At 44.6% G+C, this 57671-nt stretch carries 61 protein-coding genes (1 of these 61 running past the window's edge); 43 read left to right on the plus strand and 18 right to left on the minus strand.

What is annotated here, in order from left to right; all coding sequences use genetic code 11:
- Positions 1-380 precede the first annotated feature (380 nt).
- Positions 381-1424: a CDP-glycerol glycerophosphotransferase family protein gene (locus tag ACXAH6_RS15745; protein WP_474878343.1), complete on the minus strand. Its 1044-nt coding sequence runs from the start codon at positions 1422-1424 to the stop codon at positions 381-383.
- A gap of 119 nt (positions 1425-1543) precedes the next feature.
- On the opposite strand from ACXAH6_RS15745, the gene ACXAH6_RS15750 reads away from it, so the two are divergent.
- Positions 1544-2233 (plus strand): sulfotransferase family protein, encoded by a 690-nt coding sequence (locus tag ACXAH6_RS15750; protein WP_474878345.1) that lies wholly within the window; start codon positions 1544-1546, stop codon positions 2231-2233.
- 1 nt (position 2234) lies between these two features.
- On the plus strand, positions 2235-2774 hold the full coding sequence (locus ACXAH6_RS15755; protein WP_474878347.1) for a gamma carbonic anhydrase family protein: 540 nt from the start codon (positions 2235-2237) through the stop codon (positions 2772-2774).
- A 24-nt stretch (positions 2775-2798) separates the two neighbouring features.
- Here ACXAH6_RS15755 and aroE read toward each other — a convergent pair whose 3' ends face one another.
- Positions 2799-3617 carry a shikimate dehydrogenase gene (aroE, locus tag ACXAH6_RS15760; RefSeq protein ID WP_474878348.1) on the minus strand — a complete coding sequence of 273 codons (819 nt, stop codon included), beginning with the start codon at positions 3615-3617 and terminating at the stop codon, positions 2799-2801.
- On the opposite strand from aroE, the gene ACXAH6_RS15765 reads away from it, so the two are divergent.
- Positions 3616-4053 (plus strand): group II truncated hemoglobin, encoded by a 438-nt coding sequence (locus tag ACXAH6_RS15765; protein ID WP_474878350.1) that lies wholly within the window; start codon positions 3616-3618, stop codon positions 4051-4053. The two genes, aroE and ACXAH6_RS15765, sit on opposite strands and share 2 nt — an antisense overlap.
- 52 nt (positions 4054-4105) lie before the next feature.
- Here the strand turns inward: ACXAH6_RS15765 and ACXAH6_RS15770 are convergent, their stop codons facing one another.
- The 7 genes from ACXAH6_RS15770 to ACXAH6_RS15800 form a co-directional block, all read right to left on the minus strand.
- Positions 4106-4780, minus strand: coding sequence for an OmpW/AlkL family protein (locus ACXAH6_RS15770; protein ID WP_474878352.1), 675 nt, complete (start codon positions 4778-4780; stop codon positions 4106-4108).
- 137 nt (positions 4781-4917) lie between these two features.
- Entirely contained in the window at positions 4918-5844 is a 927-nt protein-coding gene (gene hemF / locus ACXAH6_RS15775; RefSeq protein ID WP_474878353.1) for an oxygen-dependent coproporphyrinogen oxidase, read from the minus strand.
- A gap of 2 nt (positions 5845-5846) precedes the next feature.
- The gene (gene tsaC / locus ACXAH6_RS15780; protein ID WP_474878355.1) at positions 5847-6416 is read right to left on the minus strand and encodes an L-threonylcarbamoyladenylate synthase type 1 TsaC; all 570 of its coding nucleotides are present in this window, start codon (positions 6414-6416) and stop codon (positions 5847-5849) included.
- On the minus strand, positions 6413-6970 hold the full coding sequence (locus ACXAH6_RS15785) for a DNA topoisomerase family protein (protein WP_474878357.1): 558 nt from the start codon (positions 6968-6970) through the stop codon (positions 6413-6415). Before ACXAH6_RS15785 ends, tsaC begins: the two co-directional genes overlap by 4 nt.
- Positions 6971-7004: 34 nt before the next feature.
- Positions 7005-7481: a DUF494 family protein gene (locus tag ACXAH6_RS15790; protein ID WP_474878359.1), complete on the minus strand. Its 477-nt coding sequence runs from the start codon at positions 7479-7481 to the stop codon at positions 7005-7007.
- Between the two features lies 1 nt (position 7482).
- Positions 7483-8619 carry a DNA-processing protein DprA gene (gene dprA / locus ACXAH6_RS15795; RefSeq protein WP_474878360.1) on the minus strand — a complete coding sequence of 379 codons (1137 nt, stop codon included), beginning with the start codon at positions 8617-8619 and terminating at the stop codon, positions 7483-7485.
- Positions 8620-8683: 64 nt separating this feature from the next.
- Positions 8684-9748, minus strand: a complete 1065-nt coding sequence (locus tag ACXAH6_RS15800; protein ID WP_474878362.1) for a LysM peptidoglycan-binding domain-containing protein — start codon at positions 9746-9748, stop codon at positions 8684-8686.
- A gap of 204 nt (positions 9749-9952) precedes the next feature.
- On the opposite strand from ACXAH6_RS15800, the gene def reads away from it, so the two are divergent.
- From def to trkA, 4 genes are read left to right on the plus strand one after another with little or no spacing between them, the layout of a single operon-like run.
- Entirely contained in the window at positions 9953-10462 is a 510-nt protein-coding gene (gene def, locus ACXAH6_RS15805; protein WP_474878363.1) for a peptide deformylase, read from the plus strand.
- 9 nt (positions 10463-10471) lie between these two features.
- On the plus strand, positions 10472-11428 hold the full coding sequence (fmt, locus tag ACXAH6_RS15810) for a methionyl-tRNA formyltransferase (protein WP_474878365.1): 957 nt from the start codon (positions 10472-10474) through the stop codon (positions 11426-11428).
- Complete coding sequence (gene rsmB / locus ACXAH6_RS15815; protein WP_474878445.1) at positions 11421-12743, plus strand: 16S rRNA (cytosine(967)-C(5))-methyltransferase RsmB; 1323 nt, start codon at positions 11421-11423, stop codon at positions 12741-12743. The genes fmt and rsmB overlap by 8 nt, the downstream gene beginning before the upstream one ends.
- Before the next feature lie 32 nt (positions 12744-12775).
- Positions 12776-14155, plus strand: a complete 1380-nt coding sequence (gene trkA, locus ACXAH6_RS15820) for a Trk system potassium transporter TrkA (protein ID WP_474878367.1) — start codon at positions 12776-12778, stop codon at positions 14153-14155.
- 57 nt (positions 14156-14212) lie between these two features.
- On the opposite strand, the gene ACXAH6_RS15825 is transcribed toward trkA, so the two are convergent.
- A complete protein-coding gene (locus ACXAH6_RS15825; RefSeq protein WP_474878368.1) occupies positions 14213-15664 on the minus strand; it encodes a TrkH family potassium uptake protein in 1452 nt (483 codons plus the stop codon).
- 184 nt (positions 15665-15848) lie between these two features.
- Positions 15849-16499 carry an isoprenoid biosynthesis glyoxalase ElbB gene (gene elbB / locus ACXAH6_RS15830; protein ID WP_474878369.1) on the minus strand — a complete coding sequence of 217 codons (651 nt, stop codon included), beginning with the start codon at positions 16497-16499 and terminating at the stop codon, positions 15849-15851.
- Positions 16500-16965: 466 nt separating this feature from the next.
- Between elbB and polA the strand changes: the two genes are divergently transcribed.
- On the plus strand, positions 16966-19731 hold the full coding sequence (polA, locus tag ACXAH6_RS15835) for a DNA polymerase I (RefSeq protein ID WP_474878371.1): 2766 nt from the start codon (positions 16966-16968) through the stop codon (positions 19729-19731).
- A gap of 523 nt (positions 19732-20254) precedes the next feature.
- Here the strand turns inward: polA and yihA are convergent.
- Positions 20255-20872 carry a ribosome biogenesis GTP-binding protein YihA/YsxC gene (gene yihA, locus ACXAH6_RS15840; RefSeq protein ID WP_474878373.1) on the minus strand — a complete coding sequence of 206 codons (618 nt, stop codon included), beginning with the start codon at positions 20870-20872 and terminating at the stop codon, positions 20255-20257.
- 175 nt (positions 20873-21047) lie between these two features.
- Here yihA and ACXAH6_RS15845 point away from each other — a divergent pair, with 175 nt between their 5' ends.
- The 4 genes from ACXAH6_RS15845 (at position 21048) to ACXAH6_RS15860 (ending at position 23718) form a co-directional block, all read left to right on the plus strand.
- Positions 21048-21671: a c-type cytochrome gene (locus ACXAH6_RS15845; protein WP_474878375.1), complete on the plus strand. Its 624-nt coding sequence runs from the start codon at positions 21048-21050 to the stop codon at positions 21669-21671.
- Positions 21672-22047: 376 nt separating this feature from the next.
- Positions 22048-22686 (plus strand): class I SAM-dependent methyltransferase, encoded by a 639-nt coding sequence (locus ACXAH6_RS15850; protein ID WP_474878377.1) that lies wholly within the window; start codon positions 22048-22050, stop codon positions 22684-22686.
- Between the two features lie 44 nt (positions 22687-22730).
- Entirely contained in the window at positions 22731-23240 is a 510-nt protein-coding gene (yihI, locus tag ACXAH6_RS15855) for a Der GTPase-activating protein YihI (protein ID WP_474878379.1), read from the plus strand.
- A 19-nt stretch (positions 23241-23259) separates the two neighbouring features.
- Positions 23260-23718: a DUF2489 domain-containing protein gene (locus tag ACXAH6_RS15860; RefSeq protein WP_474878380.1), complete on the plus strand. Its 459-nt coding sequence runs from the start codon at positions 23260-23262 to the stop codon at positions 23716-23718.
- 4 nt (positions 23719-23722) lie between these two features.
- Here ACXAH6_RS15860 and ACXAH6_RS15865 read toward each other — a convergent pair whose 3' ends face one another.
- A complete protein-coding gene (locus ACXAH6_RS15865; protein ID WP_474878382.1) occupies positions 23723-24301 on the minus strand; it encodes a DNA-3-methyladenine glycosylase I in 579 nt (192 codons plus the stop codon).
- Positions 24302-24439: 138 nt separating this feature from the next.
- Between ACXAH6_RS15865 and glyQ the strand changes: the two genes are divergently transcribed.
- The 3 genes from glyQ (at position 24440) to ACXAH6_RS15880 (ending at position 27946) form a co-directional block, all read left to right on the plus strand.
- On the plus strand, positions 24440-25345 hold the full coding sequence (gene glyQ, locus ACXAH6_RS15870) for a glycine--tRNA ligase subunit alpha (protein WP_474878383.1): 906 nt from the start codon (positions 24440-24442) through the stop codon (positions 25343-25345).
- Positions 25346-25347: 2 nt separating this feature from the next.
- Entirely contained in the window at positions 25348-27420 is a 2073-nt protein-coding gene (glyS, locus tag ACXAH6_RS15875) for a glycine--tRNA ligase subunit beta (protein WP_474878385.1), read from the plus strand.
- 88 nt (positions 27421-27508) lie between these two features.
- Positions 27509-27946, plus strand: coding sequence for an early set domain-containing protein (locus ACXAH6_RS15880; protein ID WP_474878387.1), 438 nt, complete (start codon positions 27509-27511; stop codon positions 27944-27946).
- Positions 27947-28148: 202 nt separating this feature from the next.
- Here the strand turns inward: ACXAH6_RS15880 and gyrB are convergent, their stop codons facing one another.
- The 4 genes from gyrB to dnaA all read right to left on the minus strand — a co-directional run bounded on the left by gyrB (position 28149) and on the right by dnaA (position 34492).
- Complete coding sequence (gene gyrB / locus ACXAH6_RS15885) at positions 28149-30569, minus strand: DNA topoisomerase (ATP-hydrolyzing) subunit B (protein WP_474878389.1); 2421 nt, start codon at positions 30567-30569, stop codon at positions 28149-28151.
- An 8-nt stretch (positions 30570-30577) separates the two neighbouring features.
- Entirely contained in the window at positions 30578-31669 is a 1092-nt protein-coding gene (recF, locus tag ACXAH6_RS15890) for a DNA replication/repair protein RecF (protein ID WP_474878391.1), read from the minus strand.
- Positions 31670-31735: 66 nt separating this feature from the next.
- A complete protein-coding gene (dnaN, locus tag ACXAH6_RS15895; protein ID WP_474878392.1) occupies positions 31736-32839 on the minus strand; it encodes a DNA polymerase III subunit beta in 1104 nt (367 codons plus the stop codon).
- 36 nt (positions 32840-32875) lie between these two features.
- Positions 32876-34492, minus strand: a complete 1617-nt coding sequence (dnaA, locus tag ACXAH6_RS15900; protein WP_474878393.1) for a chromosomal replication initiator protein DnaA — start codon at positions 34490-34492, stop codon at positions 32876-32878.
- 605 nt (positions 34493-35097) lie between these two features.
- Between dnaA and rpmH the strand changes: the two genes are divergently transcribed.
- From rpmH to ACXAH6_RS16030, 26 genes are all read left to right on the plus strand, one after another.
- A complete protein-coding gene (gene rpmH, locus ACXAH6_RS15905) occupies positions 35098-35232 on the plus strand; it encodes a 50S ribosomal protein L34 (protein ID WP_014290886.1) in 135 nt (44 codons plus the stop codon).
- A 15-nt stretch (positions 35233-35247) separates the two neighbouring features.
- Positions 35248-35604 carry a ribonuclease P protein component gene (rnpA, locus tag ACXAH6_RS15910; RefSeq protein WP_474878395.1) on the plus strand — a complete coding sequence of 119 codons (357 nt, stop codon included), beginning with the start codon at positions 35248-35250 and terminating at the stop codon, positions 35602-35604.
- The gene (gene yidD, locus ACXAH6_RS15915) at positions 35571-35840 is read left to right on the plus strand and encodes a membrane protein insertion efficiency factor YidD (RefSeq protein WP_474878396.1); all 270 of its coding nucleotides are present in this window, start codon (positions 35571-35573) and stop codon (positions 35838-35840) included. Before rnpA ends, yidD begins: the two co-directional genes overlap by 34 nt.
- Positions 35841-35853: 13 nt before the next feature.
- Complete coding sequence (gene yidC, locus ACXAH6_RS15920; RefSeq protein ID WP_474878398.1) at positions 35854-37521, plus strand: membrane protein insertase YidC; 1668 nt, start codon at positions 35854-35856, stop codon at positions 37519-37521.
- Between the two features lie 75 nt (positions 37522-37596).
- Positions 37597-38079 carry a YajQ family cyclic di-GMP-binding protein gene (locus ACXAH6_RS15925; RefSeq protein ID WP_474878400.1) on the plus strand — a complete coding sequence of 161 codons (483 nt, stop codon included), beginning with the start codon at positions 37597-37599 and terminating at the stop codon, positions 38077-38079.
- A 2-nt stretch (positions 38080-38081) separates the two neighbouring features.
- The gene (gene mnmE, locus ACXAH6_RS15930; RefSeq protein WP_474878402.1) at positions 38082-39473 is read left to right on the plus strand and encodes a tRNA uridine-5-carboxymethylaminomethyl(34) synthesis GTPase MnmE; all 1392 of its coding nucleotides are present in this window, start codon (positions 38082-38084) and stop codon (positions 39471-39473) included.
- An 89-nt stretch (positions 39474-39562) separates the two neighbouring features.
- Positions 39563-39847 (plus strand): hypothetical protein, encoded by a 285-nt coding sequence (locus ACXAH6_RS15935; protein ID WP_474878403.1) that lies wholly within the window; start codon positions 39563-39565, stop codon positions 39845-39847.
- Between the two features lie 142 nt (positions 39848-39989).
- A complete protein-coding gene (locus tag ACXAH6_RS15940; RefSeq protein ID WP_474878404.1) occupies positions 39990-40421 on the plus strand; it encodes a flavodoxin domain-containing protein in 432 nt (143 codons plus the stop codon).
- An 8-nt stretch (positions 40422-40429) separates the two neighbouring features.
- The gene (locus tag ACXAH6_RS15945; protein WP_474878406.1) at positions 40430-41089 is read left to right on the plus strand and encodes a DnaT-like ssDNA-binding domain-containing protein; all 660 of its coding nucleotides are present in this window, start codon (positions 40430-40432) and stop codon (positions 41087-41089) included.
- Positions 41086-41907: an ATP-binding protein gene (locus tag ACXAH6_RS15950; protein ID WP_474878407.1), complete on the plus strand. Its 822-nt coding sequence runs from the start codon at positions 41086-41088 to the stop codon at positions 41905-41907. Before ACXAH6_RS15945 ends, ACXAH6_RS15950 begins: the two co-directional genes overlap by 4 nt.
- A gap of 90 nt (positions 41908-41997) precedes the next feature.
- Positions 41998-42780 carry a DUF4097 family beta strand repeat-containing protein gene (locus tag ACXAH6_RS15955; protein WP_474878409.1) on the plus strand — a complete coding sequence of 261 codons (783 nt, stop codon included), beginning with the start codon at positions 41998-42000 and terminating at the stop codon, positions 42778-42780.
- A 519-nt stretch (positions 42781-43299) separates the two neighbouring features.
- Positions 43300-45201, plus strand: coding sequence for a tRNA uridine-5-carboxymethylaminomethyl(34) synthesis enzyme MnmG (gene mnmG, locus ACXAH6_RS15960; RefSeq protein WP_474878411.1), 1902 nt, complete (start codon positions 43300-43302; stop codon positions 45199-45201).
- Positions 45201-45845: a 16S rRNA (guanine(527)-N(7))-methyltransferase RsmG gene (gene rsmG / locus ACXAH6_RS15965; RefSeq protein WP_474878412.1), complete on the plus strand. Its 645-nt coding sequence runs from the start codon at positions 45201-45203 to the stop codon at positions 45843-45845. The genes mnmG and rsmG overlap by 1 nt, the downstream gene beginning before the upstream one ends.
- Positions 45846-45856: 11 nt before the next feature.
- The gene (locus ACXAH6_RS15970) at positions 45857-46651 is read left to right on the plus strand and encodes a ParA family protein (protein ID WP_474878414.1); all 795 of its coding nucleotides are present in this window, start codon (positions 45857-45859) and stop codon (positions 46649-46651) included.
- Positions 46652-46699: 48 nt separating this feature from the next.
- A complete protein-coding gene (locus tag ACXAH6_RS15975) occupies positions 46700-47587 on the plus strand; it encodes a ParB/RepB/Spo0J family partition protein (protein ID WP_474878415.1) in 888 nt (295 codons plus the stop codon).
- 196 nt (positions 47588-47783) lie between these two features.
- Positions 47784-48182 (plus strand): ATP synthase subunit I, encoded by a 399-nt coding sequence (locus ACXAH6_RS15980; RefSeq protein WP_474878417.1) that lies wholly within the window; start codon positions 47784-47786, stop codon positions 48180-48182.
- Positions 48183-48268: 86 nt separating this feature from the next.
- Complete coding sequence (atpB, locus tag ACXAH6_RS15985) at positions 48269-49069, plus strand: F0F1 ATP synthase subunit A (RefSeq protein WP_474878419.1); 801 nt, start codon at positions 48269-48271, stop codon at positions 49067-49069.
- Positions 49070-49126: 57 nt separating this feature from the next.
- Positions 49127-49363, plus strand: a complete 237-nt coding sequence (gene atpE, locus ACXAH6_RS15990) for a F0F1 ATP synthase subunit C (protein WP_474878420.1) — start codon at positions 49127-49129, stop codon at positions 49361-49363.
- 53 nt (positions 49364-49416) lie between these two features.
- Positions 49417-49887, plus strand: coding sequence for a F0F1 ATP synthase subunit B (atpF, locus tag ACXAH6_RS15995; RefSeq protein WP_474878422.1), 471 nt, complete (start codon positions 49417-49419; stop codon positions 49885-49887).
- A gap of 15 nt (positions 49888-49902) precedes the next feature.
- Positions 49903-50436, plus strand: a complete 534-nt coding sequence (gene atpH, locus ACXAH6_RS16000; RefSeq protein WP_474878423.1) for a F0F1 ATP synthase subunit delta — start codon at positions 49903-49905, stop codon at positions 50434-50436.
- Positions 50437-50450: 14 nt separating this feature from the next.
- Positions 50451-51992, plus strand: coding sequence for a F0F1 ATP synthase subunit alpha (atpA, locus tag ACXAH6_RS16005; protein WP_474878425.1), 1542 nt, complete (start codon positions 50451-50453; stop codon positions 51990-51992).
- Between the two features lie 54 nt (positions 51993-52046).
- A complete protein-coding gene (gene atpG, locus ACXAH6_RS16010; RefSeq protein ID WP_474878427.1) occupies positions 52047-52907 on the plus strand; it encodes a F0F1 ATP synthase subunit gamma in 861 nt (286 codons plus the stop codon).
- 33 nt (positions 52908-52940) lie between these two features.
- Positions 52941-54323 (plus strand): F0F1 ATP synthase subunit beta, encoded by a 1383-nt coding sequence (gene atpD, locus ACXAH6_RS16015; protein ID WP_474878429.1) that lies wholly within the window; start codon positions 52941-52943, stop codon positions 54321-54323.
- 68 nt (positions 54324-54391) lie between these two features.
- Positions 54392-54808, plus strand: coding sequence for a F0F1 ATP synthase subunit epsilon (locus ACXAH6_RS16020; RefSeq protein ID WP_474878431.1), 417 nt, complete (start codon positions 54392-54394; stop codon positions 54806-54808).
- A gap of 109 nt (positions 54809-54917) precedes the next feature.
- The gene (locus tag ACXAH6_RS16025; RefSeq protein ID WP_474878433.1) at positions 54918-55268 is read left to right on the plus strand and encodes a VOC family protein; all 351 of its coding nucleotides are present in this window, start codon (positions 54918-54920) and stop codon (positions 55266-55268) included.
- A gap of 76 nt (positions 55269-55344) precedes the next feature.
- A complete protein-coding gene (locus tag ACXAH6_RS16030; protein ID WP_474878434.1) occupies positions 55345-55947 on the plus strand; it encodes a glutathione S-transferase family protein in 603 nt (200 codons plus the stop codon).
- 5 nt (positions 55948-55952) lie between these two features.
- Here the strand turns inward: ACXAH6_RS16030 and ACXAH6_RS16035 are convergent, their stop codons facing one another.
- Positions 55953-56522 (minus strand): tRNA-uridine aminocarboxypropyltransferase, encoded by a 570-nt coding sequence (locus ACXAH6_RS16035; protein ID WP_474878435.1) that lies wholly within the window; start codon positions 56520-56522, stop codon positions 55953-55955.
- A 32-nt stretch (positions 56523-56554) separates the two neighbouring features.
- Between ACXAH6_RS16035 and ACXAH6_RS16040 the strand changes: the two genes are divergently transcribed.
- Both ACXAH6_RS16040 and ACXAH6_RS16045 read left to right on the plus strand, forming a co-directional pair.
- Positions 56555-56899: an MGMT family protein gene (locus ACXAH6_RS16040; RefSeq protein WP_474878437.1), complete on the plus strand. Its 345-nt coding sequence runs from the start codon at positions 56555-56557 to the stop codon at positions 56897-56899.
- Positions 56900-56947: 48 nt separating this feature from the next.
- A protein-coding gene (locus ACXAH6_RS16045; protein WP_474878438.1) for an HD-GYP domain-containing protein crosses the window boundary here: on the plus strand, positions 56948-57671 show its 5' portion. The gene runs 473 nt beyond the window's last position; 724 of the gene's 1197 nt are visible here — the first part of the coding sequence; the start codon lies at positions 56948-56950; its stop codon lies beyond the right edge, outside the window.

Consider the following 57671-nt stretch of genomic DNA (forward strand, 5'->3'; position numbering starts at 1 on the left):
TGATCAAACTCTTCAATTAAATATATCGAAATATGAATTGTCGTTGTGACACTCTTTAACGAGTGCCCACACAGATTGTCTTGTTATCAATTTTTAAAGAACAGTGCGAAAATCTCATTTCGCTGCTTCGTGAACTCTTTTAAGTTAGCCCCGAAGCGGGATGCGCATTCTACGCTCCTGGTTCTCAGTGTCAACACTTTTTTGAAAATTAATTTTCGAAGCGTTTCGCTGAAACCCGCTTCAGACAAGGCCTGAAGCCCTTCGTCGTTTCGGGCTGTTTGGCCTTCCCCGTCGAAGTGGAGCGCATTATAGAGAACTCACTCCTAGGGTCAACACCTTTTTTCATAAAAATGTCATTTTTCGTTTGTTCGGTTAATTACTCACCATTTCCAGTATTTAGCACGCTTTCTTTGTTTTAATTTTCGCCATAGGTTTATCGGTTTTTTACTGACCTTACTTTGTTCATTACTAATAAAGTCCTCTACCGCGTCCAGTACTCTGGCACTATTTAGCCCATCTCGATGCGCTTCGTGTTGAGACATGTAAGCTTGGATAGTGTCCATCAAGGCTTTTGGACGTGATAAAGCCTTATCTATGGCCTCAGGCAATGCTTCTTGTTCCGTTACATTAATTAGGTGCGGACCAGGGTTGGTATTATTAAAGGTCACTACTGGTGTATTTAATAATAAACACTCCAAAATAATAGAAGAGCTGTCGCACAAGAGAACATCGGCTTGTTGAATAGTTTCTACCGTGACATTACGCTCAAAAGACACATGCTCATGTTGTGCCGCCAAAGCTTTATATTGTTCAAGTACGTTGGTATCTGAGAATTTTGGGTGAAACGTAAATTTCCAATTCCACGTTTTGGTTTCAACCATACTTTTAATTTGATCAAACACCACTGGGGCACACGTAATGCTTTTGCTAAACGTAGTCGCAAAAAGAATCGTTGGCTTGTCATGTACAACATGATCGCCATTAACCAAGCTATCTACTTTTGGCCACCCCGTTTCATAAACGCGAAAAGAGTTATCCGATTTGGCTTTCTCACTAAATGGTAGAGTGCTCGAAGGACCTTGAGTGCAATACATATCGAAAGCCCCTCGAATTTTAAAGTGGTCATCTTCTTGCGCACTCTTTTCTCCGCGCTTAGCGATTGGATAGCCATGAAACACCGCAACTTTAACACCTGGTAGGAAGTAATAGATGTAATTGCCAGGTGTAAATATTGCGGTAGGCTGGTAGGCAATACACTCCTCTATAGAATGTAATTGTTTTTCATCATCGTTAAGAAGGTTTTCACAGCCAGGCTCAAGATACCAAGCCGCCTCATCACCTCGGGCTCTAATCACAGTTTGAAGGGGCCGTAAAATGGGATAGGCGTAGGCAAGAGAACAAAAAAAGACAAAGCGCTTTGACATAATACTTACTTATACTTTCATTAAATTTTTATGACACCCCTTGCTTAACTACACGTCTTTGAAGATGATTGTTTTACAACAATAACAACAAAAAAAGAGCGCTTCGGCTCGTTTTAATTATGATTTGCCATCAACAACAATGTGTATTTGTCCACGTTCCAAAAACCGGTGGGCAGAGTGTCGAACAGTATTTTTTAGACTTAAATGGGTTAACGCTCAAAAACAAAGATAAGCTACTTATTACGAAAAATGCCAACCCTTCAAAGGGGCCATCGCGCCTAGCTCATCTTAGAGCTCATGAATATGTAGATTGCGGGCATATTTCTAAAGCAGATTACGAGCACTATTTTACGTTTGCTTTTGTACGTAACCCTTGGGCAAGACTCGTTTCAGAATATTTGCACAAAAAGTTAGATAATAAGTTTAACTTCAAAGCGTTTATATTCCACCATTTACCGGCCCAAAATGACTTTTGTGACGCCTACCGACATATTATTCCTCAAACGGACTACTTGCTAAACGACTCGGGGCAACAAATTGTCGATTTTGTCGGTCGATTTGAAAACCTCAAAGAAGACTTTGCTTATGTGTGTGAGCAACTGGCATTGAAAGAAGCCAATCTACCGCATGTTAATTCAACATCCAGTATTCGTCGTTCCCTTGAAAGAAAAGCCCGTCACCTATTTAGAAGAGAAAAACGCGTTAAATGTCATTACACTGAATACTATGATCAAGAAACAATAGAGAAAGTTGCCGAGCTTTATGCATGTGATATTGCTATGTTCGGTTACACCTTTGATGGAAAATAGTATGTCTACTCCCCTCTCTTCATATAAAGGCGTTGCCCCTTCATTGGGTCACGCTGTCTATGTTGCCGATTCAGCCCGATTAGTCGGTGATATTCATTTAGATACCGACAGCAGCATCTGGCACATGGTCGCAGCTCGTGGTGATGTTAACCATATTCGCATAGGTAAACGTACTAATGTGCAAGACGGTACTATCCTTCACGTTACCCGTCGCTCACCCAGCAACCCAACAGGCTACCCTCTTATCATTGGTGATGATGTGACTATTGGCCACAAGTGCATGCTTCACGGATGTACCCTCGGCAACCGTATATTGGTTGGTATGGGCGCTATTGTTATGGATGGTGTCGTTGTTCAAGATGATGTATTTATTGGCGCGGGTACTTTAGTTCCGCCTAATAAAACATTGGAAAGTGGTTATTTGTATGTTGGTAACCCTATGACCAAAAAGCGACCTCTTAACGAAAAAGAAGTCGCCTTTTTGAAGCAATCAGCCACAAACTATGTTGAGCTGAAAAACGAATATATCGCAGAAGAATAAAGGCTATAGCAATGGGAAGGCGCGTTACATGCTCTTTCTCATGAACTGCAATACTTCCTGTGTGTGCGGCTTTTCATTGGTCCAGATTGTAAAAGCCGCAGCCGCTTGCTCAACCAGCATACCTAATCCATCGAGTTGTTGTGCAGCACCATGCTCTTTGGCATAAGCCATAAACGTAGTTGGTTCACTACCATACACCATGTCATAGGCCACTGAGCAACGCTCGAAAAATTCTGGCAATACCGTTGGCAACGTGTGACTCAAACTTGCAGAAGTCGAATTAATAATAACATCAGGTGCAAAAGCACAAGTAGCTTCAGCGCTAGACATAGCAACAACACGGCTGTCTCTACTTTGCTCTGCAAGTGCTACCGCTTTATCGGTACTCCTGTTTAACACCAATAATTGCCCTACACCTGCATCTAATAAAGGATGAACCGCTCCTTTCGCGGCACCACCGGCGCCAAGCAACAAAACCGTTGCATCTTGCAACCGAACACCGTGATTCATTAAATCGGTTACCAAACCAATGCCATCTGTATTAAAGCCAGATAGCGAACCGTCTGGCTCTTTTTTGATCGTATTAACGGCTTGAGCCAACTGCGCGGCGGGGCTACATCTGTCTACTAAACGAAAAGCCTCTTCTTTGAAAGGCACTGTTACATTACAGCCTTTGAATTGCACGTCAGCAAAAAATTGGCGTGCTTCTTCTGCAAAATCCCCCAAAGAGAGCTCTTCTTTAGTATACGACAATGTCACATCACAAGATTTAGCAAACATTTGATGGATAGTCGGTGATAAACTCTGAGCTATCGGATTTCCAAATACAGCGAATTTTTGCATGGGTCTACTTTCGTTTTTATCAAAATCAAACACGTCTTCCTCGCACTCTACTTCGACCTCGACGCCCTATCAAGCGATAGGAGGAGAAAAATCAGTACATGCGATCGCAAATCGCTTTTACGATATTATGGAAACCGACCCTTTCGCAGCAGAATTACTGGCAATGCACCCCCAACCTCTCTCGCGCATACGCGAGGTATTCTTTCTCTATTTATCCATGTGGTTAGGCGGTCCCAATACCTATGAAGCACAATTTGGCCACCCGAGATTGCGCGCCAGACATTTGCCATTCGCCGTTACCCCAGCACTAAAAGAGCAATGGATGTATTGTATGCGTAAAGCCATGTACGAGAATGTGGAGAATATACAATTAGCAGAAAAGCTATTGCAGGCAATAGATCAATTAGCCGAACACATGATAAACACCCGGCCATAAAAAAGCCCCTCATCCAAAGGGGCAATTGGTCAGTATGCTATTTTGCTTATTATTAGAATGTGTAGCCCAATGAAATAGTGTATACCCAAGGGTCAATTTCAATATCAGACACTTTGCCTTCAGCACCGCTTAGTTCAAATGTGGCTGAAGTATCAATATCGATCCAACGCACTGAAGCATTTAAGTGCCACTTGTCTGTGAGTTTATAATCAGCACCCAGTTGCGCTGCAATCCCAAATGAATCATCCAAATCCAGCTTAGTTAAACCCGCTTCTTCATTCGCTGAAGTAAATTCTTCATCAAAGAAAACCGTGTAGTTTAAGCCAAGCCCAGCGTATGGCTGAAAAGTCGCTGATGGGTCGTTGAAATAGTAGTTAACGCTAATAGTAGGTGGCAAGTGCTTCACTTCACCTAGCTTGTTACCAGTACCAAGTGGATCTGCGACACCGAAATCAACGTCATGGCTAAACGGCGTGGCCGCGAGTAATTCAATGTTAATTCTATCAGTTAGAAAGTACGCTACATTTAAGCCAATCTGTGTGTTGCTGTCGACCGCGACACCCAGTCCTAAATCAGTGTCGCCGGCAATAATATTTGAAGAGGCATCATCAGGAGAAACTAGCGTCAAACCGCCACGAACAACCACGTCACCTTTTTGGTAAGCAAACGCAGCAGGAGCAGCAAGTAGAGATAATGCGACGAGTGATGCAATAGTAGATTTTTTCATAACGTTTTCTCATTTGTTTCAGTTGATGGGGCTACTTTACGCCTTTAACCCCAACAAAAATTGATCTGAAACAAGTTTGAAAAAACGGTCACTTAGCCCCGTAATCTTGATTGATCTGCATCAATCGATTGAGGCCATTACCAGTCAGTAGGTGTTAACCACTGTTGTAATTTTGCTTCCGCGCTGCCTTCTGTAGGTTGGAAATCATATTCCCATCTAGCCAGTGGCGGCATTGACATTAGAATTGACTCGGTACGGCCACCGGTTTGTAAACCAAACAATGTACCTCTGTCGTAAACTAAATTAAATTCAACATAACGACCGCGGCGATATAATTGGAACTGCCGCTCCTGCTCCCCATATTGCTGCGCTTTTCGTCTTTCTAAAATGGGAATATAGCCATCGAGGTAACCGTTACCTACATCCTGCATAAACTGAAAGCTCTTTTCGAAACCCAACTGATTGAGGTCATCAAAAAATAGGCCGCCTACGCCACGAGTTTCATTGCGGTGCTTTAAATAGAAGTATTCGTCACACCATTTTTTATACGTTGGGTAAACCTCATCACCGTAAGGCGCACAGGTTTTCTTTGCTACATCGTGCCAATGCACCACGTCTTCCTTAAACGGATAAAAAGGCGTGAGGTCAAAACCACCGCCAAACCACCAAATCGGTTTTTCACCGGGTTTCTCCGCAATAAAAAAGCGAACATTAGCATGTGACGTGGGAACGTATGGGTTGTGCGGGTGAATAACCAATGACACCCCCATAGCTTGGAAGCTGCGGCCTGCAAGCTCTGGACGAGACGCTGTAGCCGATGCAGGCATAGCATCACCGAAGACATGAGAAAAATTCACACCACCTTGCTCAATCACGTCGCCTTTTATTACCCGAGTGCGACCGCCACCGCCCTGCTCACGCACCCAAGCATCTTCTTTGAACTGTCCTTTTCCATCAGCCAACTCTAAGGTCTGACAGATGTTGTCTTGCAGCCCCATTAAAAATGTTTTGACTCGCGCTACCGCCGTTTCGGCATCGATGTCTTCTGGTAAAAAATCGCTCATAATTAATCTCGGATAATGTTCCCGGTCTCGCCGTCGCGAATCGTACTAGGCTTTGAAGAGTTACCCACATTTCCCTCTACATAGTGAACGGCATCGCCAAAGTAAGCTCGCGCTTCTGCAATATTCGCTGCGGGTTGGTCACCACTTGGGTTAGCACTCGTAGACACTAAGGGTTTGTTAAACTTTTCACAAAGCGCTTTGGCAACGGGATGGTCAATCACACGCACTGCTATTTTATCGTGTTTGCCCGTTATCCATTCTGGCGCGGTTTTACTTTTCGGCAGCAACCACGTATTCGGGCCAGGCCAACTAGAAAAAATAGCAAAACGTCGGTCTTGGGAAATGGCATTGTCATCAACATAAGACAACAGTTGAGAGTAGTTGGCGGCAATTAATATCACCCCTTTTTCTCGAGGACGTTGCTTGAGTTGCAACAATGCTTCTACTGCAGATTGGTTATCGGGATCACACCCAATACCCATGATTGCTTCGGTGGGGTAAACCAATAGCTGTCCAGATTCAAATGCTTCAATGTCTTTATCTATCTGGCCATGTTGTGATTCAGTTGTCACGCTTCGTTCTCTGTTTGTTGATAACCACACAGGGGCTGTGGACACGCCTTACGCCCCTTTTTATCAATGAGAATAGCCCAGCCACACTCAGGGCAGGCTTCGTCAATGGGTTTAAAATTTACCACATATCGGCAGGAAGGATAACGATTGCAGGAGAAAAAGCGCTTTCCGTATTTATTGGTTCGCTCAATAAGATGCCCTTCGTGACATTTTGGACAATTCACCAAAGTGTCTTGTTGTTTTTTAATTGACTCTATGTGATGGCATTCAGGAAAGTTACTACAACCGATGAACATGCCGAAGCGGCCTTTTTTAACCGCCATTTCACTACCGCATTCAGGACATGCTGTGCCATCTAGCACTTTTATTACTGTGGTGTGATTGTCGTGCAGAGCTTTACTGAAGTGACATTCGGGATAACCAGAACACCCAACAAAGGGGCCGGCTTTGCTATTTCTGATATGTAAGGGTTTACCGCACTCGGGGCACTCGCCCGCATTACCGTTTAGTGCGTGTTCATGCGCACTAAACAGAGAATGATCAATTTTAGACATGGAAGACAGCTACACTCCCATATGACGAGCAAACTTAATGCAAAATGCCATCGTGCTCTTCAAATAACAAATCTTCCATTTGGGCGTAGGCATTTTCCTTTCCGGGCACATTAAACAGCACCATAAGGACAACCCATTTTAAATCTTCAAGACAAAATTCAACGGAATCAATTTCCATAACCCTGTCTATCACCATTTCTCGTGTCATTGCGTCAAGTACGCTCACTTGCTCTAGGAAAAGCAAGAAACCTCGACACTCTACGTCTAGGCGCATTTGCTCTTGCGAGGTATAAACCCGAGTTAAACTCGATGTAATACCTTTACACAGGTAAGGATTAATATCTGTCTCTTGCAATGCAGCGAGTTTTTCAAGCCAAGCCAAGGCTTTATAGATTTCATCGTGATGAAAACCAGCCCTAACCAGTTCATCGGTTAGTTCGTCTTGATCTACGCGAATTTCGGTTTCGCTATGGATGAAGTTCTCAAACAGATACATGAGGATATCGAACATGTTATTTCCCCCTCAATTTGACGTAGCCACCAGGAACCGCTGCTACTAAACCACGCAACTCATATTCTAGTAATACTGCCATGACAGCTGACACAGGCAATTTGTTGCGTTCGGCGATGACATCAACATGTGTGACATCAAAATCAACACTATCTAATAATGTATCGGTTGCCAAGCTCTGTTCCTCACTTTTTTTATCGCAATGTTGGCGGTTTTTATTTTGCGAGGAGACAACCGGTTGAATTTCTTCTACTACATCATTAACTGTAGTCACTAATTTGGCACCTTGCTGAATTAAATGATGACAACCTTCCGCCAAGGGGTTTCGAATACTGCCCGGCACAGCCATCACGTCACGCCCCATATCTGCGGCCAAATTAGCAGTTATCAAGGAACCACTACGAATATTTGCTTCCACAACCACAGTAACGCTCGATAAAGCGGCAATAATGCGATTGCGTTGCGGAAATTGATGTTTTCGCGGAGGCATACCTAACCAAAACTCGCTAATAACACATCCCCCTTCATCAATGATGCGCTGCCTTAAAGCCTGATGGCGTTTTGGATAACAGATGTCTACTCCTGTTGCGACAACGGCCGTGGTGCGCCCCCCCCCTTGTAAACCACCTTTATGTGCTCTTCCATCTATACCTCTTGCTAGGCCACTGACAATGGTGAGCCCTTGATCGCTGATACCAGCCGACAGCGACTCTGCTATTTCACCGCCAGAATGAGTTGGGCTTCGGCTTCCGACTACCGCAACCCCAGTACGAGTAAGCAGGTTAGGGTTACCAATCCCTAACAGAAACAAAGGCGGATTGACGAGTGTTCTTAGCATGTCTGGATAACGGTCATCAGAATAAGACAGATAGAAGTGTCGGTTGTCCTTCGACAACCAGTCTTGTAAACGCAACTCCCCTTCTTTCGCGCGCTGAATTTGCGCTTGCTGTTTTTGGCTAAACCCTAGGGCTTCCAATGCGCTTTGTGTTGATGTTGCTAGCTCCGCCATCGACAGTTGATGCTTGTCGAGTAACGCTAACCACTGCGAGGGGGTAAAGCGTTCAACACCAGAGGTAATAAACCAAGGAGATAATAAAGAAGCAGAAGTTGAGGAAAGAGAAAGATTATGTTGATGCATGTTGCCTCATTATTAATATGAGGCAGCACATGAGAAATTTGAATCGCGCCTAGTGGCGACTGAATTAAGGCTTACCCACAATGGCGCCTCGCTTCACTGTGTCATTGGCCCTGGTAATGATGGCATAGCTGGCATTATCGAAAGTGCTGAACACCATTAACTCACCAATTTTCATGGCGGGTTGCGTCACTTTATCCCAGAACCGCAAACCGTCTCCTACACCGGTAAAGGCATTGTTATATTGAGGCGGCTCACCGTCGATAATTTCAGGCCCTCGTGCATAAATACCCATGACAGTGCCCGGTTCAATATCACTTTGCCCCAAGTCCACTACCACAACATCGTATTTGCCGAGTAAGTTGTACTGATGCAAGCTACCAACGATAAAGCCTCGTTGTGTTTCCGCGCCTTGAAGCTTGAGAAATGGGGGGCTAGGATGCTCCAGTGTCATCAATTTATCGCCCGGCTTTGTCTCTTCATTCACCGAGGTGAGAGCTACCACGCCGTGGTCATCCTCAGCCGTTGCCACTAAGTCTGCATCTCCTACATGCCGTAATTGCACACCCAGAATATCGCCATCTATATTTTTAATAATAGTGTCGCGACGCATAAGTCGATACTGTACTAAAGCTGGGTTTTCTATTTGGCTCAATACCAACTGTTGATCAACAAATCGAACATGGCCTTGTTGATTACCCAGTAGTTGCGGTAAATCTTCGTAGTCGTCTTCATTCACTATTAAGTGTTGGTCGATATAAGGCGCAATGACCGACCAAGGTAATAAATTAATAGGCTGATTGATTTTCTCCACCCGTCCAACACCGGGCTTCAATACCATCTGGCGCTTTTCTCGTGCAATCGCAATCACAGGTTCGCCGTCGACGTAACGAATGGTGATCACGTCGCCCGGATAAATTAAATGGGGGTTTTCAATTTGTGTATTTTTACGCCAGAGTTCCGGCCATAACCAAGGCTTATCAAGAAATAAATTGGCGATGTCCCATAAGGTATCTTTTGGTTTGACGGTGTAAGTCGATGGTGCAGATTGTTTTATTTCAACCGCTGCGTGCAAAGTAAAACTGAGCCCCAAAAGTACTAACAGACCAAGCACGTGACTTAATTTTTTCATTGCGACAAACCGCTTATTCATATCGAAGACCTGACCCTCCCCCTGATAAGCTCTATACTTATAAGCGAGGAGCCTCTTGAATTATACTGCACCAAAACCCAGTTATACTGTAGAATAGTAGGCCGTATGATTGTGTAAATAGCGTTTGTGAAATCAACGTATATTTATTGATACAGACAAAGCGACAGAAAAACCGAGTACCAAATGGCAATATTAGACGTTTTAAGTTTCCCAGATGAGCGCTTACGCACCGTGGCAGAGCCCGTTGCTGAAGTAAATGAAGAAATTAAACAACTTGTTTCTGACATGTTCGAGACGATGCGCGATGAAAAAGGCATCGGCTTGGCTGCAACACAAGTAGATCGCCATGTGCAAGTCGTGGTGATGGATGTTTCTGAGGAACAAAATGAGCCGCGTGTCTTTATCAACCCTGAGATTACCGCTCGCGACGGCATGACAATTTCGGAAGAAGGTTGTCTCTCGGTGCCAAATAACTATGCCAAAGTTGAACGCTCTGAAACCATTACAGTAAAAGCGTTAAACGAAAATGGCGAAGCATTTGAACTCGATGCCGAGGGGTTGCTCGCTATTTGTATTCAACACGAACTCGATCATCTCAAAGGTAAGTTATTTATTGATTACCTATCGCCTTTGAAACGCCAACGTATTCGCAAAAAACTTGAGAAAGACGCCCGCTTAGCTGCGCGCGCCTGAGGATAAGTTTTGACTGAAAAATTACGAATTGTTTTTGCTGGCACGCCAGACTTTGCGGCGCGCCACTTGTCTGCACTGATCAATAATCCACATCACGACGTTATAGCAGTTTACACACAACCCGACCGCCCTGCCGGTAGAGGAAAGAAACTCACGCCATCGGCAGTGAAGGAAGTCGCACTCGAACATCACCTACCCGTTTATCAGCCCGCAAGTTTAAAGAGCGAAGAAGCCCAAGCAGAACTCGCTCATCTCAATGCTGATCTCATGGTGGTAGTGGCCTATGGTTTGTTGTTACCCAAAGCTGTGTTAGCAACCCCAAAATTCGGCTGCATTAATGTACACGGTTCAATTTTGCCACGCTGGCGTGGTGCTGCGCCCATCCAAAGAGCAATTTGGGCGGGAGATAAAGAAACCGGCGTTACCATTATGCAAATGGACGAAGGGCTAGACACTGGCGATATGTTGCATATAGCCAAACTACCGATTGAGGATGAAGATACCAGTGCAACGCTTTATGAAAAGCTTGCTGAAGTGGGGACTGAAGCGCTCACTTATGTGGTCGACAACTTGTCATCACTGAAGGCTGAAAAACAAGATGACGCCTTAGCCAACTACGCCAAGAAATTGTCAAAAGAAGAAGCACAAATCAACTGGCAAGATACGGCGGAACAGATCGCTCGTAATGTTCGCGCATTTAACCCTTGGCCCGTGGCTTGGTTTGGTGTTGGCGAACAAAATGTAAAATTATGGAAAGCCAAACCACTCACTCAAGAAGCTAGCCACCCGAGTCCGGGTACGGTGATCCGCGCCGATAAAAACGGCATTGTGGTAGCCACTGGCAGTTGCCCTATTCTGTTGGAAATGCTGCAAATTCCGGGCAAAAAAGCTCTGCCTGCTGTCGATGTTATTAATGCGAGGAAAGCGTGGTTCAACCCTGGAAGCTTGATTGGTAGCGATGCCTAGTACTCCTCAATTCCCTCTTCCCAAAAAGGCTAACCTACGCGCCGACTGCGCGTGGGTGTTATTTCAAATTCTCGAATGTGGCGTATCTTCTCGTGAATGTTTAGGCAAAGCACAACCTCGGCATTCGCCCCGCGATCGTGCGTGGATGCAAGAAATGACCATGGGTACTTTACGTCAGTTGCCTCAATTGCAACTCTGGTTACGTGATTTGCTCAATAAGCCGCTAAAAGGCAACAAGAAGATCCTCGAACACCTATTATTACTTGGCCTCTATCAGCTCGCGTTTACACGCGTATCTGATCACGCGGCCGTGGGTGAAACTGTCGATGCAGCAAAAGTATTAGGTGGCGACAGCCTTAAAGGCTTAATCAACGGCGTATTGCGCACTTTTCAGCGAGAGGGCGATGACCGCGAAGTTTCAGATGACCCTCGGGTTCGCTCCGGTTTGCCAAAGTGGATATTCAAAGCGATTCAGGCTGCTTATCCAGACAATGCTAATGATGTTATCGACGCCACTAATAGTGTCGCGCCAATTTGGCTAAGAGTGAATAAACGCAAGATCAGTCGCGATGCATATACACAAAAGCTACGTGATAACGACGTGGCATTCAGTGTAAGCGACTTCCATACCGATGGTATATTGCTAACCCAACGCACTGATGTAACAAGTTTGCCCGGCTTTGAAGAAGGTGAATTTGCGGTACAAGATGGTGCGGCCCAATTAGCTGCGCACTACCTTGCGCCGCAAGACGGTGATCGCATACTCGATTGTTGTGCCGCTCCGGGTGGAAAAACCGGCCACATTATCGAATCGGCAAATGTTAAAACCTGTATCGCGCTCGACAGCGATGCCTATCGCTTAAAACGGGTGTACGAAAACATGCAGCGTTTGGGGCATTCACCTATCGTAGTAACAGGTGATGCAAGTCAACCTGACTCATGGTGGGATGGAGAACAATTTGACCGTATTCTGCTTGATGCGCCCTGTTCAGCCACAGGCGTCATACGTCGTCACCCAGATATTAGATGGTTGCGAAAGTCTTCCGATATTACCGAGTTAGTGGCGCTACAGGCGAAGATTCTCGAAGCATTGTGGGCGACTCTCAAGCCAGGTGGTACTTTGTTATACGCAACATGCTCGATACTACCGCAGGAAAACACTCAACAAATTGCAGCGTTTCTCGCGCATCATGATGACGCGTCATTGTTACCACTTAACAACAGCGAAACCACCAGTAAACCTGGACGTCAGATTTTACCCGCTGAACAACAAATGGATGGTTTCTACTATGCGAGACTGCTAAAGTCTTGTTAATGATTGGGTAATTCAAAAAAGTATCGAAGGCAATGAAGATTATCATCCTCGGTGCCGGCCAAGTGGGCGGGACGTTAGCTGAGAACTTGGTTGGTGAGAAAAACGAAATAACCGTTATCGACTCTGACCCAAATATTCTAAGAGCGTTGCAAGATCGTCTCGATTTACAGGTAGTCGTGGGTGTAGGCTCTCACCCCGACATATTGCGCAAAGCAGGCGCTGAAGACGCAGACATGTTGATTGCGGTTACCAACAGTGACGAATCTAATATGTTGGCGTGTCAGGTTGCATACAGCCTGTTCAAAACTCCCACCAAAATTGCCCGTGTTCGCTCTGAACAGTACATCATTTACCAAGAGCAATTATACAAGCAGCAAGACATTCCCGTTGATCACATTATTGCCCCCGAGCAATTGGTGACCCAAGCGATTAAACGTCTTATCGACTACCCTGGCGCCTTACAGGTAGTCGAATTTGCAGACGGCAAAGCGAGCCTCGTGGCTGTGAAAGCTTATTATGGCGGTTTGCTAGTAGGTCACGCCTTATCAGCGCTGAAAGAGCACATGCCGAATGTAGAAACGCGAGTAGCGGCCATTTACCGTCGAGGCAGACCAATTCGCCCGCTTGGCACTACCGTAATCGAAGCCGATGATGAAGTGTTTTTCATCGCGGCTACCAAACACATTCGCGCAGTGATGAGCGAGCTACAAAAGCTCGAGTCTAGCTATAAACGCATTATGATTGCAGGCGGTGGTTTGATTGGCGCAGGCCTCGCCAAGCGTCTTGAGCACAAGCACAACGTGAAGCTCATAGAATACAGCCCAGAACGCGCCCAGTATCTTTCGGCAAAACTGGATAAAACCATTGTCTTTAGTGGCGATGCTTCTGATGCAGAACTACTTGGGGAAGAAAACGTAGAGCAAGTAGACGCGTTTATTGCCGTGACCAACGACGATGAAGCAAACATTATGTCTGCCATGCTTGCCAAGCGAATGGGCGCTAAAAAGGCGATGGTGCTTATTCAACGCAGTGCCTATGTTGACTTGGTCCAAGGTGGCGAAATTGACATTGCTTTCTCTCCTCAACAAGCCACCATTTCAGCCCTGCTCACTCACGTGCGCAGGGGCGATATAGTTAATGTGTACTCACTTCGTCGTGGAGCCGCAGAAGCAATAGAAGCCATCGCTCATGGCGATAAAAATACGTCGAAAGTAGTGGGCCGAGAAATTGGCAGTATTAAGCTACCACCGGGCACCACCATAGGTGCAATTGTTCGCGAAGATCAGGTTATCATTGCACATAGCGATACTGTAATCGAAGCCAATGACCACGTGATTTTATTCTTGGTTGATAAGAAATTTATTGGTGATGTTGAAAAGCTGTTCCAACCCAGTGCGTTTTTCTTTGGTTAAACAGTAACAAGCCTGATGCATAAGAGGCTAACGTTTCAGAGGGTAAGGCTGCCGTGCCTACCCTCGCCAAAAAGTCGGTGAGAACAACACCAATAATGAGAACACCTCTAACCGCCCAAACAACATAGCCAAAACAAGTAGCCATTTACCCGCGTCACTCACCTCTGCATACGTAGTAGAAACACTGCCCAGCCCAGGGCCTAAGTTGTTCAGTGTTGCGGCGGTTGCAGTAAAGGCTGACAGATTGTCCATGCCAGTGGCTATCATGCCAATCATAATAACGACAAAAACGATGGCATAGGCGGAGAAAAAGCCCCACACCGCTTCAACCACTTTGTCAGGCATTGCGCGTTCACCCAGTTTTACTGAATACACCGCTTTGGGGTGAATAAGGCGATCTATCTCACGCTTGCCCTGCAAGAATAACAAGAACACGCGGATCACTTTTAATCCGCCGCCCGTTGACCCTGCACATCCGCCAATAAAACTTGAAAAGATAAGCAATATGGGCAGAAAAGAAGGCCACGCAGAAAAGTCTGTTGTAGCAAAACCAGCTGTTGTGCTGATGGATACCGCTTGGATAACAGCTTGATCCATCGCTTCCTCTGCAGAGGAATAATAGCCCGACAACGTTAGCACTAAGAAACAGGTAATAATCAACGCCGCTTGCACAAAAAAGAAGGCTTTAAATTCAGGGTCGTACCAATACCCTTTTAAGCTACGATTATTGGCCGCTGCATAATGTAACGAGAAATTCAGAGCTGCAATAAGTAAGAAAACCGCGCAGATAATATTGATCATAGGGCTGTTGTAATAGCCCAAACTGGCGTCGTGGTTAGAAAACCCACCAATTGCAATGGTGGAAAAGGAATGGCAAATAGCGTCAAACCAATTCATTCCCGCTAACCAAAAAGACACTGTACACGCTGTTGTCAGCGACAAGTAGATATACCAAAGGTGCTTAGCTGTATCGGCGATACGCGGCGTCATTTTGGAGTCTTTCACTGGGCCAGGAGTTTCTGCGCGATAAAGCTGCATGCCCCCAACGCCCAATATAGGCAAAATGGCTACGGCAAGAACAATGATCCCCATACCGCCGAGCCATTGAAGCTGTTGTCGATAAAACTGTACTGAATGCGGGAGAAAGTCGATCCCTTCGATAACCGTCGCTCCCGTTGTCGTTAGACCAGAAAACGACTCAAAGAAAGCATCGGTGATACTCATGCTAGGCTGTTCTAACAGGATAAATGGGATCGCACCAAAACTTGCCAGTACGGTCCAAAATAACACAACAATTAAAAAGCCTTCTTTTGCTCTTAAGTCTCTTTTTTCATGCCTGTTGGGATACCAAAAAGCGATACCCGTGATAACACAAAGCAAAAAAGCAAGGATGAACGGCAAGCCACTACCATCCTGATAAATGAGCGATATAAGCGCTGGCGGGATCATAGTCACGCTAAAAAGCGCAACTAAAAGCCCTAAAATACGTATGATGGCGCGATAGTGCATGTTAGAAAAACAGTCTTTGTTTAGGCTTCATCATTGATGCCATGGCAGTGTTATTATTGTTGCTTGCAGCAAAGTCCTGTCGAATAGTGATATTCCAACACACATTGCTCAACCAATTACATTATGCGTTGCTTACCCACAAAGCGAAAGGGGAAATATTCCCCCTTCATCGTGATTAAGCTTCTTATTTCAGTGCAAAGACTGCCTTCACCATTTTATTTAGGCCTGTGAAAGCCTCAGAAATCGAACCTGCAAGCATATATGCAGGTGTGGTGACAAGCTTGTTGGCTTCATCTATCACTACGTCTTCAACCGAGCATTCAACATGTGATGCACCCAAAGCAGTGACCCCTGCGGCAGTGTCTTTGTCATTCCCAATAGTCAGTTTTACGCCATTACCGTAAACAGCTGCGGCTAATGCCGGCGCTATACAAGCGTATGCAGCGGGTTTGCCTGCTTCCGCAAATGCTTTACAGGTAGCAAGTACAGACGCGTCTACATCGCATTCAGGGCCTTTGATGGCAAAGTTACATAAGTTTTTCGCCGCCCCAAAACCGCCTGGCAAAATGAGTACATCAAACTCATCAACGTTACACTCTGTGAGTGACTTTATTTCACCCCGCGCTATGCGTGCCGATTCAACCAATACGTTTCGAGTTTCACTTTCAACTTCACCGGTTAAATGATTAACCACATGTAGCTGCGCTATATCAGGTGCAAAACAAGTGTAGGCTCCGCCCTCTTGCTCAATGCTCAACAAGGTTAGTACGGCCTCGTGAATCTCAGCGCCGTCAAACACGCCACACCCACTTAAAATCACTGCAACTTTCTTCATTTCGCCCTCCAGGCCCTGATTTATTTGGCTTATGCTTTTTTGGATTATCGCTGTCGAATAATTAATCAAAATTTTATTGCGCGACAACTAGGATTTATTAACGAGTATGCTACATTAACTAGCCAACTGGGTGAAATTGAATTCAGCAACCCAGCACTTACAAAGTAAGTTATCCACAAAATAAGATGGAAAAAACAAGACAGGATAGCGGTCATTTCTGTGCGTTTAGATTCCTTTATATTCCTAGCTTCTGGTCAAATTAAGTGATCGGCATGGTGCTGCGCGAAGATCAACCATGATCACAGATCTCACAGACTTATCCACAAACTGATCCTTTTTGTGATCTTTTTCACATGCCATGATCTTTTTTCTCTGTATGTAAATCAGATCAAGTTGCTTTGTAGCGTTCAAAACGCGGCTGTGGCATCCTTCTCTACCTAATCCTTATAAAGCCAAAATCGCACCTATGTCTGAGACTAAAAAGCCACCATTTATCCTTGTCGACGGTTCGTCCTATTTGTTTAGAGCCTTTCACGGCATGCCGCCCCTGACGAACTCCAAAGGTCAGGACACGGGCGCAATTTATGGTGTGATCAACATGCTTAAAAGCTTGATCAATCAGTACCAACCCACGCATATGGCCGTTGTTTTTGATGCTAAAGGCAAAACCTTTCGCGATGATATTTATCCAGAATACAAAGCCAACCGCCCTCCTATGCCAGAGGAGCTCAGAAGCCAAATAGAGCCATTGCACGCCATCATTCGCGCTATGGGGCTACCGATTATCGTTGAAAGCGGTGTAGAAGCCGATGACGTGATCGGTACCCTAGCACGCCAAGCCAGTGAAGCAGGCATCGATACGTTGATCAGTACCGGTGATAAAGACATGGCACAGCTTGTCAATCAGCACGTAACCCTGATCAACACCATGAACAACCAAATTATGGATGTTGAAGGTGTTAAAGAGAAATTTGGCATTCCACCTGAGTTGATCATTGATTTTCTCGCCTTGAAAGGTGACAAAGTCGATAACATTCCCGGTGTGCCCGGCGTAGGAGATAAGAGCGCGCAAGCCTTGCTCAATGGTATTGGTGGCATTTCTGCGATCTACGAAAACCTTGATGATATTGCCGGTTTGTCGTTCCGTGGTTCCAAAACCATGGCTAAAAAGATGCAAGAGTTTGAAGAGCAAGCCCGCTTATCTTACGAATTAGCGACCATTCATACTGAAGTGGAGCTGGCGTCTACACCGCAAACACTTGTCCCCACAGAAGCCGATAACAGCGCATTACAGAACCTGTATGCTGAGTATGAGTTCAAACGTTGGTTTAACGAGGTCAGCAAGAACCAAGCGCCAGAACAAACACTTAGTGAAGAGACGGAATCCGTTACCTCTCAAGACGACGCTGTCGAGACAATCGAAACGCAATATGAAACAGTATTAGACGAAGCGGCTTTCAGCCGTTGGCTAGACATTATCAATCAAGCTTCTTTAGTGGCTTTCGATACAGAAACAACCAGCCTGAATTACATGGAAGCAGAATTGGTTGGACTGTCGTTCGCAGTCGAGCCAGGCGTTGCAGCATATGTACCCGTTGGCCATGATTACCCCGACGCGCCAGAACAACTATCGAGAGAATGGGTATTGTCACAACTGAAACCTTGGTTGGAAGACAACACCAAACAAAAGGTTGGGCAGCATCTCAAATACGACAAAAATGTACTCGCTAATTACGACATTACGCTAGCTGGCATTGCATACGATACAATGATTGAATCATACGTATTCAACAGTACCGCCACCCGACATGATATGGATTCACTGGCGCAAGTTTATCTAAACTACGCCACAGTTCATTACGAAGATATTGCGGGCAAAGGCGCTAAACAGCTGACATTTAATCAAATTGAACTAGAAAAAGCCGCCCACTACGCGGCAGAAGACGCTGATATTACCCTGCGCTTGCATCAAGCTATTTGGCCAAAACTCAAAGCCGAAGATGGCTTAGAAACGGTATTTAAAGATATCGAACTCCCATTAGCCAGTATCCTTTCTCGAATGGAACAAACCGGTGTTTTAATAGATAGCCAACAGTTAGCTCAGCAAAGTCAGGATCTGGCTAAACGCATTGTCGAACTAGAACAAGAAGTTCACGATATGGCGGGTGAAGCCTTTAATCTTGGCTCAACAAAGCAACTACAAGCCATTTTGTTTGAAAAGCTCGAATTGCCGATTATCAAGAAAACACCAAAGGGCGCACCTTCAACGTCTGAAGAAGTACTTCAGGAGCTTGCCCTTGATTATCCGTTACCTAAGTTGATCATGGAATATCGCGGGCTAACAAAACTGAAGAGTACGTACACAGATAAATTACCCAAGATGATCAACCATCGCACAGGTCGGGTACATACTTCTTATCATCAGGCAGTGGCCGCGACAGGGCGTTTGTCGTCTACCGATCCTAACTTACAGAACATCCCCATTCGTACTGAAGCTGGCCGAAAAGTACGTAAAGCTTTTGTTCCTCGCGATGGATTTAAGATCGTAGCTGCGGATTACTCTCAAATTGAACTTAGAATTATGGCTCACTTGTCTGGCGATGAAGGCCTACTTACCGCTTTCTCTGAAGGTAAAGACATTCACAGAGCAACCGCTGCTGAAGTATTTAATGTAAGTGTGGAAGACGTGACAGACAATCAGCGTCGTAGCGCTAAAGCCATCAACTTTGGCCTGATTTACGGTATGTCTGCATTCGGGCTGGCACGTCAACTCAACGTATCACGCCAAGAAGCGCAAGCCTATATGGACACTTACTTCGAACGTTATCCTGGTGTTTTGCAATATATGGACGACACCCGTGAAAGCGCTAAAGAAAAAGGCTACGTTGAAACTGTGTTCGGTCGACGCCTGTATTTACCCGATATTAAAGCCAGTAACGGAGCACGAAGAAAAGGCGCTGAACGAGCAGCGATTAACGCCCCTATGCAAGGTACAGCAGCCGATATTATCAAAAAGGCAATGATTGCAGTGGACTCATGGATCCGTGATGAAGCCAGCGAAGACGTGATCATGATGATGCAAGTGCACGATGAATTGGTGTTTGAAATAAAACAAGACAAGATTGACGCCTATACTAACAAAATCGTTTCACTGATGGAGCAGGCCGTTAGCTTATCTGTACCACTTTTGGTAGAGGCTGGCGTGGGTGAAAATTGGGATGAAGCGCACTAATCTAGTAAATTGATTACAACAATTTGCCAAAATCATGCTGTTTTTTCGCATTTTTGGTAATTAAATTACACATATTGCTTGCCTTTTGTGCCTTATTCAGTAAGCTTAACCATGTAGGGTACAGAGGTGAGAAATCTGTTTTCAAACCTTTGCTTTAACCCCGGCCGGTTGGTCGGGGTTTTTTTATGCCTAAAATTCCGTCAAGGTAATCGTTTTCATTCCGACAATTTGGCAGCCTCTCACATCGGCTCAGCTCGATATTGCGCAATACTCAAACATGAAAGGGCCGCTAACCGCTTATAAGCCCTGTATGCTCAGCGATTTAGCAGAAAAATTTCATAAGAATAAATTATTGAAAAGAAAGGAAAAAGTAATAATTAAGGAATTTAATTTCACTTTTTTTAGAAATAGTATGAACTTTTGCTTCTGGTGAGACTCTATTTAATCGGTTTTTATGTGTTTTCTCTCAGTCCTACTTACGGCCCCATTCGAATGAATGGGGCTTTTTTCTTTCTAACGACAACTACTCTGCACTATCGTTGTTTACGCCAACTTCAAGCCACTTGTTTAGAATGCTTTCTACCTCAGGAATACCCTGTTTGTTCAACGAAGAAAACGTATGAACGGTTACATCACCCATAAAGGCCAATGCAGCATCTCTTGCCATTAACAACTGCGCTTTGCGTTTTCCAGACTTCAATTTGTCAGCCTTTGTGAGCAAGGCAAGTACAGGCAAACCCGCGTCAACAGCCCAGTGGATCAGATCTTGGTCTAAGTCTTTAAAAGGGTGGCGTATATCCATCAACACCACTATTCCACGTAAACTCTTGCGCTTTTGTAGGTACTCCCCTAGCGCCGCTTGCCACTTTTTCTTCATCGCAATAGGCACTTGTGCGTAGCCGTACCCTGGTAAGTCGACTAGACGACGCTGCTCGTCTAACTCGAACATATTAATTAACTGGGTACGGCCAGGGGTTTTACTTGTTCTGGCCAAGTTTTTCTGGCGCGTTAGGGTATTCAACGCACTGGACTTTCCAGCATTTGAACGACCGGCAAATGCCACCTCAATACCATCGTCGTTCTGTAAATGACGAAGGTCTGGTGCACTGGTTAAAAATTTAGCTTTGCTGTAATAACTCATGGTAAATCTCGAAAATGCGTTTTTTTGGCATTTCTTTGTCTAAAGTCAATATTTTGGGCTACGCTAAAACCTTAGTTTTAGCATGGAAAAGGTTTTTCTAGCGCATTAAATGTGTACAATAAATATGATACCACGTATATCGCGCTGGCCGTTGAATCCTTTACAGAGATTGATTATGAAAAAACTGCCTTTGTTAGTTTGTTTGACCCTAGGTTTAACTGCATCAGTTTATGCGGAAGGCGATCCTGAGGCAGGAAAAGCCAAATCAGCAGTTTGTGCAGCTTGCCATGGCATGGACGGAAACAGTGTTATTACACTCAATCCGAAAATTGCAGGTCAACATTCAGTTTATCTCGAAAAGCAACTTAAAGAGTTTAAACTCGCCTCAAAAACAGGCGGACAAGAAGGTCGAAATAACGCGGTGATGAATGGCATGGCCGCCCCGTTGAGCGACCAAGATATCGCAGATTTAGCTGCTTATTTTAGCTCACAAGAAGGCACACCCGGTGCAACCCCAGAAGATATGGTAGCACCCGGGCAAGCACTGTATCGCGGTGGCGATGCAGAACGCGGTATTACAGCATGTACCGCGTGTCACGGCCCTGCCGGTAATGGTGTCGAACTAGCTGGTTTCCCAGATATTAGCGGCCAACATGTCGATTACACTATTGCTCAATTAAAAGCTTTTCGTTCAGGCCAGCGAGCAAACGACATGAACGGCATGATGAGAGATATAGCCGCTAAATTAACCGACCAAGACATCGAAATCTTAGCTAATTACTTAGCAGGCCTACATTAAAACCTAATAATTTCAGCCACATGTTAATTTATTGTTACATGCGCTGTTGTATTATTAGACGAATGGTGTATGCTAGTTGAATAATTTGAAAGTGTTGTCGTAATTCTTTCAAATTAATGTCAAACAATAATAATAAAATAAAGACAGGACGAACAATAAAGCGTCAGGAAGACCCAAAACAATAACGTCGCTCTGTAAGCAAGAAAAATAAGGGGAGCACTGCAGGAAGCCAGCAAAGCACAAAGACGTGCATTAACGGGAGAGGTGTCATTTGACACTCGTATACAGGGCGATGGTCTTTGACCATCGCCTTTTTATTTGCGCTAATAGCCTACCGTTTGTTTTATCTTCTTGAGCGTGCTTTATGATATGTCCCTTGTGTGACCACACACAGATTTCAGATTTTCACACTGATAAAAAACGTCATTACTGGCAATGTGACCAATGTCAGTTGGTGTTTGTCGACCCTGCGTCTTTGCCCTCACCTCAGGCAGAAAAGCGTGAATATGACCTACACGAAAACCATGAAAACGATCCAGGATATATCGGCTTTCTATCGAAAATAGTGCCTCATGTTGTCGACGCATTTGCCAGTCGACAAGGTAGTTCACCACCGCGTTTGCTCGATTTTGGTTGTGGACCCACTCCAGCACTTGTAGGGCTGATGAAAGAAAAAGGATTTGAAACACATTATTTTGATCCTTTTTACTTCCCTAATCAGGAAGTTTTCAACGGTCAGTACGACGTGATTGTTTCAACAGAAGCCATTGAACATTTCCACAGCCCTAAGCAGGAATGGGAAACATGGCAATCTTTGTTAAAAACCGGCGGTGTACTCGCCGTTATGACAAAGCGTGTGATAGACAGTACGCGCTTTGCGAGCTGGCATTATAAAAATGATCCGACCCACGTGAGCTTTTTCTCAGAATATACGTTTAAGTGGTTAGCAAGTCGCGATAAAATGAACATTCACTTCCCCAGTTCAGATATAGTCATAATGCGGAAGCAAACTTAGTTTCGCGTTATAGTCGCTCTCTCAATATTGAGTTTTAAAAAGTTATGTCACAGAAAAGAAAGAAATCACGTAAAGTTGGGCTAATTGGCGTTAGAAAAGATCCTGACTTTAAAAAAAATCGTTCGAGTCATTCTCGCGGCGATACCTCTCCGCCTAAAAAGACCAAAGGTAAGCCTGCGGGCAGCCGCCACAATGTTGAAATGACCAAGGCCTCAGGCGAGAAACGCGGTAAAGCGTCATCAGACCCTCGCCATGGTAGCAAAAAGCCTATTTCACTTGTTGCCACTGCAGCAGTAACGAAAAAGGTTGAACAAAAGAAATATGCTACCCCGGCGGAAGAATTAGCCGCGATTGAAGCAGATGCGCGTTTGGTTGCGTTGCTGGATAAACTCGACAGTGAACAAAAACTAACGAAAGAACAAGAGCAATACGTAGAAACCATGATGGCGCGTCACAAAGTACTGTGCGACTTAATGGGAATTAGCGACGAGGAAGAAGACGATGACGACCCGTTCGATAGCCTCGATGCAATGAAAATCGATGACTTTAGATAATTAAACAGGTGGTTGTATCATGCTCTGGACAGTAGTAATCAGTGTTGCGTTACTCATAATTGCAGCACTTGGTGTCTATGCAGGCAAATTGCTGTTTATGTTGAAACAGCAAAATGAACGTCAAAAAGCAGCCAGAGAGGCGCGCTTGGCTAACATTACCGAAAGTATTGAAACCATAGCCAAAGCGATGGAACAACAACAATGCGACCTGTCAGAAGGTGCGATTCGTATTTGTCGACTATTGCAATTGTTGCCTCAGCCTGAGACCAGCTATCGAGAAAGCTTTCCCCATATCCATGCGTTATTTGTAGCGGTTAGCGGGTTTGCAGTACTTGATGCTCGTAAAGCGTTATCGAAACAAGAAAGACGTAAACAAGACAAAGCAAGAGAAGAAATTGAGTCACAGCACGAGAGTAAAGTATTAACCGAATTACCCGCGTTACAACAAATCTATCAACACGCCAAACTCGAGCACTAGTAAACTACTTTCTTGCAAGTGCTTTGGTTTTGCCGTAGCAATGGCAATCAAGGGTATGGTCGTTTACCATGCCCACTGCCTGCATAAAGGCATAGCAAATTGTCTCACCGACAAACTTAAACCCTGCTTTTTTTAACGCTTTCGCCATAGCCTTCGACTGCTCAGTACTGGTAGGTACGTCTTCGATTCTTTCCCATTGATTAATCAGCGTTTTTCCATCGGTAAATTGCCAAATAAAGTCACTAAATGGCACGTCTTCTTGGATACGCAAGTACGCTTTCGCATTGGAAATAATGGCATTTATTTTCCCACGACTCCGAATGATTCCAGGGTTGTTCATTAGCCTTTCAACGTCATCTTCGTTCATCGCTGCAACTCGCTCTGGATCAAAATAATGAAACGCCTGCTCAAAATTTTTCTGCTTTCTCAATATCGTTAGCCAACTCAAACCCGCTTGTTGACCATCTAGACACAACTTGGCAAATAGCGCCTGACTGTCATAAACGGGTACGCCCCACTCATTATCGTGATAAGTTTGATATTGCTCGTCATTGCTGACCCAGACGCAACGTGTAATCGTCATGGGGGTAGATCCTGTTTATTCATTTAAATTTCTCCCACAAATGCCCTTATTTTCCGGTATAAGGCCTACATTCACAGGCTGACAAAATGTATACTAAGCGACTTTTCAGTCCTCAGTAAGCTTAAAAGTAGCGGATGTATGCACAAATACGATAGTAAGACGTTTCAAGGCCTGATCCTGGCATTACAGGACTATTGGGCCAGACAGGGCTGCGTCATTATTCAGCCTTTAGATATGGAAGTGGGCGCAGGTACGTTCCACCCAATGACTTTCCTTCGTTCACTTGGCCCAGAGCCGATGAGCAGTGCTTACGTGCAACCTTGCCGTCGCCCTACTGATGGTCGTTATGGTGAAAACCCAAACCGTCTACAACACTACTACCAGTTTCAGGTGATGCTTAAACCGTCACCCGATAATATCCAAGAGTTGTATTTAGGCTCACTAAAAGAGCTCGGGTTCGACCCACTCGTGCACGATATTCGTTTCGTGGAAGACAACTGGGAATCACCTACGCTAGGTGCGTGGGGTCTTGGTTGGGAAGTATGGCTCAATGGAATGGAAGTCACTCAGTTCACGTACTTCCAGCAAGTCGGTGGTTTAGAATGTAAGCCAGTAACTGGCGAAATCACCTATGGTTTAGAGCGTTTGGCGATGTACATCCAAGGCGTAGACAGCATCTATGACCTCGTTTGGACAGATGGTCCAATGGGTACAGTGACTTACGGCGACGTATTCTTACAAAACGAGATCGAACAATCGACCTATAACTTTGAGTACGCCAACGTTGAAGCCCTATTCAAAACCTTCGACGAATGTGAAGCGGCAAGTCAGTTATTGATCGAAAAGAACTTACCATTGCCTGCATATGAACAAGTGATGAAAGCTTCTCACGCGTTTAACTTACTCGATGCTCGTCACGCCATTTCAGTAACTGAACGTCAGCGTTACATTTTACGAGTTCGCACTTTGGCAAAAGCCTGTGCAGAAAGCTATTACCAAGCGCGTGAAGCGTTGGGCTTCCCTCTTTGCAAGAAGGAGCAGTAATCGTGCAAACAGAGAATTTATTAGTAGAATTAGGTAGCGAAGAGTTACCACCGAAAGCCCTGAAAAAACTGGCTCAGAGCTTTGCCGATAACGTGCAAACCGCACTTGAACAAGCAGAGCTTGGTTTTGATAACGTGCAATGGTTTGCCGCACCACGCCGTTTGGCAGTATACGTTACTGCACTTGCAGCTTGCCAAGAAGACAAAGTGGTAGAAAAACGTGGCCCAGCCGTACAAGCCGCTTTTGACGCCGATGGTAACCCCACGCGTGCAGCCCAAGGTTGGGCCAAAGGTAACGGCATTGCCGTTGAGCAAGCCGAGCGTTTGAAAACCGACAAAGGCGAATGGTTGTTACATCGTGCTGAAGTGGCAGGACAACCTATCCAAGCGCTGTTGCAATCAATCATTGAGACGGCCATCAGTAAATTACCGATTCCAAAGCCGATGCGCTGGGGTAATTACACTACGCAATTTATCCGCCCAGTTCACACCATTTGTGCGCTTTATGGCAGCGATGTAGTAGACATTAACGTGCTTGGCTTGGATTCAGGTCGTCAGGTACTTGGTCACCGTTTTCACAGCGAAGGCGCATTTGAATTAGACCATGCAGACAACTACCTGTCTGCGCTAAAAGCCCAGTATGTGGTAGCCGATTATGATGCCCGTGTAGCGAAAATTGCAAACGATTTGCAAGCAACTGCTGCGTCATTATCGCTAACTGCAGACTACGATACCGACTTGCTTGAAGAAATCGCTTCATTAGTTGAATGGCCAGTAGTATTGCAAGCTGGTTTTGATGAGTCATTCCTTGCGGTTCCTAAGGAAGCGCTTATTTATACGATGAAAGACGATCAGAAGTACGTACCTCTTTTGAACGCAGACGGTGAGCTAAGCAATACCTTTTTGTTCGTCAGCAATATAGAAAGCCAAGACCCCACTCAAGTCATTAGTGGTAACGAAAAAGTTATTCGCCCTCGCCTCGCCGACGCTGAATTCTTTTTCAATACAGATAAAAAGTCATCGTTGGAAAGTCGTCTAGCGTCGTTAGAAACGGTGTTATTCCAAAAGCAACTAGGTACTTTGGCGGATAAATCTACGCGCATTTCTGCATTAGCGGGTTATGTAGCAGAGCTGATTTCTGCCGATGTTACTGCTGCATCACGAGCAGGTTTGTTATCAAAAACAGATTTGATGACAAATATGGTAATGGAATTTCCTGATGTACAAGGCGTAATGGGCAAATACTATGCGCTTAATGACGGCGAACCTGCACTCGTTGCTAATGCTTTATACGAGCAATATTTGCCGCGTTTTGCTGGTGATACTCTGCCACAGTCTAACGAAAGTGCTGCGGTAGCGTTAGCCGACAAAATTGACACCTTAGTGGGTATTTTTGGTATTGGGCAATTGCCTAAAGGCGATAAAGACCCCTTCGCACTTCGTCGTGCAGCCATTGGTGTATTGCGTATTATCGTTGAGCTGTCTCTCGATATCGACATTGAGCCATTGGTAGAAAAGGCCATTGCTATCTATGGTGACAAGCTAACCAACAAAGATACGCAGCAGCAGGTAGTAGACTTTGTACTTGGCCGATTTGTGGCATTAATGCAAGACCAGTCTATCGATACAGACGTGATTCAAGCTGTGGCGGCGCGTAGACCAACACAGCCAGCAGACTATGCGGCACGAATTAAAGCAGTTGATGCATTCAAGCAAAACGAAGCAGCTGAGGCACTTGCTGCAGCGAACAAGCGTGTAGCGAATATATTAGCTAAAAACAACGTGGAAGCCGACGCAGCCATTAACCCAGCATTGCTAACCGAAGACGCGGAAAAGGCGCTTTACGATAGCCTGATTGCGGTTAAAACCGATGTAGAAGCGGCAGTTGCCAGTAAGGATTACGCTAACGTACTGTCTAAGTTAGCGACTTTACGTAGCACTATTGATTCATTTTTTGATAGTGTAATGGTAATGGTAGACGATCATGCGGTGAGAAACAACCGCTTGGCTTTACTTCTAATGTTACGTCAGCTTTTCTTGACCACAGCTGATATTTCTTTGTTAGCAAAAGCCTGATCAATCAGCAGAACAAAACGGGAAACTAACCGTTACTCCCCGTTTTGTTCTCGCCTCTTTTTGTAAAAATGCTAAGGCTTATTTCATTGTGCTAAAAAAACTGTCTCTGTTATTTCTAACCGCATGCTTATCTGCATGTGCTTCCAACCCACTACCTTACATCCCTGGTTTCAGCTCTTCAAATGTCGACTTTTCTGGGTTGTATTTACGCGGTGTATTTAATTGGTGGGAAGCGCAGCCCGCTTATCAATTTACCCAAAGTCATAGCGAATGGTTTGTGGATGTTGAATTGATAGCAGATGGTCAACCTTACGATTTCAAAGTATCTGATTTAAATTGGACACCAGATCAAACTTGCGGCGCTCGTTATAAAGGTCAGCCAGTTTCGACTAAAGAGGCGAGCTTTATGATTTGTGGAGCAGATGCAGACACATTGCAATTCACTCCGTCTGAAACAGGAACCTATCGTTTTAGCCTCTCTAACGCTAGCAGTGATGAGTTGAGGCTTGAGATAAACAAGTTATAAGCCTTTGAGCATTCAATCCAATAGCGCGCTTTACAGCGCTATTTTTTTGCTTGTTAGATAGTAATTCATTCCTACTTTCGCTCCTCTGACGTACTAATCTATCAACTCCACCCTAAGACTATTTAGCTCGCATTAAAAAAGCCGCTAAGAGCATTAATCCCCTAGCGGCTTTTGATAACTAACGCTTTGCGTCAAACCCTGACTAGACGTCGAGGTTTTCTACTTTTAGTGCATTCGCTTCAATAAACGCTCGACGTGGTTCAACTTGGTCACCCATCAAAGTTGTAAACAATTGGTCACAACCAATCGCATCTTCAATCGTTACCTGAAGCATACGACGACTTTCTGGGTCCATGGTGGTTTCCCATAGTTGGTCTGGGTTCATTTCACCCAATCCTTTGTATCGTTGTATATATTGACCACGTTTAGCTTCATGCATCAACCAGTCTAGTGCAGCTTTAAAGCTCTCGATTGGCTCACGCTTTTCACCACGTTTAATGAATGCTGTATTACTCATCATTTCATTAATCGCATTGTTCAAATCGCGAATACGCTGATATTCCACAGACTCGATAAAGTCTCTGCCCATTGAATATTCATAATCGATACCGTGCATACGCATGATAATCGTAATGTAGAATTCACTGCGCTCTTCATCACGACGAATTTCATAACGATATGTCGCACCGTCAGATTCTTGCTCTGTAAGTGCATTAGTAAAGGTTTCAGCAAACCCTTTTAATGCAGCTTCATCAGTAAGTTCATTCGTATGTAGTGTTTCCGTGTATAACAACTTGTACCAAAGGCTAGTTGGCATTACACGGTGCATACGGGCAATCATCTTCTCTACAGACTGGTATTGCTTCACTAAGTTTTCTAGCGCAACACCGGTAATCGCTGGTGCATCTTCTTCAGGATACAATTCAGCACCATCAAGAGCGATAGAAGTAAGGTAAGCAGTTAACGCTTCATCATCTTTTAGATATTGCTCTTGTTTGCCCTTTTTCACTTTATAAAGTGGAGGCTGAGCAATATATACATATCCACGTTCGATAATTTCAGGCATCTGACGATAGAAGAAAGTCAGAAGCAATGTACGAATGTGAGAGCCGTCTACGTCCGCATCGGTCATGATGATAATACGGTGATAACGCAGTTTATCTGGGTTGTATTCATCACGTCCAATACCACAGCCCAGAGCGGTAATAAGCGTCGCGACTTCCTGTGATGACAGCATTTTATCAAAACGCGCCTTTTCTACGTTTAGAATTTTACCTTTCAGAGGCAAGATAGCTTGGTTCTTACGGTTACGACCCTGCTTAGCTGAACCGCCAGCTGAGTCACCCTCCACTATATAAAGTTCGCTGTGTGCCGGGTCTTTTTCTTGGCAGTCAGCCAATTTACCAGGCAAACCTGCTAAGTCTAACGCACCTTTACGACGTGTCATTTCACGTGCTTTACGAGCCGCCTCACGCGCTCTCGCTGCATCAATGATCTTACTTGCAATAACTTTACTGTCTTGCGGGTTTTCCAACAGGAATTCCGCGAGTTTTTCATTCATCGCAGATTCAACAGCTGGGCGCACTTCAGATGAAACCAATTTATCTTTGGTCTGAGAAGAGAACTTAGGATCAGGCACTTTAACAGAAATAACCGCAGTCAAACCTTCACGAGCATCATCACCACTCGCGTTGGTTTTGGCCTTTTTGGTTAGCCCCTCGCTTTCCATGTAGTTATTGAGTGTACGGGTAAGTGCACCACGGAATCCGGCTAAGTGAGTACCACCGTCACGCTGAGGAATATTGTTAGTAAAGCAGAAAATGTTTTCTTGGAATGAGTCATTCCATTGCATTGCCACTTCTACTGAGATGCCATCTTCACGCTCAAAGTCGAAGTGAAATACCTTCTGGTGAACCGGTGTTTTTGCACGGTTAAGGTATTCAACAAACGCTTGAATACCACCTTCATAGTGGAAGTGATCTTCCTTGCCATCGCGTTCATCTTTCAACTTGATGGACACGCCAGAGTTCAGGAATGACAACTCACGTAAACGCTTAGCCAAAATTTCATAATGGAAAAGGGTATCAGAGAAGGTATCTTCACTAGGCCAAAAACGGATACTGGTACCTGTTTTGTCGGTTTCGCCTACCACAGCCAACGGCTCTTGCGGTACACCATGTACGTATTCTTGCTCATGGGTTTTTCCGCCGCGACGTATACGTAGTTTTAACTTCTTTGATAGCGCGTTTACTACTGATACACCTACACCGTGAAGACCACCCGACACCTTATAAGAGTTGTCGTCAAACTTACCGCCTGCGTGAAGTACCGTCATGATAACTTCAGCCGCAGACACGCCTTCTTCAGGGTGTAATTCCGTAGGAATACCGCGACCATCATCCGTTACAGAAACCGACCCATCGGTGTGGATGCTAATTGTAATCTCGGAGCAATGCCCAGCAAGCGCCTCATCGATAGAGTTATCGACAACCTCGAAAACCATGTGGTGCAAGCCGGTTCCATCGTCTGTATCACCAATGTACATGCCTGGACGTTTTCTTACTGCATCTAAGCCTTTTAATACTTTGATGCTGGAAGAATCGTAATTATTCTGCTCTGACATACTTGTTCTTACTCCTCGTTCACATGACCATGTTCCACGTGAAACATCTTTTTCTCTTTGTATTTTTCGATAAATGAAAGCTGAGACTTTTCGATTGCTGTTACAAATACTTGTGCTTCAGCCTCTAGCAGCCCATCAATAAACCGCTCTCGTTTATCTATATCTAATTCTGCACCGACATCATCTAACAAAAAAATACTGTGTCGATGTGTCAATGTACGGAATAATTTAGTTTGCGATAGCTGCAACGCAGCTACGGCCATTCGTAACTGCCCTCTGGAGAGTATCTCTTGTGCCTGAAGTGCATTTACTTTAAAACGCAAATCTGCCTTATGAGGGCCTGCAGAGGTGTGCCCTATTTTTCTATCGTACTCACCTTTTTTAATCAGTGCTTGCTCAAAGGTGGAGTCTTTATCCCATCCTTTATAATACGAGATCTCTACCGAAAACTCAGGTAGAAATTGAGAGCACACTGACTCGAAAACTGGCTTTAACTGGCTAATGTAGTTTTCGCGAAAGTGAGTTATTTTATCACCAATCAAACATAATTGCTGATCCCAATAAACAAAATCTGTAGGTTTAGTTTTATCAGGCTGTTTAAGCAACGCATTTCGATGATGAAGTAATTTGCTGTACTGTTTAGACAGCTGCTGATAAGAATGTTCCACGTGGAACAATCCCCAATCACAAAACCGTCGGCGTTCACCCGGAGTACCAATAACTAAGTCGGTACTTTGTGGAGTAAACAATTGAACTGGTACTTGGCTTACTAACGAAGACAATCTATTAGAATGCTCGCCGTTAATACTACAAACGAAGTTGTCTCCCTTACCCCGCTCTAACCCAATTTTGGTCGATGTTTCACTTTCATCAATATTACACTGAGCGAAAATACTAAATTTTTCCTGCTCATGTTTAATGACAGAGTGATGCTTAGATGTCCGAAAGGAACGCCCGAACCCCAAATAATGTATCGCTTCGATCAAAGACGATTTACCACTGCCATTCCTTCCAGTTATGACTGAAAGCTCAGGCGATGGAGTTAACGACGCAGATGTGAAGTTTCTAAAATTGGTTAGCTGGAATTTTTCCAGTTTCATAAAGAGAGAACTTAAGAATTAAACAGCGGGTATTGTACGCTAACAATACCCTACTGAAAATTATGACTAGAGACGCATCGGCATGATGACGTAAAGCGCGGCGTCGTCATCTGCGTCTTCAATCAATGCACTAGAGTTAGCATCTGAAAGATTAATTTTAACATTGTTCGAGCCAATCCCGTTTAACACGTCGATCAAATACGCCACGTTAAATCCGATTTCTAAAGTATCGCCTTCATATTCAACATCAACGATTTCCTCAGCTTCTTCTTGCTCAGGGTTATTCGCCGTAATTTTCAATTCAGCATTATCTAAGTTTAATCGAACGCCACGGAATTTTTCGTTTGACAGTATCGCTGCGCGTGAAAACGCATCTTTTAACAAATCTTTCTTCGCGATAATGACTTTGTCACCGTCTTTAGGCAATACACGGCGATAATCAGGGAATCGGCCATCAACTAATTTACTCGTGAAAATAAAGTCGGTTGAGAATATACGAATGTGGTTGGCACCCATTTGTACTTTAAGCAACTTCTCAGAATCTTCTATTAATCGAGAAATTTCCAATACGCCCTTACGAGGAATAATCACTTGTCTCGCGGGTAACGTACCTGCTTCGTAAGCAAGGCGACACAGGGCTAAACGGTGGCCGTCCGTAGCAACAGTTCGCACTAAGTTTTCTTCGGTCTCTAGCGACATACCATTTAAGTAATAACGCACATCTTGCTGTGCCATAGAAAACGCAGTGCTATCTATCAAGCGTTTCAAATCAGCGCCTGAAACTTCAAACTCCACCTCGCCTTCCCAATCTTCTAAATTAGGATAATCGTTGGCTGACAATGTAGATAAACTGTAACGACCACGACCAGCTTTGATTACGGCTTTATTCGCATCCACTGTAAATTGCACTTCTGTACCGTCGCTTATACCACGGCAAATATCGAAGAGCTTTTTAGCGGGAACCGTAATCTCGCCTTCTACGAATTCATCTTCTAGCTTAATGCTGGCAATGAGTTCAACTTCTAAGTCTGTGCCGGTAAGCCAAAGTGCGCCCTCACTGACCTTAATCAGTACATTAGATAAGATTGGTAATGTGTGTCGGCGTTCTACTGCGCCCGACACGAGCTGAAGTGGTTGTAAAAATTTCTCACGACTGATGGTAAATTTCATCGGTGCTCTTTCCGCCTCGGATTACGTCATCGTTATTTAAGAAGACAAGGTTCTGATCAGGTTCTTGTAGTCTTCTTTTATATCATGACTTTCTTCTCTAAGCTGCTCTATTTTACGACAAGCATGCAACACAGTTGTATGGTCGCGACCACCGAACAAATTACCTAATTCAGGCAAGCTGTGGTTTGTTAACTCTTTAGCTAACGCCATAGCCACTTGTCGAGGTCGAGCAACACTACGACTTCTTCGTTTAGAGAGGATATCAGAAACTTTGATTTTATAATAATCGGCAACAGTTTTTTGAATGTTATCAACCGTAACTAATTTTTCTTGCAGCGCTAGCAAATCGCGCAGCGCTTCTCTTACAAAATCAATGGTGATAGGTCGGCCCGTAAAGTTAGCGTTGGCAATAACGCGGTTTAATGCCCCTTCTAATTCACGAACATTCGAGCGTAATCGCTTAGCAATAAAGAACGCCACTTCATTCGGTAAATGAATTCGGTTTTCCGCGGCTTTACGCATCAAAATTGCAACACGTGTTTCCAGCTCAGGAGGCTCTATCGCAATGGTAAGGCCCCAACCAAATCGAGATTTCAAGCGGTCTTCCACACCGTCAATTTCTTTAGGGTATCGGTCTGACGTTAAGATGATTTGTTGGTTACCTTCCAACAACGCGTTAAAGGTATGAAAGAACTCTTCTTGTGAATGCTCTTTATTAGCAAAGAATTGAATATCATCAATTAGCAAGGCGTCAACAGAACGATAAAAACGCTTAAAGTCTTCAATCGCATTATTTTGCAACGCTTTAACCATATCCTGCACAAATCGCTCTGAGTGCATATACACAATTCGTGCATTTTCACGATTTGCCATAATGCCATTACCCACCGCATGCAATAAGTGGGTTTTACCTAAACCAGTTCCACCATAAATAAATAACGGGTTGTATGAACCACCTGGGTTATCCGCCACCTGGCTCGCAGCGGCACGAGCTAATTGGTTTGATTTACCCTCAACAAAGTTATCAAACTTGTAATTAGGGTTAATGTTACTTTTGTGCGTCATCCCCTCAGGCAAAGGCACAACATTGGGCTTACTGTTTGAGCCCCCATGACTACTTTGGTGAACAGGGGTATGTTGTGTCGCCGTGGCAGTACTCGCTGGTGCAGACTCAGACAACTTAACTTTAACAGGCTCTACAGGCGTACTTTGCACAACGGGTGTAACAGCTTGCTGAGATTGCGCACTGTGTGCAGCAACAGGCGCATGGTGTGGCGCAGAAGGCGTATTTTGGGTTGCTGCCAGAGATGCGCTGCTATTATTAGAGCCATGTTGTGCTGACGTAGAAGCAGAGTTGGTATTTGATGATGGCGCAGCAGATTGATTGTCCGACAGCGCACTACTTCGCACAGGAGCGCGTAACGCTACTTCTAGGCGTAGTTGAGGGGCATTCCCTCCTTCAAACTCTATAAATAGCTGGTTGATCTTGTCTCTGTACTTATCTCGCACCCAGTCAAGAATAAAGCGATTTGGTGCATAAAGCGTAACTGCAGCATCGTCCTGTTGAAAAGTGAGCGGTCTTATCCACATACTGAATTGCTGGGTCGGCAATTCCTGCTTGAGACGCTCAAGACATTGATTCCATAAAGACATGATTATCTGCTGCTCCGATTGTGCGCTAAGCACTTATATTTATTGGCTTACAAATTGATGTCATCTTAATGATTACACGTCGCCTTCAATGATGAAAAGTGGCGATCTAGTAGATAATGTAAGATGTGGGTACATAAATAAAACTAAGCTGTGGATTATCTTATTTCTGAGTAAGAAAGTAAATCCAGATCATCAAAGATCTGATTCAATGTAGTTATATCTATATGTAATTTAAATATTTTTCTTTACTATGGATCAATAAAAATTGGCATGATCATTCCATAGTGATCGTGATCAATGCGCAAAACGATCTTGATCTATTGGATAAAATCAAGCTTTTTTACACGCTTCCTGTGGATAATTTATATTTATTAATTGCTTTATTCACATACAGCTTGATGAATATTTAGCAGAAACCGGCCAATTTTTAGTAAAAAAAGGTGAAAAATAACGCTCAAATCCTTTATAAACGTTGACAGCAAGCCCCGAGATCTCTAGAATTCAGCGTCCTTTTGTAAAGGCGAGATGTTTGCGCTCAGTAAAACTGAATGTTAGCTTCGAGGCTTTACTGAATATGTTTAACCCCGAATAGTGAGACATTGGTCATGAAAAGAACATTTCAACCGAGCAATCTTAAGCGTAAGCGCTCTCACGGTTTCCGTGCTCGTATGGCGACTAAAAATGGTCGTAAAGTACTAGCCGCTCGCCGTGCTAAAGGTCGCGCTCGCCTTTCTGCTTAATGGAATAATTCCAAAGTGGGCGAAAATCAGTTTTCAAGGGAGTTACGTCTGTTAACTCCCTCCCACTTCTCTTACGTCTTTGAAGACGCAACTCCTGCCGTTTCCCCTACTTTTACTATTTTAGCAAGAACAAGTCAGTCTGATAAACCTAGACTCGGCATTACTATTGCCAAAAAACGGGTCAAACGCGCTCACGAAAGAAATCGACTTAAACGCCTAATACGAGAAAGCTTTCGTCACAAGGCAAAAAACTTACCTTCTGTTGATATAATAGTGATTGGTAAATCTGGCGCTGATCAGCTTTCCAACCAGGAAGTGTTTAACACACTGGAAAAGTTATGGAAAAAGCTCTCAAAGCGCTGCGCAAAATAACGATTTTTATCCCGTTACTATTGATAAAGTTCTATCAGTACTTCATATCACCTATGTTGGCACAACGTTGTCGGTTTCATCCGAGTTGCTCTCAATACGCATTAGAAGCATTAAAAATACACGGATTGTTAATTGGCGGTTGGTTATCAATCAAACGCATATTAAAATGCCAGCCTTTACATCCGGGCGGCATGGATCCGGTACCCGAAAAAAAGCAGAATAAACATTCACATTAACTAAGAGATTTCTATGGAATCCCAACGCAGTTTTCTATTAATAGGCCTCGCGCTTGTCAGCTTTTTACTCTGGCAACAGTGGCAAAAAGATTACGGTCCTGAACAAGTACAGACCGTTACTCAAGAAAGTAATACGTCTTCACGCTCTGAAGGTGTGAGTTCAGCTGTACCTATGGACGATACAGGCGTAACTGCGTCTAGCGATGTGCCTAGTTCAGATGAAACAGCCGCCACAGTACAACCTACTGTATCGGGTGCACGTATTATCAATGTTAAAACCGACACCTTCGCACTCCAAATTGATTTGGTCGGCGGTGATGTGGTTGAAGCAGACCTTGTAAAATACACGGTTTCACAAGATTCAGAAGAACCATACAGCCTTCTGCATCCTAAACCAGTTTACATTGCGCAAAGCGGATTAGTGGGTGCTAATGGCCCTGACAATAACAAAGCAGGCCGCCCTCGCTATGAAACAACACAGACCGACTTTGAACTCGTAGGTGATGTACTAGAAGTACCGCTAACTTGGCAAAGTGCCGATGGCATTCAAGTTACAAAAACATTCACTTTCAAACGTGATCACCACGACATAGATATTACCTACACTGTCACAAACAATTCTGGCAAAGTGGCTCAGTTCCAGCCCTATTCTCAATTGCAACAAAGTACAGAGAAGCAAGACAGTAATATGTTTATGCCAACGTACCGCGGTGCAGCCTATTCAACTGAAGATATTCGTTATGAAAAATACACGTTTGACGATATCGCAGATGAGAAGCTAAGAGAAACCACTACAGGTGGTTGGGTTGCCATGCTTGAGCACTACTTTGTGTCTGCTTGGGTACCACCACAAGATCAAACTAACTCAATTTACTCTATCGACCGCAGTGGTAGTACAGCAATCATCGGCTATAAAGGTGAAAGCGTTGAAGTACAAAACGGTGAATATGCCACTATCAGCAACACGCTTTACATCGGTCCTAAAGATCAGGATACACTCGCACAGCTCGCTCGTGGCCTAGACCTAACTGTTGATTACGGTATTTTGTGGTGGATTTCTCAACCGCTATTTACCCTACTTCAGTTCTTGCACAGCATTGTTATGAACTGGGGTGTAGCCATTATTCTGATTACCGTTATTGTAAAAGGCAGCATGTATTTGCTTACCAAAAAGCAATACGAATCTATGGCCAAAATGCGTAACCTTGCACCTAAGATGCAACAGTTAAAAGACCGCTTTGGCGATGACAGACAAAAAATGTCACAAGCGATGATGGAGTTGTATCGCAAAGAGAAAGTTAACCCTATGGGCGGGTGCTTACCTTTATTGCTACAAATGCCAATTTTCTTAGCATTATACTGGGTACTACTAGAAAGTGTTGAGTTGCGCCACGCTGGCTTCGCATTGTGGATCACCGACTTGTCGGTTCAAGACCCCTACTTTGTATTGCCAATCCTTACGGGTATCAGTATGTGGATGCTACAAAAACTGCAACCCACTACAATGACCGACCCAATGCAGCAGAAGATCATGCAAATCATGCCTGTGGCAATGAGTATTTTCTTCTTCTTCTTCCCTGCCGGTTTGGTTCTATACTGGTTGGTAAGTAACGTGATTACCCTTGTTCAAGCGAAAATGATTTATGCTTCAATGGAAAAACGCGGACTTAAGTCTAAGTAGTTCACCACCTAGCGTAAATTAAAGACTTAATCAGCCCGCACAAGCGGGCTGTTTGTTAAATACCGGAGAATAACAATGCCTTCATTCGACATCGTATCTGAAATCAATATGGAAGAAGTGCGTAACGCGACAGAGAACGCGTCTCGTGAACTTTCAACTCGCTTCGACTTTCGCGGCGTAGAAGCATCATTTGAATACACCAACGAAACAGTAGTCATGACTGCACAAGCAGAATTTCAGTTGCAGCAAATGGATTCTATGTTTCGCACTGCATGTTCAAAGCGAAATCTAGACACCTCAGCTATTGACGTAAAACCCTTTGATCATCGCGGTAAAACATTCCGTCAAACCATCGCGTTTAAGCAAGGTATTGAACAAGCAACCGCAAAGAAAATAGTTAAGTTAATCAAAGACAATAAAATGAAAGTGCAAACCGCAATTCAAGGTGATCAACTGCGTGTTACTGGCAAAAAGCGTGATGACTTACAAGCGGTAATCAGCTTGATTAAAGCCAATGACTTAGGTCAGCCTTTTCAATACAACAACTTCCGCGACTAATCATGAACTCACCACTCACCAGTCATACTGAAACCATTGTTGCCCAAGCTACCGCAGCAGGGCGTGGTGGTGTAGGTATTGTGCGTGTATCAGGCCCGCTAGCCACAGACGTAGCAGCAAAACTGGTACAACGCCCTCTTCCTCCACGGCAAGCAGTTTACGGCCCCTTCTATGGCGCACAAGAAGAAGTGATAGATGAAGGTATCGCGTTATTCTTCAAAGGCCCAAATTCGTTTACCGGCGAAGACGTGCTTGAATTGCAAGGTCACGGTGGCCAAATCGTGATGGATATGCTGATAGAAGCCGTGATGCAAAGTGCAAACGTACGACTGGCGAGACCGGGTGAGTTCAGTGAACAAGCTTTTCTCAACGACAAGCTCGACTTGGCCCAAGCAGAGGCCATTGCAGATCTCATTGATGCTAGTTCAAAACAAGCAGCGAAAAGCGCCCTGCGAGCAATACAAGGTGAGTTCTCACAAAAAATTCACGCACTCTCAGAGCAGCTTATTCACTTGAGAATGTACGTAGAGGCAGCCATTGATTTTCCCGACGAAGAAATTGACTTCTTGTCTGATGGCAAAGTATCGGGTGATCTCAACGCCATTATTACTTCGTTGAATCTTGTACAGCAACAAGCAAAACAAGGGGCCTTGCTGCGAGAAGGTATGCAAATCGTGATTGCAGGTCGCCCTAACGCGGGAAAATCCAGCTTGTTGAATGCATTGGCAGGCAGAGAAAGCGCGATTGTTACCGACATCGCTGGTACCACTCGTGATGTTCTAAAAGAGCACATTCATATTAATGGTATGCCGGTTCATATTATCGATACCGCAGGACTTCGTGAAAGCCCTGACAAAGTAGAACAAATTGGTATTGAACGCGCGTGGCAAGCCATTGAAGACGCTGACCGCGTGCTTTTTGTTGTCGACAGTACAGAAACCGACAATATAGACCCGTACTTAATTTGGCCTGAGTTTATGCAGCGTTTACCTGCGGGTATGCAAACAACCGTAGTACGCAATAAAGCCGATTTATCAGCTCAACCAGTGGGCTTACAAACTGTGCCTACTGAACACGGCAATATTCCAGTATTAAGTTTGTCAGCCAACACAGGGCAAGGTATTGATGCTTTGCGCAATCACCTCGCCGATATCATGGGTTTAGATACCACAACAGAAGGCCAATTTATTGCCCGCCGTCGACACATCGATGCACTCAATCTAGCTCAAGCGCATATCGACACAGGCAAATCTCAATTAGACGACCACCTAGCCGGAGAACTGTTAGCAGAAGAGCTCAGACTAGCTCATAACGCGCTAACTGAGATAACCGGTGAATTTACATCTGATGATTTATTAGGGCGTATATTCTCGTCTTTCTGTATCGGTAAATAAGCGTAAATAATCTGTATAAGGGCAAGTGGCGCAGGAACTGTCATTTGCCCACACACTCATAGTGTAAAGTTTACTTTAAAGCATTCACTATGAAAAAAGCTATCATCGTTGCACTCGTTGTATTTTCTGCACAAACCATAGCAGACGATAGTCAACGTCCCTCTCGTCCTGAAGGTCGGCCTTCGATCCCCCAAGCTTCATTTGACGCCTGTAGCGACAAATCAGAATCACAAAGCTGTAGTTTTGAGGATGACAGAGGAAACACCATGAGTGGGACTTGCTCACTACCTCCCCCCGACTCTGATTCAGATGCACTATCGTGCAGACCAAATAGAAACAATGACAATTTTGGTCCGCCACCACAAGATAACTAGTTGACTTTTCGACCAATGTTTCACATGAAACCTTGATGCTTATTTAATCAAGCGTGGCCATTTTGCCACGCTTTTTTGCATTAACGATTAAATCCTGAACCCTGATATACTAAGCGCCAAAGTCACAGGTAGAATATGAATTATGCAACAATACGTATTTATCGTAGGCACGATGCTCGGCGCCACAGAGTATGTAGCAGACGCACTCGTTGAAGTAGTGAAAGCCAAAGGCCATGAAGCCGAGGTTATCTTAGAGCCTGAATTAAGTGCACTTTCTAAAGACGCGATTTGGGTCGTGTGTTCTTCAACTCATGGGGCGGGAGAATTACCAGACAATATCCAACCTTTTGCCAAACAATTAGCTACGGCTGATCTCAGTGGCGTACAAGCCTATGTGATTGGTTTGGGTGATACCAGTTACGACACCTATTGTTTTGGTGCAAAAACGCTAACCACGCATCTTGAGCATGGTGGTGCCACATTACTCGCTCCACCTCATCACATTGATGTTCTTGCCCATCCGATACCAGAAGATGACGCTGTTGAGTGGTTTACTCAACAACTCGGTGCCTAGTTTAGAACATGTATACCCAGTCCGAGATTGATGCTCTACAAGGCCCTGTGTCCAACCATGCCAGGGTGCTTTACCTCATGGGTTTGCGCCCTACTGCAAATTCAGTTACGGCAACCACAGCGCCACTCAATTACAAAACCCTATTGCAGTTGCTCAATAGCAAACACAATCAATTTTCACTTGGCCGGGAAATTAACGAACTTATCGACGAATTGAACGTTAATGAATTAGTGGCATTACCAGAGAACACGTCAATATCAAATTCGCTCAACGGCCAAGTATTGATTTTGCCACTCATGCTGTCTAACGACGACAACTTTCAGCGTTACCATCACCAACACAACCGTATGACTCGGCATTGGCAACCCGACGAAACCATGTTTAAAGAGCTGGCTAGCTTGCTAGGCATAATTGATGCCCACTATAATGAACAAGACGTCGGTGAATTTATCGCCTATTGGCTAGGACGGCCTGACACCTTGTTAAGCCCCTATCAATGGCACCAAAAGTTCGTGCAATCCATGAAGATGAAACGCACGGTTGCCAATAATACGGTAACCAAGAAAGTGGGCACACAATCTGTCACAATAGCCTCTGGCATAGAGGCCGACGATAACGCACGACGTCTTGTAGAAAAGTACGCTAACAAATCGAAGAGTGATAAATGAGTTCGCTAAAAGATAAAATTGATAATCTCGCCAGAACCATGGGTAAACAACCCACATCTGCAACCAGCTATCGCGATTATCAAAGCTTACGCACCGAATATGAGCAGCAAGCCAATCGTGACATCCAGCAATTGCAGCAACGCAGTAAGCAGAATCGTATTGCCGCCATTCATGGCAAGTCAGACCTGAATCCGAAGTGGACCTTCGATACTTTGATTCAAGACGACGATGATGTAATGGAAGCCGTGAGCATAGCTCAGTCTTTTATTGCGGCCCATGATGATGAAGCTTGGCGCAACAGTGGCTCGCACATGATGTTGTTCTATGGTGATTACGGCAGAGGAAAGTCCCATATTGCCGGTGCCATCGCCCATCAGCTAATTGATCAGTACGAAATTTCTGTGTTGTACAGACAACTCTCTACGTTATTGGAAATGCGTTATTACGCCTATGACTTTGGTGCACAAGACAACGCAAGCCAAAAATTTAGAGAGATCAATCAAGAGCTATTAGAAGTCGATCTATTGATCCTCGATGAAGTTTGCGTAAACGAAACCATGCTAAAGAAAAACGCACAGAGTTGGTTGGGTAATTTATTACGTCAGCGCTTGGTTAATCACAAGAACTGTATTTTGATCACCAACCACAATTTAGCTGAGCTCGAAAATGCTCTGGGTAAGTACTGCTTTGAATCTATTAAAGAATACGATACTTACCGCGTACGATTCTCAGGCCCCAGCAGGCGCAGAGATTTAGGCCAAGATGTGGTTGAGCCTGAAAATATCACTCCCAGATATCAGCCAAATCAGGTCAGATAAAAAATACGCTGCATAAAATAACTAGGTTTAAACCTTTTGGTGTGTTCAAGCGACTAAGCTTATAACAATGCCAAATACAAGGAATAAACTATGCAGCGTACACTCTCTCGGGTTATAGCGACCTCAGCTCTTCTCTCCTTATTTAGTCCACTATTGTGGGCTAAAAGTATCAATGATACGTTCCCAGCTTCTGCCGGTGGCGACCTACAAATTAAAACCCAAGTCGGCAAAATTGAAATTGATACCCATTCCGACAATACAATCGCCGTGTATGTTGATATAGACGGCAAGCAAGAAGACGACTTCACCGTCGAATTCAAACAAACAGCGAAAGGGCTAAACATCACAGGTAAACGCGATAATGATGACGGATGGTTTAGCTGGAACAACTTAAGAGTAAAGTTTCGTATTACCGTACCCGAACACTACAATGTCGATGTAAACACCTCTGGGGGCAGCATTGAGATCGCCGATCTCACTGGAAATATTGACGCTAAGACGTCTGGAGGCAGTATTAGCATTGGCAATATTGAGGGCGATGTGCAATTGCATACGTCGGGTGGTTCAATTACCACAGACGCGATTTATGGCGAAATAGACGCACATACCTCAGGAGGTAGCATTAACGTTACTTTTGCCCAGCAACCCACTAAAAACGCTAGTTTACACACCTCAGGAGGGTCGATAAAAGCACACTTTCCTGATGATGTGAGTATTGATATAGACGCATCAACCAGTGGAGGAAAAATCACTTCTGAGTTCGATGTAAGCGGCAAAATAAAGAAACAATCCATAAAAGGAACGATCAATGGCGGTGGCCCGCAGATCGATCTTCACACCTCAGGAGGAAGTGTTAGGCTGATCCGTGGATAGTATTTGATCACAAGTGATCTACCGATCAAGCCCGCTAACTGCGGGCTTTTCTATTTTATACACATAACATGCTATACAGGTTATCCCCAATTGGATCACAATTTACTGATCCCTGTGGACAGGATCATACGATCAGCTGTGTATATCCTTTGATCACTGAAAGAACAACTTTTTCAGAAATATCCATTGTGGATAAATACATAGGTTATCAACAGTGTATTAGCCCTGTTAGCGATCGGTTTTTCAAAGACTTATACATGCGCTAAGTTAATGAAAATTAGGATCTAAAAACACTTACCCACACGATCGTGCGATCCTAATAGAAATAGAAATAAAACAGATCTCAAAGGATCTTTGATCTATTTATCCAAGATCGTTTGATCAAAACACCGTATAATGAAGAAAATTTAACCATTTCCATCCGCGTAAACTTAAGCTAAAATACGCGCCCTTTTTTCTCCGGATCGTCATTTGCTTGAGCGTAAACCGGATTGTGTTTCATTAGTTTTGAGGTAGAAAATGTACTATCAACAAGCATTTGATGTAATTGTCGTTGGCGGTGGTCACGCAGGTACAGAAGCCGCTTTAGCTGCTGCTCGTATGGGTGTTAATACATTACTCCTCACACATAACATTGAAACCATTGGACAAATGTCCTGTAACCCTGCGATCGGCGGTATTGGTAAAGGCCATTTGGTTAAAGAAACTGATGCTCTCGGCGGTGCAATGGCCACGGCGATCGATCATGGTGGGATCCAATTTCGTACTCTAAATTCAAGTAAAGGCCCTGCTGTAAGAGCAACCCGAGCCCAAGCAGACCGTACTCTTTACCGACAAGCAATTCGTAAAATCGTAGAAAACCAACCTAACCTCACATTGTTTCAACAATCATGTGATGATCTGATCGTTGAGAATGATCGCGTTGTCGGTGTGGTCACTCAGATGGGCCTTAAATTTAAAGCCAAAGCTGTTGTATTGACCGTAGGGACGTTTTTGGGTGGTACCATTCACATTGGCCTAGAAAACTACAAAGGTGGCCGTGCAGGCGATCCTCCGAGCATTGCGTTGGCGCAACGTTTACGCGCGCTACCGTTTCGTGTTGATCGGTTAAAAACAGGTACGCCTGCACGTTTAGATGCACGTTCGCTCGACTTCTCTGTGATGCAAGCGCAACCGGGAGATAACCCAACACCAGTATTCTCATTTATGGGAAATCGTGAACAGCATCCTACTCAGATCCCGTGTTACATTACTCACACCAATGAAAATACTCATGAGATTATTCGTGGCGGACTAGATCGTTCACCCATGTATACCGGGGTGATTGAAGGGGTTGGACCGCGTTATTGCCCATCTATTGAAGACAAAATCATGCGATTCGCTGATAAATCTTCGCACCAAATTTTTGTTGAGCCAGAAGGCTTAAACAGTATTGAAGTATACCCAAATGGCATTTCAACGTCTTTGCCGTTTGATGTGCAAATGGCGCTTGTTCGTTCAATCAAAGGTTTTGAAAACGCCCATATTGTGCGCCCGGGTTACGCCATTGAATATGACTTCTTCGATCCGCGGGATCTGAAACAATCTTTGGAAACCAAGTTTATCCAAGGTTTGTATTTTGCCGGCCAAATTAACGGTACAACTGGCTATGAAGAAGCAGGAGCACAAGGTTTGTTAGCCGGCGCTAATGCGGCGTTATCTGCACAAGATAAAGCGCCTATTTCTTTGCGTCGTGATCAAGCTTACATGGGTGTGCTGGTGGATGATCTCGCTACCATGGGCACAAAAGAGCCCTATCGCATGTTTACCAGCCGCGCTGAATACCGTTTGTTGTTGCGCGAAGATAACGCGGATATGCGATTAACGCCTATCGGCCGTGAAGTCGGCCTTGTTGATGATGATCGTTGGGCTGCATTTAACGCCAAAATGGAAGCGGTAGAACAAGAGCAACAGCGCCTTCGTGGCCAGTGGATTCACCCTGAACACGAAGCGGTAAGCGAACTGAACACCATGTTGAAAAACCCTGTTAGTCGTGAACACTCACTAGAAGAGCTGATTCGTCGCCCTGAAATGACTTATGAGCGATTAATGCAAGTGCCTTCACTTGGTCCGGGTATTGAAGATCCGATCGCCGCTGAACAGGTAGAAATTCAGATTAAATACGCCGGTTATATCGCTCGTCAATTGGATGAAATTGCCAAAACCCAGCGCCATGAAAATACTTTGTTACCAGCAGATTTCGATTACAGTCAAATTTCAGGTTTGTCTAACGAAGTGGTTGCCAAATTAACAGAAACGCGTCCTGAAACCATTGGCAAAGCAGCGCGTATATCAGGTATTACACCTGCAGCGATATCATTGTTGTTGGTATACCTGAAGAAACACGGCATGTTACGAAAACAAGAGAAGCAATCAGCCTAATGAGTGGAATTGATCACAATAAATTGTCGCGTATTCTTAGCGACGGTTTAGCTAAAATGCAGTTGTCATTGACAACCAGCCAACAAGAATTACTCGTCGACTACGTTGCTCGCATTCACAAGTGGAATAAGGCCTATAACCTAACGTCTGTTCGCGATCCGGAACAAATGATGGTTAAGCATATTCTTGATTCACTGGCTGTGATCCCATTTATCGACGGCGATCGCATTATTGATGTTGGCACAGGCCCTGGTTTACCGGGCATTCCTCTTGCCATTGCGTATCCTGAAAAATCTTTCACCTTGTTAGACAGCTTAGGTAAACGCGTGCGTTTTATGACGCAGTGTGCCTACGAAATGAAACTCGATAACGTAACGCCAATTCACTCTCGCGTTGAAGAACATGAGCCTGAGCCGTACTACGATATTGTGTTGAGTCGTGCGTTTGCATCGCTAAAAGATATGTTGCACTGGTGTACGCATCTGGTAGATTCAAGTGGTAAGTTTTTAGCTTTAAAGGGACAATACCCAGAAGAAGAAATTAACGACTTGGATGAAACGTTCAAAGTAACGGATACTCAAGTGCTTAATGTCCCTGGCCTAGTAGGCGAAAGACATCTTATAACGGTGCAACGACAGAAATAACAGGATTTAAAGTGGCAAAGGTAATCGCTATTGCAAACCAAAAAGGTGGTGTTGGTAAAACAACAACTGCAGTGAATGTTGCTGCATCTATGGCTGCCACCAAACGCAAAGTCTTGTTGATAGATTTGGATCCACAAGGTAATGCAACAATGGGAAGTGGCGTCGACAAATACGAAGTTGACGCAACGGCTTATGAACTGCTTATCGAAGAACAACCTGTTTCTGACGTGATCGTAAAAGACACCAGTGGCAAGTACGACCTCATTGCTGCGAATGGCGATGTAACGGCAGCTGAAATAAAGTTGATGGAGCTTTTTGCCCGTGAAGTGCGCTTGAGAAATGCACTTGAGCCGGTGCAGAGTTATTATGATTTTATTTTTATAGATTGCCCGCCTTCCCTCAACCAACTTACCGTTAATGCATTAGCGGCGGCCGATTCAGTTCTCGTGCCAATGCAGTGCGAATATTATGCGTTGGAAGGTTTAACGGCGCTAATGGACACCATTCAAAAGCTCGCCTCGGTGGTAAATCCGAATCTTAGGATAGAAGGTGTGCTCAGAACCATGTATGATCCCCGAAACCGGTTGGCTAATGACGTATCAGAGCAATTAAAACGTCATTTTGGTGAACAGGTTTATCGCACAGTCATTCCTCGCAACGTGAGATTAGCGGAAGCACCCAGTTTTGGTGCCCCAGCCATGTACTATGATAAATCCTCAACCGGTGCAAAAGCCTATCTGGCTTTAGCGGGTGAAATACTCAGACGTCGCGACAAATCTATGCAAGCCGCGGCGAAAGCCAGTTAAAACCCTTATTGCTTCATTTAACATTCAGCTTTAGGCATTGAGGACACTATGTCAGCGAAAAAAAGAGGACTGGGTCGAGGGTTAGATGCCCTATTAGCGACTAGCCAATCATCAGCACAACGTGAATTAGATACATCTGAACAAAGCAGCGTATCTAACGTGCAAAGTGAACTTAAAAAGCTGCCAATAGAGTTTTTGTCGCCCGGTAAGTACCAACCTCGTAAAGACATGTCGCCAGAAGCGCTTGAAGAACTGGCTTCATCGATTCGCTCTCAAGGTGTGATTCAACCCATTGTTGTGCGAACTATTGGTACTGACCGTTACGAGATTATTGCCGGTGAACGCCGTTGGCGTGCGTCTCAGTTGGCTCAACTCGATGTTGTGCCATGTATTATCAAAGACGTGCCAGACGAAGCGGCAGTGGCTATCGCGTTAATTGAAAATATTCAGCGCGAAGACCTAAATGCGATGGAAGAGGCGCAAGCGCTCGACCGTTTAATGCACGAGTTTGAGTTAACTCACGCGGAAGTCGCCGAAGCAGTAGGGAAATCTCGTACAACAATCACCAACTTATTGCGTTTAAACAACCTCAATGACGACGTAAAACTGTTAGTTGAGTACGGCGATATTGAAATGGGCCATGCGCGTGCGCTACTGGCCCTAGAGGGTGAAGCCCAATCTGAGGCCGCTCAAGTGGTTTCAGGTAAAGGTTTAACTGTAAGGGATACTGAAAAGTTAGTACGCAAGTTACTGGAACCGGTTAAACCTAAAGCAGAAAAGAAAGTTGATCCCGACGTGGAAAGATTAGTTACCGCTCTCTCAGAAAACCTGGGTGCAGCAGTTTCGATCGACCATAACGCCAAAGGAAAAGGTAAAATTGTTATTAATTTTAATGATTTAGAACAGCTTGATGGGATTTTAAATAAAATACATTAAGCGTTTTTGTCTCGTGTAACCCCACCGACTTAAAACATATCGATAATAAATATACGACCAAGGTAGTACAGGGGTTTTGTTATTGCTTTGGTAAATTTCCAAAATAAAATTCAAAATACGTTGAAGTGTTGAAAATTATCGGTAAAACAGTATACTTCTGACGCTTTTTATTACGCGACAACGAGCACTGATTTACGTGGTAAATAAAATCGCCTCAAAGGGCCAGCAATTAGCGAAAAAAACACTAATTACACAGCTATGCGCGGGGCTTTTAATTTCGGCGATACTCGCTGTCGGCATGAACACAACAAGCGGTGTGTTCGCGCTAATAGGTACTGGGGTGTGTATTTTACCCAGTGCAATATTTGCATTTTTTGCTTTTCGCTACGCAGGGGCACAACAAAATCAAGACGTTGTGCGTAGCTTTAGGAAAGGCAGTGCGTTGAAGTTAGTGCTTACAATTGTACTTTTTGCAATTGTTTTCAAAAAAACTGACGTACAAGTACTACCCTTATTTATCGGCTACATTGTGACGCTTATCGCGCAATGGCCAGGATTGCTATATTTCACACGCACAAACATCAATAAAAACTAAGTGCGGTGACATTGCCTGAACTTCCCGGAAGGTTAATAGATTCAGGCTGAACGGATTTTTTAACTTTAAACAATTTGGGAAAAAAAATGGCATCATCTGGTGGAGAACAAACCGTTAGCGGTTACATTCAGCACCACTTGACCAATGCGACCGTCGGTGAAGGCTTTATGGCCGTTCACGTTGATACGCTAGCTTGGTCTGTGGTTTTAGGGATCCTCTTCCTTTATCTTTTCCGTAAAGCGGCTAAGTCTATGACGGCTGGCGTGCCGACTAAGTTTCAGGCTGCGGTAGAGTTAATCGTTGAGTTCGTGGACGACACGGTAAAAAGCACATATCACGGCAAGAGCCCACTTATCGCGCCTTTAGCACTTACCATCTTCGTATGGGTATTGCTAATGAACTTGATGGACCTAATCCCTGTTGACTTCTTGCCTTGGGCAGCTCAGCAGATTGGCGGCGCAATGGGTCACGATCCTGCACACGTATACATGAAGGTTGTACCGACTACCGACGTTAACATGACGTTCGCACTGTCAATTGGTGTATTTGCACTGATGATCTTCTACTCAATCAAAATCAAAGGTGTGGGTGGCTTCCTTAAAGAACTTTATGCTCACCCATTCAATACACCTTGGTTGTATTGGTTCAACTTTATCCTTGAATTGGTTTCGCTACTGGCTAAGCCGCTTTCATTGTCGCTGCGTTTGTTCGGTAACTTATACGCGGGTGAACTTATCTTCATCCTTATCGCAGGCACAATGGGCTTATGGCAGCTACCGTTGCACTTCATTTGGGCCGCGTTCCACTTATTGGTTATTCCTTTGCAAGCGTTCATTTTCATGATGTTGACCATCGTGTACTTGAGCATGGCGAGCGAAGAACACTAATTTTTTAAATTTATTAACTTTTTTAATTTTTAACTTCAAAACTAAAGGTGAAAAACTATGGAAATTTTAGGTAGTCTGTACATTGCAGTTGGTATCCTGATCGGCCTTTGTGCTCTAGGTCCAGCAATCGGCTTCGGTCTTTTGGGTGGTAAATTCCTAGAGTCAGCTGCTCGTCAGCCTGAACTAGCGCCTACACTGCAAGTAAAAATGTTCATCGTAGCGGGTCTTATCGATGCGATCGCGATGATCGGTGTGGCTATCGCTCTATACATGTTGTTCGTTCTTGGCGCTTAATTAGCTACAAACCAGCCATTTTTGTAAACGAACAATATTAGGGAGGGACGGTTGTGAATATCAACCTTACTCTAATCGGTGAACTCATTGCTTTCATCGTTTTCGTGTGGTTCTGCATGGCGAAAGTCTGGCCACCGATCATGGCAGCACTTGAGGAGCGTCAAAAGAAGATTGCCGATGGGCTTGAAGCTTCTGAACGCGCCGAAAAAGATTTAGAGCTTGCTCAAGCGAAAGCCACTGAGCAACTGAAAGACGCGAAAGCGCAAGCAGCGGAAATTATCGAGCAAGCCAAGAAGCGTGCTAATCAACTTGTTGATGAAGAAACGCAGAAAGGCCATGCTGAGCGTGAGAAAATCATTGCTCAAGGTTATGCCGAGATTGAAGCTGAACGCAATCGTGCCAAGGAAGAATTGCGTAAGCAAGTCGCTGCTCTTGCAGTTGCTGGCGCACAGCAAATTCTTCAACGTGAAATCGATGCAAACGCACAAAACGACATTGTTGAAAAACTTGTCGCTGAGCTTTAATAGAGGAGATGAGCCATGTCTGAATTGACAACCGTAGCTCGTCCCTATGCTAAAGCCGCTTTCGATTTTGCTGTCGAGCACCAAGCCGTTGAAAAATGGCAAGAGATGTTAGCTTTCGCCGCAGCTGTTGCGAGCAACGAAGAGGTGCACCAGTTATTAACCGGTGCCCTTGCTGCAGAGAAACTAGCAGACTTGTTTGTTAGCGTTTGTGGTGAACAACTCGATGAACACGGTCAAAACTTGATGAAAGTCTTGGCCGAGAATAAACGTTTGCTGGCTTTGCCAGCGATTTCAGCTTTATTTGATGCACTTAAAGCAGATTACGACAAAGAAATTGAAGTAGACGTAACGTCTGCCACTGATTTGTCTGAATCTCAGCAATCAAGTTTGGCTGCCTCATTAGAGAAACGTTTGGCACGTAAAGTGAAGCTTATTTGTAACGTGGACCCTGCCCTTGTTGCCGGTATGGTAATTAAAGCCGGTGATACAGTCATCGATGGTTCCGTGAAATCTAAATTGAACCGTCTCGCAGACGCGTTGCAAGCATAACGGGGATAAGAGTAATGCAACTTAATTCCACTGAAATAGCAGAACTGATCAAAAAGCGAATTGAACAGTTTGATGTTACCAGTGAAGCACGCAATGAAGGCACCATCGTCGCAGTAACCGACGGTATTATTCGCATTCACGGCCTAGCCGATGTAATGCAAGGTGAAATGATTGAGCTTCCTGGCAGTCGCTACGCAATTGCACTAAACCTTGAGCGTGACTCAGTTGGTGCTGTTGTTATGGGTCCTTATGCGGATCTTAAAGAAGGTACAAAAGTTCAGTCTACTGGCCGTATTCTTGAGGTACCAGTAGGTCGTTCACTTCTAGGTCGTGTTGTTAACACCCTAGGTGAGCCAATCGATGGTAAAGGTGCTATCGATGCTGAAGGTTTTGAACCTGTAGAAAAAATTGCACCAGGTGTAATCGAGCGTCAATCGGTAGACCAACCAGTACAAACTGGTTATAAGTCTGTTGACTCTATGATTCCAATCGGTCGTGGTCAGCGTGAGTTGCTGATCGGTGACCGTCAGACTGGTAAAACAGCGATGGCCGTTGATGCCATTATCAAGCAGAAAGACACTGGTATTAAATGTGTTTACGTAGCGGTAGGTCAGAAAGCTTCTACCATCGCTAACGTTGTACGCAAACTAGAAGAGCACGGTGCCCTTGCCCACACTATCGTGGTTGCAGCATCTGCATCTGAGTCTGCGGCACTACAATACCTAGCGCCTTACTCTGGTTGTACAATGGGTGAATACTTCCGTGACCGCGGTGAAGACGCCCTTATCGTATATGATGATTTGTCTAAGCAAGCTGTTGCATATCGTCAAATCTCGTTGCTATTGAAACGTCCTCCTGGTCGTGAAGCATACCCAGGTGACGTTTTTTATCTACACTCACGTTTGCTAGAACGTGCTGCACGTGTAAACGAGCAGTATGTTGAGCGTTTCACCAACGGTGAAGTGAAAGGTCAAACCGGTTCTTTAACTGCGCTACCTATCATTGAAACTCAAGCGGGTGACGTTTCTGCATTCGTACCAACCAACGTAATCTCAATTACTGACGGTCAGATCTTCCTAGAAACTGACTTGTTCAACGCTGGTATCCGTCCTGCTGTAAACGCAGGTATCTCGGTATCTCGTGTTGGTGGTGCAGCGCAAACTAAGATCGTTAAGAAGCTAGGTGGTGGTATTCGTCTAGCCTTGGCTCAGTACCGTGAATTGGCAGCATTCTCTCAGTTCGCATCTGACCTCGACGAAGCAACACGTGCTCAACTTGAGCATGGTGAGCGTGTAACCGAGTTGATGAAGCAGAAGCAGTATACGCCGCTATCAGTGGCTGAAACTGGCGTGTCTTTGTTTGCTGTAGAAAAAGGCTATTTGAAAGACGTGGAACTGAACAAGATCCTAGACTTCGAAGCAGCGCTACATTCTTACATGCACAGCGACTATGCTGACCTAATGAAGACTATCAACGAAACAGGTAACTACAACGACGACATTGAGTCTCAGTTGAATGACGCTTTAACAAAGTTCAAAGCGACACAAACTTGGTAATCAATGGCGCTGACGAAAGTCAGCACACTACGTTGAGTAATCGGAGAGATAGTCATGGCCAGCGGTAAAGAAATTAAAGGTAAGATTGGGAGTATCAAGAATACTCAAAAGATTACCAGTGCGATGGAAATGGTTGCTGCGTCTAAAATGAAAAAGGCGCAGGAACGTATGGCCCACGGCCGTCCATACGCAGAAAACATGCTTAAAGTGATTGGTCACATTGCTAACGGTAACCTTGAATATCGCCATCCTTATTTGGAAGAGCGTGAAGTCAAGCGCGTCGGCTACATTGTGATTTCCACTGACCGAGGCTTATGTGGTGGTCTTAACACTAACGAATTTAAGCTCGTCACCCAGCAAGTTAAAAACTGGCAAGAACAGGGTGTAGAAGTGGATTTCGCCGCGTTAGGTTCTAAGGCGTGTGGTTTCTTCAATCGTTTTGGTGGCAACGTGCTTGCTGCTGAATCAGGATTGGGTGACGCACCGTCTGTGAGCGATATCGTTGGTGTAGTACGTGTGATGTTAAAAGCGTACGACGAAGGTAAATTAGATCGTGTATTCCTAGTTTACAACAACTTCGTTAACACCATGGCGCAAAAGCCTGTGAGCAATCAATTACTGCCTTTGCCAAAGTCAGAAGACGAAGCATTAAAGCATCGTTGGGATTATGTATACGAGCCAGATCCAAAGCCAATTTTAGAGGCATTGATGGTGCGTTACATTGAATCTCAAGTATACCAGGGCGTAGTAGAAAACGCCGCATCAGAGCAAGCCGCGCGAATGGTAGCAATGAAAGCCGCTACTGATAACGCCGGTAACCTGATCGATGATTTGCAATTGGTATACAACAAAGCACGTCAAGCAGCAATCACACAAGAAATCAGTGAGATTGTTGGTGGCGCCGCAGCGGTGTAGGCAAAGGTTTAGAAAAGATAACGAGGACAAATTATGAGTCAAGGTAAGGTCGTCCAAATCATTGGCGCCGTTGTGGACATCGAGTTTCCACAAGATGCGGTACCCAGTGTATATGACGCACTTAAAGTTACCGATGGTGACTTGTCCGGGTTGACCCTGGAAGTGCAACAACAATTAGGTGGTGGTGTCGTGCGTGGTATCGCGCTTGGTACTACTGATGGTTTGCGTCGTGGTGTTGCAGTAGAAAACACCGGTGCGCCTATTTCAGTTCCAGTAGGTACAGCTACACTAGGCCGTATCATGGACGTACTAGGTAACCCAATTGACGAAGCGGGCCCTATCGGTGAAGAAGAGCGTATGTCTATTCACCGTGCAGCACCTAGCTACGAAGAACAGTCTAGCTCTGTAGAACTACTAGAAACGGGTATCAAAGTTATCGACTTGGTATGCCCGTTCGCTAAAGGTGGTAAAGTTGGTTTGTTCGGTGGTGCGGGTGTTGGTAAAACCGTAAACATGATGGAACTTATCCGTAACATCGCCATCGAGCACAGCGGTTACTCTGTATTCGCTGGTGTTGGTGAGCGTACTCGTGAGGGTAACGATTTCTATCATGAAATGAACGATTCAAACGTACTAGATAAAGTATCACTAGTATACGGCCAGATGAACGAGCCACCGGGTAACCGTTTGCGCGTTGCATTGACTGGTTTGACTATGGCGGAGAAATTCCGTGATGAAGGTCGTGACGTTCTATTCTTCGTAGATAACATCTACCGTTACACGCTTGCTGGTACTGAGGTATCTGCATTGCTAGGTCGTATGCCATCAGCAGTAGGTTATCAGCCTACACTTGCTGAGGAAATGGGTGTTCTACAGGAACGTATCGCGTCTACTAAGACTGGTTCAATCACATCTATCCAGGCGGTATACGTACCAGCCGATGACTTGACTGACCCGTCACCAGCAACCACGTTTGCTCACTTGGATGCAACCGTAGTACTGTCTCGTGATATCGCATCTTTGGGTATTTACCCTGCGGTAGACCCTCTGGATTCAACTTCACGTCAGCTAGATCCATTGGTTATCGGTCAGGAACACTATGAAACTGCTCGTGGTGTTCAATCAGTACTTCAGCGCTATAAAGAGCTGAAAGACATCATCGCGATCCTAGGTATGGACGAACTGTCTGATGAAGACAAGCAAGTGGTAACACGTGCTCGTAAAATTCAGCGTTTCTTGTCTCAGCCTTTCTTCGTAGCAGAAGTATTTACTGGTTCTCCTGGTAAGTATGTTGCACTTAAAGACACAATCAGTGGCTTTAAAGGCATTCTGAACGGTGATTATGACGACCTACCAGAACAAGCGTTCTACATGGTTGGCTCAATCGACGAAGCACTGGAAAAAGCCAAGAAATAGTCTAGTTGATTAGCTGGTTGACTCGTCAGCCAGCTTACTAGACTTACGTACCTAATCAGGAGGTTCACATGGCAGCAATGACAGTTCACTTGGATGTAGTAAGCGCAGAAGAGCAAATTTTCTCTGGTCGCGTTGAAACGATTCAGGTGACAGGTAGTGAAGGTGAATTGGGTATTTATCCAGGTCACGCACCACTTATTACTGCAATCAAACCTGGCATGGTGCGTTTGGTTAAACAGCACGGTGAAGAAGAAGTCATCTACGTTGCTGGTGGTGTACTAGAAGTACAACCTGGCAATGTTACCGTTCTAGCAGACACTGCGGTTCGCGCTGAAGATCTCGACGAGCAGGCTGCTGCAGAAGCCAAACGACGTGCTGAAGAGCATATCGCCAATGCAGGTGCTGATTTAAATTACGCGGAAGCAGCTCAAGAGCTAGCGGAAGCCATTGCGCAATTACGCTTGATTCAAAAGCTGCGCAAATAAAATTTACAGCGTTAAAAAGCCCGGTTTATCCGGGTTTTTTTATGCCTGTTTAAAATTAACTGGACATAAATACAGTTGTTAGCTACAACTAGCAGTTCTAAAACTGCTTATGAAAGGCAACACTATGATCAACTATCTCGAGTTACCCTGCAAGAACATACCCGCTTCAAAAGCTTTTTTCGCTGCGGTTTTTCATTGGGAGTTTACTGATTACGGTGAGGCTTACTGCGAGTTTAGAGACAGTGAAATCACTGGTGGTTTTTATCAATCAGACCTCAATGTAAGTACCGAAAACGGCAGTGTTTTGATTGTGTTTTACAGCAAAGCGTTAGAAGCAACACTCGAAAAAGTAGAGCAAGCGGGCGGCAAAATCTGCAAGCCAATTTTTAGCTTTCCCGGCGGCCGACGTTTTCATTTTACTGATCCTAGCAATAACGAATTTGCGGTGTGGTCTGAATAGATGCGCTACCTAGCCAAATAGATTGAAGCAGTGTATAAAAAACACAGCTATTTGTGCGACATAAAAAGGAAGATGTATGAAGGTATATGGCGATAGCCGTTCAGGAAACTGCTATAAAATCCAGTTGCTCTTAGGCTTACTTGGCAAGAGTTGCGAATGGGAAGAAGTCGATATTCTCAAAGGTGATACTCAAACGTCAGACTTTCTCGCTAAAAATCCCAATGGCAAAATTCCATTGCTGGAGTTTGATGATGGCCGCTGTTTATCTGAATCAAACGCTATTTTAAATTATCTCGCAGCCGGCTCGGCGTTAATCCCTACTAAACCTTATGACGCTGCTAAAATGCTGCAGTGGCAGTTCTTTGAGCAATACAGTCACGAACCTTACATCGCGGTTGCCCGATTCATTAATTTATATCTTGGTTTGCCTGATGATCGCAAAGCCGAATATGAACAAAAGCAAGTAGGTGGCCATAAGGCGCTACAGGTTATGGAACAGCAGTTACATCAAACGCCTTTTCTTGTGGGTGATCAACTCACTCTTGCCGATGTGAGCTTATTTGCTTATACCCATGTTGCGCACGAGGGCGGCTTTGATTTATCCGACTACCCTGCTATCAGTAACTGGATTTCACTGATCAAAGAACATCGGGGCTATATGCCCATGAGAGTGGTGTAACGAAGTTATTTAGTATATTGGGTCCACTGGTTAACAAAATGGTCAAAAAGGCTCATGAGAGGCGCTGTGTCAACGTGGTAACGTTGCTGCAAACAATACGCAGTGGCCTCAAGCGTTGATAGGCTGTTTTCTTTGTCAGTTTTCCTGATGTGGTAGCGGTTGTCTGGTATCGACTCAAAGTGCCACTGCCTTATCTCATGCAACCACGGGTTGTTTTGCCATAACGAGAAGGCTTTTCGCCAACTGCCGTCTAACAACAGAATAGTGTCGGGGTTTTCACACTTCCATTGCTTGTCAGATTCCATACCTTGACTGCTCGGGGAAGGATAAATCACCACGGTGTTGTCGATATCTATCTGTTGTTGAACATCACTAAAATCTTCAGGAGTGATACCCACTGCTACGGTTAGCGATTTTGGCATGGCAAGTTGCATCAAGCGAACGGTATTTTTCGCATGGCCTACTTCATCGGGATGTTGAAGCACAACGACCTTAATAGGAACCGCAATAGGTTGGATAGCTTCACATAAACACGTTTTTGTTGGATAGTGACACTGTGTGCAATAACTGCGCATAACAAAAATACAAAAAGATACCGAGCATTAGTATGCCGCAATTAGATAGAAAAGAGAAAATATGGGCGGTAGTAAAACTGATCCCTGAAGGTCACGTGGCAAGTTACGGGCAGGTAGCTGACTTAGCGGGTTGGCCGGGCCGAGCGCGTATGGTGAGTAAGTGTCTTTCTGCCTATTCTGGACCATCTTTACTGCCTTGGCATCGCGTATTACGCGGCAGTGGAGAAATTGCTTTTCCGGTAGGTAGTGAAATGGCAAAAGAGCAAACACAATTATTACTTGCAGATGGGGTCATGGTTGCCAATAATCGAGTAAAGATGAAGGTGTATCAATGGCAACCAGATTTGTCATTTTTGCTCCATCATCTCGAATTTTAACGTTGAGCGTGTGTTTTTAACAACAGGGTTTTCGCCGCAAAAAGTAGTATGAGTGAACAAAAACTAAAAACAATCTCCATCGATTTACTTGAGCCAGGCATGTATGTGCAGTCCATCGCTAAACAAAAAGGTGGGTTGCAGGTGAAAGCTCAAGGGCGAGTTAATTCGTCAAACGCCATTGCTGCCCTTAAGAAAAAAGGCGTGGCCGAGGTGATTATTGATGAGAGTAAATGCGCATCAACACCGAAAGATAAAAGCGAACAGCAAACAGAGGGCAGCCAGCCGCAAAAAGCCACCCCAACAAGTATGGCCATTGAGCTTGAAACGGCGAAAAAACTTCATAAACAGGGTAAAAAGCTTCAATCAGACTTAATAAACGCAGTGCAAAAAGGGCTGCCATTCGACGACAAAATTCCCCGTGGTTTTACCAACAAAATGGTCGGGTCTATTCAGCGTAACCCCAACGCCCTACTTTGCTTATCTCGTATAAAAGAAAAAGACGATTACTTACTCGAACACTCTTTAAATGTAGCGATTCTATTGGCTAACTTTGGTCAATTTTGTGGCATGGAACAACATGCTATTGAAGAGCTTGCCCATGCAGGTTTTCTACACGATCTTGGGAAAATACTGGTTCCAGACGAAATTTTGCATAAGCCGGGCCGTTTAACCGACGATGAAATGGCCATTATGCAACAGCACGTAACCTATGGCGTTGACGCACTCAACGAGGCTAGTGTTGACCCTCGATTAGTGCGAATTGTCAGCGAAC

It is taken from the genome of Alteromonas sp. ABE4_545 (assembly GCF_056161325.1).

What these genes read in the sequence shown, in the direction of transcription:
- ACXAH6_RS15745 (WP_474878343.1), bottom strand. Translation starts at nt 1,424, where the DNA reads ATGTCAAAGCGCTTTGTCTTTTTTTGTTCTCTTGCCTACGCCTATCCC.
- ACXAH6_RS15750 (WP_474878345.1), top strand. Translation starts at nt 1,544, where the DNA reads ATGATTTGCCATCAACAACAATGTGTATTTGTCCACGTTCCAAAAACC.
- ACXAH6_RS15755 (WP_474878347.1), top strand. Translation starts at nt 2,235, where the DNA reads ATGTCTACTCCCCTCTCTTCATATAAAGGCGTTGCCCCTTCATTGGGT.
- ACXAH6_RS15765 (WP_474878350.1), top strand. Translation starts at nt 3,616, where the DNA reads ATGGGTCTACTTTCGTTTTTATCAAAATCAAACACGTCTTCCTCGCAC.
- aroE (WP_474878348.1), bottom strand. Translation starts at nt 3,617, where the DNA reads ATGCAAAAATTCGCTGTATTTGGAAATCCGATAGCTCAGAGTTTATCA.
- ACXAH6_RS15770 (WP_474878352.1), bottom strand. Translation starts at nt 4,780, where the DNA reads ATGAAAAAATCTACTATTGCATCACTCGTCGCATTATCTCTACTTGCT.
- hemF (WP_474878353.1), bottom strand. Translation starts at nt 5,844, where the DNA reads ATGAGCGATTTTTTACCAGAAGACATCGATGCCGAAACGGCGGTAGCG.
- ACXAH6_RS15785 (WP_474878357.1), bottom strand. Translation starts at nt 6,970, where the DNA reads ATGTCTAAAATTGATCATTCTCTGTTTAGTGCGCATGAACACGCACTA.
- ACXAH6_RS15790 (WP_474878359.1), bottom strand. Translation starts at nt 7,481, where the DNA reads ATGTTCGATATCCTCATGTATCTGTTTGAGAACTTCATCCATAGCGAA.
- dprA (WP_474878360.1), bottom strand. Translation starts at nt 8,619, where the DNA reads ATGCATCAACATAATCTTTCTCTTTCCTCAACTTCTGCTTCTTTATTA.
- ACXAH6_RS15800 (WP_474878362.1), bottom strand. Translation starts at nt 9,748, where the DNA reads ATGAAAAAATTAAGTCACGTGCTTGGTCTGTTAGTACTTTTGGGGCTC.
- def (WP_474878363.1), top strand. Translation starts at nt 9,953, where the DNA reads ATGGCAATATTAGACGTTTTAAGTTTCCCAGATGAGCGCTTACGCACC.
- rsmB (WP_474878445.1), top strand. Translation starts at nt 11,421, where the DNA reads ATGCCTAGTACTCCTCAATTCCCTCTTCCCAAAAAGGCTAACCTACGC.
- trkA (WP_474878367.1), top strand. Translation starts at nt 12,776, where the DNA reads ATGAAGATTATCATCCTCGGTGCCGGCCAAGTGGGCGGGACGTTAGCT.
- ACXAH6_RS15825 (WP_474878368.1), bottom strand. Translation starts at nt 15,664, where the DNA reads ATGCACTATCGCGCCATCATACGTATTTTAGGGCTTTTAGTTGCGCTT.
- elbB (WP_474878369.1), bottom strand. Translation starts at nt 16,499, where the DNA reads ATGAAGAAAGTTGCAGTGATTTTAAGTGGGTGTGGCGTGTTTGACGGC.
- polA (WP_474878371.1), top strand. Translation starts at nt 16,966, where the DNA reads ATGTCTGAGACTAAAAAGCCACCATTTATCCTTGTCGACGGTTCGTCC.
- yihA (WP_474878373.1), bottom strand. Translation starts at nt 20,872, where the DNA reads ATGAGTTATTACAGCAAAGCTAAATTTTTAACCAGTGCACCAGACCTT.
- ACXAH6_RS15845 (WP_474878375.1), top strand. Translation starts at nt 21,048, where the DNA reads ATGAAAAAACTGCCTTTGTTAGTTTGTTTGACCCTAGGTTTAACTGCA.
- yihI (WP_474878379.1), top strand. Translation starts at nt 22,731, where the DNA reads ATGTCACAGAAAAGAAAGAAATCACGTAAAGTTGGGCTAATTGGCGTT.
- ACXAH6_RS15860 (WP_474878380.1), top strand. Translation starts at nt 23,260, where the DNA reads ATGCTCTGGACAGTAGTAATCAGTGTTGCGTTACTCATAATTGCAGCA.
- ACXAH6_RS15865 (WP_474878382.1), bottom strand. Translation starts at nt 24,301, where the DNA reads ATGACGATTACACGTTGCGTCTGGGTCAGCAATGACGAGCAATATCAA.
- glyQ (WP_474878383.1), top strand. Translation starts at nt 24,440, where the DNA reads ATGCACAAATACGATAGTAAGACGTTTCAAGGCCTGATCCTGGCATTA.
- gyrB (WP_474878389.1), bottom strand. Translation starts at nt 30,569, where the DNA reads ATGTCAGAGCAGAATAATTACGATTCTTCCAGCATCAAAGTATTAAAA.
- recF (WP_474878391.1), bottom strand. Translation starts at nt 31,669, where the DNA reads ATGAAACTGGAAAAATTCCAGCTAACCAATTTTAGAAACTTCACATCT.
- dnaN (WP_474878392.1), bottom strand. Translation starts at nt 32,839, where the DNA reads ATGAAATTTACCATCAGTCGTGAGAAATTTTTACAACCACTTCAGCTC.
- dnaA (WP_474878393.1), bottom strand. Translation starts at nt 34,492, where the DNA reads ATGTCTTTATGGAATCAATGTCTTGAGCGTCTCAAGCAGGAATTGCCG.
- rpmH (WP_014290886.1), top strand. Translation starts at nt 35,098, where the DNA reads ATGAAAAGAACATTTCAACCGAGCAATCTTAAGCGTAAGCGCTCTCAC.
- yidD (WP_474878396.1), top strand. Translation starts at nt 35,571, where the DNA reads ATGGAAAAAGCTCTCAAAGCGCTGCGCAAAATAACGATTTTTATCCCG.
- yidC (WP_474878398.1), top strand. Translation starts at nt 35,854, where the DNA reads ATGGAATCCCAACGCAGTTTTCTATTAATAGGCCTCGCGCTTGTCAGC.
- ACXAH6_RS15925 (WP_474878400.1), top strand. Translation starts at nt 37,597, where the DNA reads ATGCCTTCATTCGACATCGTATCTGAAATCAATATGGAAGAAGTGCGT.
- mnmE (WP_474878402.1), top strand. Translation starts at nt 38,082, where the DNA reads ATGAACTCACCACTCACCAGTCATACTGAAACCATTGTTGCCCAAGCT.
- ACXAH6_RS15935 (WP_474878403.1), top strand. Translation starts at nt 39,563, where the DNA reads ATGAAAAAAGCTATCATCGTTGCACTCGTTGTATTTTCTGCACAAACC.
- ACXAH6_RS15940 (WP_474878404.1), top strand. Translation starts at nt 39,990, where the DNA reads ATGCAACAATACGTATTTATCGTAGGCACGATGCTCGGCGCCACAGAG.
- ACXAH6_RS15945 (WP_474878406.1), top strand. Translation starts at nt 40,430, where the DNA reads ATGTATACCCAGTCCGAGATTGATGCTCTACAAGGCCCTGTGTCCAAC.
- ACXAH6_RS15950 (WP_474878407.1), top strand. Translation starts at nt 41,086, where the DNA reads ATGAGTTCGCTAAAAGATAAAATTGATAATCTCGCCAGAACCATGGGT.
- ACXAH6_RS15955 (WP_474878409.1), top strand. Translation starts at nt 41,998, where the DNA reads ATGCAGCGTACACTCTCTCGGGTTATAGCGACCTCAGCTCTTCTCTCC.
- mnmG (WP_474878411.1), top strand. Translation starts at nt 43,300, where the DNA reads ATGTACTATCAACAAGCATTTGATGTAATTGTCGTTGGCGGTGGTCAC.
- rsmG (WP_474878412.1), top strand. Translation starts at nt 45,201, where the DNA reads ATGAGTGGAATTGATCACAATAAATTGTCGCGTATTCTTAGCGACGGT.
- ACXAH6_RS15975 (WP_474878415.1), top strand. Translation starts at nt 46,700, where the DNA reads ATGTCAGCGAAAAAAAGAGGACTGGGTCGAGGGTTAGATGCCCTATTA.
- atpB (WP_474878419.1), top strand. Translation starts at nt 48,269, where the DNA reads ATGGCATCATCTGGTGGAGAACAAACCGTTAGCGGTTACATTCAGCAC.
- atpE (WP_474878420.1), top strand. Translation starts at nt 49,127, where the DNA reads ATGGAAATTTTAGGTAGTCTGTACATTGCAGTTGGTATCCTGATCGGC.
- atpH (WP_474878423.1), top strand. Translation starts at nt 49,903, where the DNA reads ATGTCTGAATTGACAACCGTAGCTCGTCCCTATGCTAAAGCCGCTTTC.
- atpA (WP_474878425.1), top strand. Translation starts at nt 50,451, where the DNA reads ATGCAACTTAATTCCACTGAAATAGCAGAACTGATCAAAAAGCGAATT.
- atpG (WP_474878427.1), top strand. Translation starts at nt 52,047, where the DNA reads ATGGCCAGCGGTAAAGAAATTAAAGGTAAGATTGGGAGTATCAAGAAT.
- atpD (WP_474878429.1), top strand. Translation starts at nt 52,941, where the DNA reads ATGAGTCAAGGTAAGGTCGTCCAAATCATTGGCGCCGTTGTGGACATC.
- ACXAH6_RS16020 (WP_474878431.1), top strand. Translation starts at nt 54,392, where the DNA reads ATGGCAGCAATGACAGTTCACTTGGATGTAGTAAGCGCAGAAGAGCAA.
- ACXAH6_RS16025 (WP_474878433.1), top strand. Translation starts at nt 54,918, where the DNA reads ATGAAAGGCAACACTATGATCAACTATCTCGAGTTACCCTGCAAGAAC.
- ACXAH6_RS16030 (WP_474878434.1), top strand. Translation starts at nt 55,345, where the DNA reads ATGAAGGTATATGGCGATAGCCGTTCAGGAAACTGCTATAAAATCCAG.
- ACXAH6_RS16035 (WP_474878435.1), bottom strand. Translation starts at nt 56,522, where the DNA reads ATGCGCAGTTATTGCACACAGTGTCACTATCCAACAAAAACGTGTTTA.
- ACXAH6_RS16040 (WP_474878437.1), top strand. Translation starts at nt 56,555, where the DNA reads ATGCCGCAATTAGATAGAAAAGAGAAAATATGGGCGGTAGTAAAACTG.